55 protein-coding genes and 1 pseudogene (2 of these 56 only partly in view) are annotated in these 55,829 nt (G+C 70.1%); 35 read left to right on the top strand and 21 right to left on the bottom strand.

Annotated elements, in window-relative coordinates:
• Positions 1-1,311, bottom strand: the 5' portion of a protein-coding gene (locus L2Z93_RS15090) for an LCP family protein (protein WP_090587396.1). 126 nt of this gene lie to the left of the window's left edge; 1,311 of the gene's 1,437 nt are visible here — the first part of the coding sequence; its start codon is at positions 1,309-1,311; its stop codon lies off the left edge, out of view.
• 80 nt (positions 1,312-1,391) lie between these two features.
• Here L2Z93_RS15090 and rfbD point away from each other — a divergent pair, with 80 nt between their 5' ends.
• Genes rfbD through manB form a run of 3 tightly spaced genes read left to right on the top strand, consistent with a single transcriptional unit; the run spans position 1,392 to position 4,287 of the window.
• Positions 1,392-2,294 (top strand): dTDP-4-dehydrorhamnose reductase, encoded by a 903-nt coding sequence (gene rfbD, locus L2Z93_RS15085; protein ID WP_234812029.1) that lies wholly within the window; start codon positions 1,392-1,394, stop codon positions 2,292-2,294.
• A gap of 17 nt (positions 2,295-2,311) precedes the next feature.
• Positions 2,312-3,205 carry a glycosyltransferase family 2 protein gene (locus L2Z93_RS15080; RefSeq protein ID WP_090587390.1) on the top strand — a complete coding sequence of 298 codons (894 nt, stop codon included), beginning with the start codon at positions 2,312-2,314 and terminating at the stop codon, positions 3,203-3,205.
• 5 nt (positions 3,206-3,210) lie between these two features.
• Positions 3,211-4,287: a mannose-1-phosphate guanylyltransferase ManB gene (gene manB, locus L2Z93_RS15075; protein WP_090587629.1), complete on the top strand. Its 1,077-nt coding sequence runs from the start codon at positions 3,211-3,213 to the stop codon at positions 4,285-4,287.
• Here the strand turns inward: manB and L2Z93_RS15070 are convergent.
• The 3 genes from L2Z93_RS15070 to cofD are packed head-to-tail and all read right to left on the bottom strand — an operon-like array spanning position 4,269 to position 7,143.
• Positions 4,269-4,823, bottom strand: coding sequence for an NUDIX hydrolase (locus L2Z93_RS15070; protein WP_090587387.1), 555 nt, complete (start codon positions 4,821-4,823; stop codon positions 4,269-4,271). The two genes, manB and L2Z93_RS15070, sit on opposite strands and share 19 nt — an antisense overlap.
• Positions 4,820-6,178, bottom strand: coding sequence for a coenzyme F420-0:L-glutamate ligase (locus L2Z93_RS15065; protein WP_090587385.1), 1,359 nt, complete (start codon positions 6,176-6,178; stop codon positions 4,820-4,822). Before L2Z93_RS15065 ends, L2Z93_RS15070 begins: the two co-directional genes overlap by 4 nt.
• On the bottom strand, positions 6,175-7,143 hold the full coding sequence (gene cofD, locus L2Z93_RS15060; protein ID WP_090587382.1) for a 2-phospho-L-lactate transferase: 969 nt from the start codon (positions 7,141-7,143) through the stop codon (positions 6,175-6,177). Before cofD ends, L2Z93_RS15065 begins: the two co-directional genes overlap by 4 nt.
• A 414-nt stretch (positions 7,144-7,557) precedes the next feature.
• Here cofD and L2Z93_RS15055 point away from each other — a divergent pair, with 414 nt between their 5' ends.
• Entirely contained in the window at positions 7,558-7,926 is a 369-nt protein-coding gene (locus L2Z93_RS15055) for a WhiB family transcriptional regulator (RefSeq protein ID WP_090587379.1), read from the top strand.
• 5 nt (positions 7,927-7,931) lie between these two features.
• Here L2Z93_RS15055 and L2Z93_RS15050 read toward each other — a convergent pair whose 3' ends face one another.
• Positions 7,932-8,411: a metallopeptidase family protein gene (locus L2Z93_RS15050; protein ID WP_234786052.1), complete on the bottom strand. Its 480-nt coding sequence runs from the start codon at positions 8,409-8,411 to the stop codon at positions 7,932-7,934.
• Positions 8,412-8,500: 89 nt separating this feature from the next.
• Between L2Z93_RS15050 and L2Z93_RS15045 the strand changes: the two genes are divergently transcribed.
• The 5 genes from L2Z93_RS15045 to L2Z93_RS15025 all read left to right on the top strand — a co-directional run bounded on the left by L2Z93_RS15045 (position 8,501) and on the right by L2Z93_RS15025 (position 14,231).
• Positions 8,501-8,908 carry a DUF3499 domain-containing protein gene (locus tag L2Z93_RS15045; RefSeq protein WP_090587374.1) on the top strand — a complete coding sequence of 136 codons (408 nt, stop codon included), beginning with the start codon at positions 8,501-8,503 and terminating at the stop codon, positions 8,906-8,908.
• A gap of 78 nt (positions 8,909-8,986) precedes the next feature.
• Entirely contained in the window at positions 8,987-10,378 is a 1,392-nt protein-coding gene (locus L2Z93_RS15040; RefSeq protein ID WP_090587373.1) for a phosphomannomutase/phosphoglucomutase, read from the top strand.
• A complete protein-coding gene (locus L2Z93_RS15035; RefSeq protein ID WP_090587370.1) occupies positions 10,375-11,469 on the top strand; it encodes a TobH protein in 1,095 nt (364 codons plus the stop codon). Before L2Z93_RS15040 ends, L2Z93_RS15035 begins: the two co-directional genes overlap by 4 nt.
• Before the next feature lie 5 nt (positions 11,470-11,474).
• Complete coding sequence (gene manA / locus L2Z93_RS15030; RefSeq protein ID WP_275984616.1) at positions 11,475-12,692, top strand: mannose-6-phosphate isomerase, class I; 1,218 nt, start codon at positions 11,475-11,477, stop codon at positions 12,690-12,692.
• A 54-nt stretch (positions 12,693-12,746) separates the two neighbouring features.
• On the top strand, positions 12,747-14,231 hold the full coding sequence (locus L2Z93_RS15025; RefSeq protein ID WP_090587365.1) for an amino acid permease: 1,485 nt from the start codon (positions 12,747-12,749) through the stop codon (positions 14,229-14,231).
• Positions 14,232-14,634: 403 nt separating this feature from the next.
• Here the strand turns inward: L2Z93_RS15025 and L2Z93_RS15020 are convergent, their stop codons facing one another.
• Positions 14,635-16,005, bottom strand: a complete 1,371-nt coding sequence (locus tag L2Z93_RS15020; RefSeq protein WP_090587363.1) for an IS110 family RNA-guided transposase — start codon at positions 16,003-16,005, stop codon at positions 14,635-14,637.
• 290 nt (positions 16,006-16,295) lie between these two features.
• The gene (locus tag L2Z93_RS15015) at positions 16,296-17,138 is read right to left on the bottom strand and encodes a hypothetical protein (RefSeq protein ID WP_090587360.1); all 843 of its coding nucleotides are present in this window, start codon (positions 17,136-17,138) and stop codon (positions 16,296-16,298) included.
• 176 nt (positions 17,139-17,314) lie between these two features.
• On the opposite strand from L2Z93_RS15015, the pseudogene L2Z93_RS19320 reads away from it, so the two are divergent.
• The 12 genes and pseudogenes from L2Z93_RS19320 to secA form a co-directional block, all read left to right on the top strand.
• Positions 17,315-18,535 (top strand): annotated as a pseudogene (locus L2Z93_RS19320) (alkane 1-monooxygenase); the annotation flags it as partial.
• 48 nt (positions 18,536-18,583) lie between these two features.
• Positions 18,584-18,799, top strand: coding sequence for a rubredoxin (locus L2Z93_RS19375; RefSeq protein WP_306439063.1), 216 nt, complete (start codon positions 18,584-18,586; stop codon positions 18,797-18,799).
• 28 nt (positions 18,800-18,827) lie between these two features.
• The gene (locus tag L2Z93_RS15000) at positions 18,828-19,007 is read left to right on the top strand and encodes a rubredoxin (RefSeq protein ID WP_090587354.1); all 180 of its coding nucleotides are present in this window, start codon (positions 18,828-18,830) and stop codon (positions 19,005-19,007) included.
• Between the two features lie 2 nt (positions 19,008-19,009).
• Positions 19,010-19,621 (top strand): TetR family transcriptional regulator AlkX, encoded by a 612-nt coding sequence (alkX, locus tag L2Z93_RS14995; protein WP_234786051.1) that lies wholly within the window; start codon positions 19,010-19,012, stop codon positions 19,619-19,621.
• A gap of 82 nt (positions 19,622-19,703) precedes the next feature.
• Positions 19,704-21,158 carry an adenosylhomocysteinase gene (gene ahcY, locus L2Z93_RS14990; RefSeq protein WP_090587352.1) on the top strand — a complete coding sequence of 485 codons (1,455 nt, stop codon included), beginning with the start codon at positions 19,704-19,706 and terminating at the stop codon, positions 21,156-21,158.
• A 165-nt stretch (positions 21,159-21,323) separates the two neighbouring features.
• Positions 21,324-21,968: a dTMP kinase gene (locus tag L2Z93_RS14985; RefSeq protein ID WP_090587349.1), complete on the top strand. Its 645-nt coding sequence runs from the start codon at positions 21,324-21,326 to the stop codon at positions 21,966-21,968.
• Positions 21,969-22,023: 55 nt separating this feature from the next.
• Complete coding sequence (gene mtrA / locus L2Z93_RS14980; protein WP_090587346.1) at positions 22,024-22,710, top strand: MtrAB system response regulator MtrA; 687 nt, start codon at positions 22,024-22,026, stop codon at positions 22,708-22,710.
• A gap of 39 nt (positions 22,711-22,749) precedes the next feature.
• Positions 22,750-24,420 (top strand): MtrAB system histidine kinase MtrB, encoded by a 1,671-nt coding sequence (gene mtrB, locus L2Z93_RS14975; protein WP_090587344.1) that lies wholly within the window; start codon positions 22,750-22,752, stop codon positions 24,418-24,420.
• A complete protein-coding gene (gene lpqB / locus L2Z93_RS14970; RefSeq protein WP_090587341.1) occupies positions 24,417-26,180 on the top strand; it encodes an MtrAB system accessory lipoprotein LpqB in 1,764 nt (587 codons plus the stop codon). Before mtrB ends, lpqB begins: the two co-directional genes overlap by 4 nt.
• Positions 26,181-26,330: 150 nt before the next feature.
• Positions 26,331-26,963, top strand: a complete 633-nt coding sequence (locus L2Z93_RS14965) for a ComF family protein (protein ID WP_090587622.1) — start codon at positions 26,331-26,333, stop codon at positions 26,961-26,963.
• A gap of 738 nt (positions 26,964-27,701) precedes the next feature.
• Positions 27,702-28,343, top strand: coding sequence for a ribosome hibernation-promoting factor, HPF/YfiA family (gene hpf / locus L2Z93_RS14960; RefSeq protein ID WP_090590875.1), 642 nt, complete (start codon positions 27,702-27,704; stop codon positions 28,341-28,343).
• 161 nt (positions 28,344-28,504) lie between these two features.
• Positions 28,505-31,282 carry a preprotein translocase subunit SecA gene (secA, locus tag L2Z93_RS14955; protein ID WP_090590871.1) on the top strand — a complete coding sequence of 926 codons (2,778 nt, stop codon included), beginning with the start codon at positions 28,505-28,507 and terminating at the stop codon, positions 31,280-31,282.
• Positions 31,283-31,292: 10 nt separating this feature from the next.
• On the opposite strand, the gene L2Z93_RS14950 is transcribed toward secA, so the two are convergent.
• A complete protein-coding gene (locus L2Z93_RS14950; protein WP_090590867.1) occupies positions 31,293-31,727 on the bottom strand; it encodes an Rv3235 family protein in 435 nt (144 codons plus the stop codon).
• 174 nt (positions 31,728-31,901) lie between these two features.
• Here L2Z93_RS14950 and L2Z93_RS14945 point away from each other — a divergent pair, with 174 nt between their 5' ends.
• The 5 genes from L2Z93_RS14945 to L2Z93_RS14925 all read left to right on the top strand — a co-directional run bounded on the left by L2Z93_RS14945 (position 31,902) and on the right by L2Z93_RS14925 (position 37,382).
• The gene (locus L2Z93_RS14945; protein ID WP_090590949.1) at positions 31,902-33,317 is read left to right on the top strand and encodes a WS/DGAT/MGAT family O-acyltransferase; all 1,416 of its coding nucleotides are present in this window, start codon (positions 31,902-31,904) and stop codon (positions 33,315-33,317) included.
• A 27-nt stretch (positions 33,318-33,344) separates the two neighbouring features.
• On the top strand, positions 33,345-34,208 hold the full coding sequence (gene ppk2 / locus L2Z93_RS14940) for a polyphosphate kinase 2 (protein WP_090590863.1): 864 nt from the start codon (positions 33,345-33,347) through the stop codon (positions 34,206-34,208).
• A 7-nt stretch (positions 34,209-34,215) separates the two neighbouring features.
• Complete coding sequence (locus tag L2Z93_RS14935; RefSeq protein ID WP_234786195.1) at positions 34,216-34,737, top strand: DUF6912 family protein; 522 nt, start codon at positions 34,216-34,218, stop codon at positions 34,735-34,737.
• Between the two features lie 118 nt (positions 34,738-34,855).
• A complete protein-coding gene (locus L2Z93_RS14930) occupies positions 34,856-36,004 on the top strand; it encodes a ferredoxin reductase (protein ID WP_090590856.1) in 1,149 nt (382 codons plus the stop codon).
• A 67-nt stretch (positions 36,005-36,071) separates the two neighbouring features.
• Positions 36,072-37,382 carry a fatty acid desaturase family protein gene (locus L2Z93_RS14925; RefSeq protein WP_090590852.1) on the top strand — a complete coding sequence of 437 codons (1,311 nt, stop codon included), beginning with the start codon at positions 36,072-36,074 and terminating at the stop codon, positions 37,380-37,382.
• A gap of 3 nt (positions 37,383-37,385) precedes the next feature.
• On the opposite strand, the gene L2Z93_RS14920 is transcribed toward L2Z93_RS14925, so the two are convergent.
• From L2Z93_RS14920 to aroA, 3 genes are read right to left on the bottom strand one after another with little or no spacing between them, the layout of a single operon-like run.
• Complete coding sequence (locus L2Z93_RS14920) at positions 37,386-38,234, bottom strand: aldo/keto reductase (protein ID WP_090590848.1); 849 nt, start codon at positions 38,232-38,234, stop codon at positions 37,386-37,388.
• Between the two features lie 31 nt (positions 38,235-38,265).
• A complete protein-coding gene (gene rsgA, locus L2Z93_RS14915) occupies positions 38,266-39,267 on the bottom strand; it encodes a ribosome small subunit-dependent GTPase A (RefSeq protein WP_090590845.1) in 1,002 nt (333 codons plus the stop codon).
• Between the two features lie 10 nt (positions 39,268-39,277).
• Positions 39,278-40,591, bottom strand: a complete 1,314-nt coding sequence (gene aroA / locus L2Z93_RS14910) for a 3-phosphoshikimate 1-carboxyvinyltransferase (RefSeq protein ID WP_090590841.1) — start codon at positions 40,589-40,591, stop codon at positions 39,278-39,280.
• Positions 40,592-40,632: 41 nt separating this feature from the next.
• Here aroA and L2Z93_RS14905 point away from each other — a divergent pair, with 41 nt between their 5' ends.
• The 3 genes from L2Z93_RS14905 to L2Z93_RS14895 are packed head-to-tail and all read left to right on the top strand — an operon-like array spanning position 40,633 to position 44,512.
• The gene (locus L2Z93_RS14905) at positions 40,633-41,460 is read left to right on the top strand and encodes an SOS response-associated peptidase (protein WP_090590837.1); all 828 of its coding nucleotides are present in this window, start codon (positions 40,633-40,635) and stop codon (positions 41,458-41,460) included.
• Complete coding sequence (locus L2Z93_RS14900; protein ID WP_090590833.1) at positions 41,457-42,950, top strand: DUF7782 domain-containing protein; 1,494 nt, start codon at positions 41,457-41,459, stop codon at positions 42,948-42,950. Before L2Z93_RS14905 ends, L2Z93_RS14900 begins: the two co-directional genes overlap by 4 nt.
• Before the next feature lie 50 nt (positions 42,951-43,000).
• Positions 43,001-44,512 (top strand): aldehyde dehydrogenase family protein, encoded by a 1,512-nt coding sequence (locus L2Z93_RS14895; RefSeq protein ID WP_090590829.1) that lies wholly within the window; start codon positions 43,001-43,003, stop codon positions 44,510-44,512.
• A 430-nt stretch (positions 44,513-44,942) separates the two neighbouring features.
• On the opposite strand, the gene L2Z93_RS14890 is transcribed toward L2Z93_RS14895, so the two are convergent.
• Together L2Z93_RS14890 and L2Z93_RS14885 are read right to left on the bottom strand one after the other, a co-directional pair.
• A complete protein-coding gene (locus L2Z93_RS14890) occupies positions 44,943-45,788 on the bottom strand; it encodes an SDR family oxidoreductase (protein WP_090590826.1) in 846 nt (281 codons plus the stop codon).
• Between the two features lie 192 nt (positions 45,789-45,980).
• Positions 45,981-46,472: an aminoacyl-tRNA deacylase gene (locus L2Z93_RS14885; RefSeq protein ID WP_090590822.1), complete on the bottom strand. Its 492-nt coding sequence runs from the start codon at positions 46,470-46,472 to the stop codon at positions 45,981-45,983.
• 160 nt (positions 46,473-46,632) lie between these two features.
• Here L2Z93_RS14885 and L2Z93_RS14880 point away from each other — a divergent pair, with 160 nt between their 5' ends.
• Positions 46,633-47,295: a sigma-70 family RNA polymerase sigma factor gene (locus L2Z93_RS14880; protein WP_090590819.1), complete on the top strand. Its 663-nt coding sequence runs from the start codon at positions 46,633-46,635 to the stop codon at positions 47,293-47,295.
• A gap of 32 nt (positions 47,296-47,327) precedes the next feature.
• On the top strand, positions 47,328-47,600 hold the full coding sequence (gene rsrA, locus L2Z93_RS14875) for a mycothiol system anti-sigma-R factor (RefSeq protein WP_370745898.1): 273 nt from the start codon (positions 47,328-47,330) through the stop codon (positions 47,598-47,600).
• A 76-nt stretch (positions 47,601-47,676) separates the two neighbouring features.
• Here the strand turns inward: rsrA and L2Z93_RS19455 are convergent, their stop codons facing one another.
• Positions 47,677-47,772, bottom strand: a complete 96-nt coding sequence (locus L2Z93_RS19455; protein WP_090590815.1) for a 50S ribosomal protein bL37 — start codon at positions 47,770-47,772, stop codon at positions 47,677-47,679.
• A 178-nt stretch (positions 47,773-47,950) separates the two neighbouring features.
• Here L2Z93_RS19455 and L2Z93_RS14870 point away from each other — a divergent pair, with 178 nt between their 5' ends.
• Together L2Z93_RS14870 and L2Z93_RS14865 are read left to right on the top strand one after the other, a co-directional pair.
• The gene (locus L2Z93_RS14870) at positions 47,951-48,166 is read left to right on the top strand and encodes a biotin/lipoyl-binding carrier protein (RefSeq protein WP_090590810.1); all 216 of its coding nucleotides are present in this window, start codon (positions 47,951-47,953) and stop codon (positions 48,164-48,166) included.
• 151 nt (positions 48,167-48,317) lie between these two features.
• The gene (locus L2Z93_RS14865) at positions 48,318-49,817 is read left to right on the top strand and encodes a two-component system sensor histidine kinase PdtaS (RefSeq protein WP_090590804.1); all 1,500 of its coding nucleotides are present in this window, start codon (positions 48,318-48,320) and stop codon (positions 49,815-49,817) included.
• 57 nt (positions 49,818-49,874) lie between these two features.
• On the opposite strand, the gene whiB1 is transcribed toward L2Z93_RS14865, so the two are convergent.
• The 3 genes from whiB1 to L2Z93_RS14850 form a co-directional block, all read right to left on the bottom strand.
• Positions 49,875-50,129, bottom strand: a complete 255-nt coding sequence (gene whiB1 / locus L2Z93_RS14860) for a transcriptional regulator WhiB1 (protein WP_003893300.1) — start codon at positions 50,127-50,129, stop codon at positions 49,875-49,877.
• A gap of 236 nt (positions 50,130-50,365) precedes the next feature.
• Positions 50,366-51,340, bottom strand: coding sequence for a diacylglycerol/lipid kinase family protein (locus tag L2Z93_RS14855; RefSeq protein ID WP_090590799.1), 975 nt, complete (start codon positions 51,338-51,340; stop codon positions 50,366-50,368).
• A 46-nt stretch (positions 51,341-51,386) separates the two neighbouring features.
• Positions 51,387-51,929: a M15 family metallopeptidase gene (locus L2Z93_RS14850; RefSeq protein ID WP_162561981.1), complete on the bottom strand. Its 543-nt coding sequence runs from the start codon at positions 51,927-51,929 to the stop codon at positions 51,387-51,389.
• A 94-nt stretch (positions 51,930-52,023) separates the two neighbouring features.
• Between L2Z93_RS14850 and L2Z93_RS14845 the strand changes: the two genes are divergently transcribed.
• Entirely contained in the window at positions 52,024-52,443 is a 420-nt protein-coding gene (locus L2Z93_RS14845; RefSeq protein WP_090590791.1) for a hypothetical protein, read from the top strand.
• A 1-nt stretch (position 52,444) separates the two neighbouring features.
• Here the strand turns inward: L2Z93_RS14845 and L2Z93_RS14840 are convergent, their stop codons facing one another.
• Genes L2Z93_RS14840 through L2Z93_RS14830 form a run of 3 tightly spaced genes read right to left on the bottom strand, consistent with a single transcriptional unit; the run spans position 52,445 to position 54,635 of the window.
• A complete protein-coding gene (locus L2Z93_RS14840; protein ID WP_090590787.1) occupies positions 52,445-52,924 on the bottom strand; it encodes a GNAT family N-acetyltransferase in 480 nt (159 codons plus the stop codon).
• A 2-nt stretch (positions 52,925-52,926) separates the two neighbouring features.
• A complete protein-coding gene (locus L2Z93_RS14835) occupies positions 52,927-54,027 on the bottom strand; it encodes an isochorismate synthase (protein WP_090590784.1) in 1,101 nt (366 codons plus the stop codon).
• On the bottom strand, positions 54,024-54,635 hold the full coding sequence (locus L2Z93_RS14830; protein WP_090590783.1) for an acid phosphatase: 612 nt from the start codon (positions 54,633-54,635) through the stop codon (positions 54,024-54,026). The genes L2Z93_RS14835 and L2Z93_RS14830 overlap by 4 nt, the downstream gene beginning before the upstream one ends.
• Before the next feature lie 109 nt (positions 54,636-54,744).
• On the opposite strand from L2Z93_RS14830, the gene L2Z93_RS14825 reads away from it, so the two are divergent.
• A complete protein-coding gene (locus L2Z93_RS14825) occupies positions 54,745-55,545 on the top strand; it encodes a ParA family protein (protein ID WP_090590941.1) in 801 nt (266 codons plus the stop codon).
• A gap of 6 nt (positions 55,546-55,551) precedes the next feature.
• Here L2Z93_RS14825 and L2Z93_RS14820 read toward each other — a convergent pair whose 3' ends face one another.
• Positions 55,552-55,829: the 3' end of an Rv3212 family protein gene (locus tag L2Z93_RS14820; protein WP_090590779.1), read on the bottom strand. It continues 949 nt past the right edge of the window; 278 of the gene's 1,227 nt are visible here — the last part of the coding sequence; the start codon falls outside the window, past its right edge; it ends in the stop codon at positions 55,552-55,554.

The following is a 55,829-nucleotide window of genomic DNA, read 5'->3' as shown; positions in this document are numbered from 1 at the left end:
CGGGCCGTTGTAGTCGTTGGCCAGCACCACCTGCACCCGGCCGTCGGGCAGCGACTCGTCGGCGACCACCGGCAGGTCGCCGAGTTCCCTGGCGATCTCCTTCGCGCCCAGGTCCTCGCTGCGGTTGGCCACCACCTTGGAGGTCTCGGACCGTTCGCCCTCGTGGTTGCCGATCGGACCCTCGGAGAAGCCCTTGGCGGTCAGCACCCGCGACACCGCCGACGCCAGACCGTTGATGTCGGTGTCGTTGAACACCTCGACGGTGGTGTTCTCCGGCGAGTAGGACAGCTCCTCGGTCTTGCCCTCGGCCTGGTTGTGCAGCAGCCCGGCCACCCAGTCCTTGACCTCGGTCGCGTCGACCGTGACCACCGATTGCTCGCCGTCGTCGCTCCAGCCGTTCTCCTGCAGCACCGGGATGGTCGCGAACACCACGTTGCCGCCGGCCAGGTCCTGCAACTGCTGGATGAACTCCATGATGTCCCAGCCGTCGGAGAGCACCACCGAGCGGTGCACCGCCTCCTGGAGCTTGTTCAGCGTCGACGGGCTGGTGAGCGTCTTGCCTGAGGTCACGCTGTGCGCCAGGGACGCCATCACCACCTGCTGGCGGACCACCCGGTCCAGGTCTCCGCGGGGCAGGTCGTGCCGCTGGCGCACGAAGCTCAGCGCCTGCGGACCGTTCAGCTTGTGCCAGCCGGCGGTGAAGTCCGCGCCCGAAAGCGGTTCGTACACATCGTTTTTCAGGCACACATCCACCCCGCCGAGGGCGTCGGTGATCAACGAGAAGCCCAGCAGGCCGATCTCGGCGTAGTGGTCGACGGTCACACCGGTGAGCTTGGCGACGGTGCCGATCAGCGCGTCGCGGCCGGCCTCGGTGCCGCGCTTCTCGCCCTCGGCCGGATCGACGCCCTGGACCTCGATCAGGTCCTTCATGGTCTCCAGCTTCACCTCGCCGAAGACGCCGTTGATCTTGGTCTTGCGGCCCAGCGCCGGGGACTGCACATAGGAGTCGCGGGGGATGGAGATCGCCGTCGCCGACTCGCCGTTGTTCGGGATGCGGATCAAGATGATGGTGTCGGTGTTGGTGGCGACATCGTCGCCGGCCCGCAACGTGGCCAGTTCCTCTGCGGAGAGCGGGTTGCCGTGCGCGTCGGTGCGGCTGTCCACGCCGACCAGCAGAATATCGATCGCGCCGTCGTCCTTGCCGCCGCCGAGCGCGGTGGTGCTGATGTGCTTGATGCCGTCCTCGAACGACCGGACTTTGCTCCAGGCGATGCCCGTGCCGGCGACGACGGTCACCGCCAACAGCGTCATGAAGGCGCGGAGTATCCGGTTCGGCACGCCTGCCAGGTTACTGTCGGGACCCGCCGAACCCGGGTAGGCGGCCGACCGGCGTGCCAGACTCTGTAGCCGTGTCCACCGCCTCGTCGTCCGCCCGAATCCTCGTCACCGGAGTCGCCGGCCAGCTCGGACGGGCTTTGCTCGCCGCCGCCAACCGCCCCGACGTGATCGGTTTCACCTCCACCGAGTGGGACATCACCGACCCGGACGCCGCCGCGCGCCATATCCGGCCCGGCGACGTCGTGGTCAACTGCGCGGCGCTGACCGACGTCGACGGTTGTGAGTCCGACCCGGAGCGGGCCGAGCGGGTCAACGCCGCCGGTCCCGGCCGCCTGGCCGCGGCCTGCGCCGCCGTCGGCGCCCGGCTGATCCACATCTCCACCGACTACGTCTTCGGCGCCGACCCGGACCGGGACCGCCCTTATGAGCCCTCCGACGAGCCGGCGCCGATCTCGGTCTACGGGGCCAGCAAACTGGCCGGCGAACGCGCCGTGCTGGAGGCGCTGCCGGAGGCCACCGTGGTGCGCACCGCCTGGGTGTACACCGGTGACCGGGGCGGGCGCGACTTCGTGTCGGTGATGCGGGACCGGGCCCAGCGCGGCCAGACGGTCCGGGTGGTCGACGACCAGATCGGCTCGCCCACCTACGCCAAGGACCTGGCCGGCGCGCTGCTGGTGATCATCGGCGCGGGGGTGGGCGCGCCGATTGTGCACGCCGCGAACAACGGCGCGGTCAGCCGCTACCGGCAAGCGCGCGCCGTCTACGCCGCCATCGGCGTGGATCCGGGTCTGGTCGAGCCGGTGTCCAGCGCCGATGTGCCACGACTGGCGCCGCGGCCGGCGTATTCGGCGCTGGGATCCTATGAATCCGAGGAGGCCGGGCTGACCCGGCTGCGGGACTGGCGGGCCGCCCTGGACGACGCGGTGACCGGATCCGCCACAGCGCCGCGGCACTGATTGTTTACCCTCTACCGGTGAGCGACGCACTGCCGGTGGTCACGGTGACCTACTCGCCCGGGGAACACCTGGAGCGGTTCCTGTCGTCGCTGACGGTCGCCACGGACCTGCCGGTCGAGGTGGTGATCGCCGACAACGGCTCCACCGACGGCGCTCCCGAGGAGGCCGTGCAGCGCTACCCGAACGCCACCCTGCTGCGGACCGGGGCGAACCTGGGTTACGGCAGCGCCGTCAATCGCGGGGTGGCCGCCCTGGAACCCGCCGAGTTCATCGTGATCGCCAACCCCGACGTGGTGTGGGCCCCGGGCAGCCTTGACGCGCTGCTGGAGGTGGCCCGGCGCTGGCCCCGAGCCGGCGCGGTGGGCCCGCTGATCCGCGATCCGGACGGGTCGGTGTACCCGTCGGCGCGGCAGCTGCCGTCGATCATCCGCGGCGGGATGCACGCCGTCATCGGGCCGTTCTGGAAATCCAACCCGTGGACGGCGGCCTACCGTCAGGACCACGAGCCGCCGAGCGAGCGGGCGGTGGGCTGGCTGTCGGGTTCCTGTCTGTTGGTGCGCCGCACCGCGTTCGAGCAGATCGGCGGCTTCGACGAGCGCTACTTCATGTACATGGAGGACGTCGACCTCGGCGACCGCCTCGGCCGGGCGGGCTGGCAGAACGTGTACGCGCCGACGGCGGAGATCCTGCACGACAAGGGCCACTCCACCGGCCGGGATCCGGCCCGCAACCTGGCCGCCCACCACCAGAGCACCTGGACCTATCTGTCCGACCGCAATCCCGGGCCGGCCCGGGCGCCGCTGCGCGCGGCGATGCGCGGCGCGCTGGCCGTCCGCTCGAAGCTGGTGGTGCGGCGCGCCCGCCGCGATCTGCGCAAGAATATGACTCCCACGAGAAAGGGGGAGCGGTGAGCGCTCTGGACCCCAAGGACGTCGACGCCGTCATTCTGGTCGGTGGCAAGGGCACCCGGCTGCGGCCGCTGACGGTGTCCAAGCCCAAGCCGATGCTGCCGACGGCCGGGCTGCCGTTTCTGACCCACCTGCTGTCCCGGATCGCCGCCGCGGGCATCGAGCACGTCGTGCTCGGCACGTCGTTTCAGGCCGAGGTGTTCTCCGACACCTTCGGCGACGGCTCCGAGCTGGGCCTGGAGATCGACTACGTCTACGAGCCCGAGCCGCTGGGCACCGGCGGCGGCATCGCGAACGTGGCGCCCAAACTGCGCCACGACACCGCGGTGGTGTTCAACGGCGACGTGCTCTCCGGCGCCGACCTCGGTCAGCTGCTGGCCTTCCACGACGAGCGCGACGCCGAGTTGACCCTGCACCTGGTGCGGGTGGCCGACCCGCGTGCGTTCGGCTCGGTGCCCACCGACGCCGACGGCCGGGTGACGGCGTTCCTGGAGAAGACCCAGGACCCGCCGACCGATCAGATCAACGCCGGCTGCTACGTGTTCCAACGTGAGCTCATCGAGGCCATCCCGCGCGGCCGCGCGCTGTCGGTGGAGCGGGAGATCTTCCCCCGCCTACTGGCCGACGGGGTGCGGGTGTGCGGCTACGTCGACGCCAGCTACTGGCGGGACATGGGCACCCCGGAGGACTTCGTGCGCGGCTCGGCGGACCTGGTGCGCGGCATCGCGCCGTCGCCGGCGCTGCACGGGCACCGCGGGGAGTCCCTGGTGCACGACGGGGCCTCGGTCGCCCCGGGCGCGCTGCTCTACGGCGGCACCGTCGTCGGCCGGGGCGCGGAGATCGGCCCCGGGGTGCGGCTGGACGGCGCGGTGATCTTCGACGGCGCCAAGGTCGACGCCGGATCGGTGATCGAACGTTCGATCATCGGCTACGGCGCGCAGATCGGGCCGCGGGCGCTGATCCGCGACGGCGTGATCGGCGACGGCGCGGACATCGGCGCCCGCTGCGAGCTGCTGCGCGGCGCCCGGGTGTGGCCCGGCGTGGTGCTCCCGGACTGCGGGATCCGTTACTCCAGCGACGTCTGACGGGTCGCGGCGGCCACCAGCCGCCGCAGCGCGTGGTCGGTTCCCGCGGGCAGCGCGTCCACCGGCCACCAGGCCAGGTCCAGCGACTCGTCGCTGCAGGCGATGACGGCGCCCTCCGGCGCGAGGGCGACGAACTGCAGGTCCAGGTGCCGGGTGGGCAGCCCGAGCGAGCAGGTCAGCGCGTGCACGTGCACGGCGGCCAGCTCCGGCAGCAGGCGCAGCCCGGCGACCCCGGATTCCTCGGTGGCCTCCCGCAGCGCGGCGGCCCGGATGTCGATGTCCTCGGGTTCGCAATGCCCGCCGAGCTGCACCCAGCGGCCCAGCCGCGGATGCAGGGTCAGCAGCACGTTGGCGCCCGTGTGATCGAGCAGCGCGGTCGAGGCGGTGATGTGCCCCGGTTCGCAGGCCCGCCGGCAGGCGTCCTCGCGGGCCAGCACGAACCCCAGCACCGCCTGGCGCAGCGCGTCGCGGTCCTCGTCGGGGGCATCCCAGTCGGCCAGGGTCTCGATCACCGAGGCGCGCAACGTGTCGGTCATCGCCGGATCACCTGGTCGCCCGGGTCGCGGGCCGGGCGCGGCGCGGCCAGCTCGTCGGGCTCCGCCGGATAACCGATCGCCACCGCGCCCAGCGGCTCCCAGTCCGCCGGCAGGTCGAGCTCGGCGCGCACCACGTCGGGGGCGAAGATCGTCGACCCGATCCAGCAGCTGCCCACCCCGCGCACCGCCAGCGCCACCAGCAGGCCCTGCACGGCCGCGCCCACCGCCACCGTGAACATGGTGTGTTCGGCGGCCCGGCGCCGCTCCTCGGGGTAGTCGTGGGCGCCCTCGGGAACCAGGAACGGGATCACCACCTCCGGGGCGTCGTACAGGATCGCGCCGCGGGCCACCCGGGCCTCGACGGATTCCGGGGAGCGGCCGTCGCCGCGCAGATCCTCGCGCCAGCGCCGGGTGAGCGCCTCCAGCAGCGCGCCCCGGCGGTCGCGCAGCCAGACGAAGCGCACCGGCCGGGTGTGGTGCGGGGCGGGCGCGGTCAGCGCCTCGGCGCAGGCCTGCTCGATGAGCTCGGCGGGCACGTCCTCGGCGGCGAACCGGCGCACCGAGCGGCGCAGCAGCAGCGCTTGGCGGCGGCCCAGGTCGATCGCCTCGTCGGCGCCGAGCCAGAACAGGTCGTCCTCGCCGGGGCGCACCAGGTCGCGCGCGACGCTGCCATCGTCGGGCAGCGCCAGCCCGCGCAGCACCGCCACCGGGATGCCGGTGAGCTTGCCCTTGACCAGATCGGCGGCCGCCGCGATCTCATCGGCCACCGCGATCTCGGTGACCAACAGGTCGTTTCCGTGCCGGTCGGTCGCGCCGCAGTAGTTGCACAGCACCGACAACCCCGCCGAGCCGATCGCGACGTCGGTCTGGCCCTGACGCCAGGCGCGTCCCATGGTGTCGGTCACCACGACCCCGACCGCGACGCCGAGACGCTCCCGCAGACCCTCTCGCAGGGCGGCCGCGCTGGCGTCGGGATCGGTTGGCAGCAGCGCCAATTCGTCCGATTCGATATTGGAGCCGTCGACCCCGGCGGCGGCCTGAACCAGACCGAAGGCGTTCTCGGTGATCAGCGTGCGGCCCTTGCGGGCCAGCACCCGCACCGCCTCGTCGTCGATCAGCTTGCGGCGCAGCGCATCCCGCTCATCTGGGTCGGTGGGGGCGGTGACGATGCGGCCCTCGCACTTGGACATCACCTTGGAGGTGACCACCACGATGTCTCCGTCGGCCAGCCACGGGGCCGCGGCGGCGACGGCGCCGGCCAGCTCGTCGCCGGGGCGGAACTCCGGCAGCCCGGTCACCGGCAGCAGTTCGAGTGCGGCGGCCGCGCCATGCTCGCGGGCGGCGGCGCCGGTCACAGTGTGAGCCCGGCGAGATCGATTCCGGCGCGGACCATTTCGGCGGTCGCGTCCGGATCGGTCATCAACAGCGGGATGCTGCGAACGTCGACGCCGGGCACCTCGGCGGTGTCGCCGTCGCTGATCAGCCAGCCGTCCAGGATCCCGGTCCCCGAGCGCGCGCCGTAGTGCTTGCCGACGGCCTCGGAACTGGTTTCCACCCCCACCACCTCCAGGCAGGCGTCGGCCATGCCGCGCAGCGGTTTGCCGCCGATGATGGGGGAGTAGCCGATCACCGGGGCGGCGGTGGAGCGCAACGCGGCCCGGACACCGGGCACGGCCAGGATCGCCCCGATGCTGACCACCGGGTTCGACGGCGCGATGAACACCACGTCGGCCTCGGTCAGCGCCTCGGCGACCCCGGGGCCGGCGGTGGCGCTTTCTGAGCCGACGAACGCGAAGCTGTGGGTCGGGACTTGCGCGCGGTAGCGCACCCACCATTCCTGGAAGTGGATGGCACGCCGGTCGCCGGTGTCCGGGTCGGTGATCACCACATGTGTCTCGCAGCGGTCGTCGCTGACCGGCAGCAGGGTGGCGCCGGGGTCCCAGCGGTGACACAGCGCCTTGGTGATCTGCGACAACGGATAGCCGGCCCGCAGCATCTGGCTGCGCACCAGATGGGTGGCCAGGTCGCGGTCGCCGAGGCCGAACCAATCCGGTTGCACGCCGTAGGCGGCCAGTTCCGCCTTGGCGTTCCAGGTCTCGTCGCGGTGCCCCCAGCCGCGCTCCGGGTCGATGCCACCGCCGAGGGTGTACATGCAGGTGTCCAGATCCGGGCAGATCCGCACCCCGTGCATCCAGGCGTCGTCGCCGATGTTGACGATGGCGGTCAGCTCATGCGGGCCGGGGGTCTGCTCAAGCAGCTTGCGCACGCCGAGCAGAAACCGCGCGCCGCCGACGCCGCCGACCAGAACGGTGATCCTCACGGGAGATCAGCCTAGTGAGTCGCGCCGCGGGGGCGTCGCCGCGTGCCTGCCGGTTCGCCCGCGGTGGATTGAGGCCGTACCGTGACATGACGGGCCGCGGGGAATGGCGAATATGCCGAAATGTCTACCCGTGACGTGGATTTCAGCAATATGCGAAGTGTCGATTTGGTCACTCTTGCGACACGCCAGAGTTTCGACGCGCCGGTTTGTCGGGGGAGAATGCTATGTGAACACCCCGAATCACTTGACCTGGGCGCCTATCGCGTGTCTAATCACACCAGTGTCATTCCCGGTTTAGACCGCCGGTTCCGGTGTCGCAGACCGAGATTCGATCAAATGTTCGAACTGTTCGGCCATAGCTCGATAGCGGAAGACCAACGAGTTCCAAATTATTCAGGGTGAGGAGGCGGAGACATGTCGTTTGACCATTTTCTTGGCGCGTTTGCAGGCACGTCCCGTGCCGACATCGTTCCGACTCCGCTCGGGTTGCCGGGGCTGCCGCCGCGGCCGCACCTGAGTCTGGTGCCGAGTGCGATGGACGCGGAAGCTGAGATCGACCCGGAGGACAACCAGTGGCAGGAGCGCGCGCTGTGCGCGCAGACCGACCCTGAGGCGTTCTTCCCCGAGAAGGGCGGCTCGACCCGGGAAGCCAAGCGGATCTGCCTGGGCTGCGAAGTCAAGGACGCCTGCCTGGAGTACGCCCTGGCCAACGACGAGCGGTTCGGCATCTGGGGCGGACTGTCCGAGCGGGAGCGCCGTCGCCTCAAACGCGGGATCATCTAGCGAAACTAGGCATCACCGATCGTGGGGTCGATAACGGAGGGTTCCACCCCAAGATGAATCGCCACCTGGGCGACCAGGATCTCGTGCAGCAGATCGCCCAGTTCCACGGTGTCCTTGGCGCGCCGTTCGATCGGCCGGCGGAACAGCACGATCCGCGCCCGGGTCGCCTCGCCGCGGACATCCACCCCGGCCGGGATCAGTCGGGCCAGCGCGATCGGCCCATCGGCCACCACCTCGGGCGGGAAGTTCACGTTCTGCGGGTCGCGCGCGGCGATGCGGGGGATCTCGTCGACGGCCACGTCCAGTTCGGACAGGCGCTGACGCCAGCGTCGCTCGATCGGCTCATAGGCCTCGAGCACAGCCATGTCGAAGCGCTCCGCCCGGCTGCGCCAGCCCGGAACGGTCGGCGGCAGCAGCGGCCCGCGGAACTCGCGACCATGCCGGCTGACGGCGCGGGCGCGGCGGGAAGTGCGCGGATCGGCCACCGCGCAATCGTAACGGTTGGACATCGGAGCGGCCGCGACGCAGCGTGTCCGGCGCCGAGACGGTCGATGGGCACGCTAGCCTCAGTTGCGTGAATGTTCCCCGTCGCTGCTGCAGGCCCGGGTGCCCCCATTACGCGGTGGCGACGTTGACGTTCGTGTACGCGGATTCAACCGCCGTCGTCGGCCCCCTGGCCACCATCCGTGAGCCGCACTCCTGGGACCTGTGCGTGGGCCACGCCAGCCGCATCACCGCCCCGCGAGGCTGGGAGTTGGTGCGGCACGCCGGTCCGCTGCCGGAAAGCCCTGATGAAGACGATCTGGTCGCGCTGGCCGACGCGGTCCGCGAGGGCCAGCAACGCCCGGCCGCCCCGCGCGCCGGGTTCGAGCCGGCCGGCGCGTCGGTCACCGCCCAGGCGCTGGCCCAGCCCGCCGCCCACCCCGCCCCGACCGGCCGTCGCCGCGGGCATCTGCGCGTGCTGCCGGATCCGTCGAAGTAGCGACCGGCAAATCCCGCTGACCTGACCTGACCGACTAGGCTTGACCGACCCCGTCAACGTCCCGTCAGGAGATCGCCGATGCCCCGTTCCGCCGAGGCGGTCAACCGCGTCATCAAGGCCTACGACGTGCGCGGCGTGGTGGGCGAGCAAATCGACGAGTCCTTCGTCGCCGACGTCGGCGCCGCCTTCGCGAGGCTGATCCGGGACGAGGCCGACCAGGTCGTCATCGGCTACGACATGCGCGAAAGCTCCCCGGCGCTGGCCGCCGCATTCGCCGACGGCGTGATGGCCCAGGGCGTCGACGTCGTGCGGATCGGGCTGTCGTCCACCGACCAGCTCTACTTCGCCGCCGGCAAACTGAACTGCCCGGGCGCGATGTTCACCGCCAGCCACAACCCGGCCGCCTACAACGGCATCAAACTGTGCCGCGCCGGCGCCAAACCCGTCGGCCAGGACACCGGCCTGGCGACCATCCGCGAAGAGGTCATCGCCGGGGTGCCCGGCTACGACGGCCCGCCCGGCGCCATCAGCGACGCCGACGTGCTCTCCGACTACGGCGACTTCCTGCGCACCCTGGTCGACGTCACCGGCCTGCGGCCGCTGCGGGTGGCCGTGGACGCCGGCAACGGGATGGCCGGACACACCGCGCCCGCGGTGCTCGGCCCAATCGAGTCGCTGACCATGATCCCGCTGTATTTCGAGCTCGACGGCAGCTTCCCCAACCACGAGGCGAACCCGCTGGACCCGAAGAACCTCGTCGACCTGCAGCGGTTCGTCGTCGAGCAGGGCGCCGACCTCGGCCTGGCCTTCGACGGCGACGCCGACCGGTGCTTCGTCGTCGACGAGCGCGGCCAGGCGGTCTCCCCGTCGGCGGTGACGGCGCTGGTCGCCGCCCGGGAGTTGACCCGGCAGCCCGGCGCGACGGTGATCCACAACCTGATCACCTCCCGCGCGGTGCCCGAGCTGATCGCCGAGCGCGGCGGGCAGCCGGTGCGCTCCCGGGTCGGGCACTCCTACATCAAGGCGCTGATGGCCGAGACCGGCGCGATCTTCGGCGGCGAGCATTCCGCGCACTACTATTTCCGGGACTTCTGGTGCGCGGACTCCGGGATGCTGGCCGCGCTCTACGTGCTGGCCGAACTCGGCCGCCAGGACCGCCCGCTGTCGGAGCTGGCCGCCGACTACGAGCGCTATGCCGCCTCCGGCGAGATCAACTTCACCGTCGCCGACGCCCCGGCCGCCGTCGCGGCGGTGCTCGCCGACTTCGGCCCGGCCGTGGTGGCCACCGACGAACTCGACGGCGTGACCGTCGACTTGGGCGAGCGCGCCTGGTTCAACCTGCGCAGCTCCAACACCGAACCGCTGCTGCGGCTCAACGCCGAAGCCGCCGACGCCGACGCCGTCGCCGCGATTGTGGACCGGGTCGCCGCGGTGATCGCCGCGCTGCCGGCGCCGACGGGGGAATCGTGAGCGCATTGCGGGCCGGCCCCGATCTCGACGACGCCGACGCCCTGATCGACGCCGACCGCGACGGTCTGCTGCGCGGCGCGTCGATGGCCGGGGCGCAGGTCCGCGCGGTGGCCGCCGCCGTCGCCGAGGGCGCGCTGGAGCCGATCGCCGGCGCCGACCGACCCCGGTCGCTGATCTGGGTGTGCGGCCGCGGGCCCGCGGCGTCCGCCGGGGCGATGCTGGCCGCGGTGCTGAACCCGGTCGCCGCCCAGCCGATCACGGTGGTCGCCGAGGCGCCGCGGTGGATCGGACCGCTGGATCTGCTGGTGGTCGCCGGCGACGACCCGGAGGACCCGGCGCTGGTGTCGGCCGTCGGCGCCGGAACCCGTCGCGGCGCCCGGGTGGTGGTCGCCGCCCCGATGGCGGGCCCGCTGCGGGAAGCCGCCGCCGGCCGCGCCGCCGATCTGTCCCCGCGGGTGAGTGTGCCCGACGCGTTCGGCGTGACCCGGTTCCTGGCGGTCGGGCTTGCCGTCGGCGCCGCGGTGGGGCTCGCGGTGGGCGCGCCCGACAGCCTCGATCTCAACGCGCTGGCCGACGAACTCGACGCCGAGGCGCTGCGCAACAGCGCCGGACGTGAACTGTTCACCAACGCGGCAAAGCTTCTGGCGCAACGGATTTCGAGCCGTGCGGTGGTGCTGGCCGGCGACAACGCGGCCACCCTGGCGCTGGCCCGGCATGCCGGGGAGGTGCTGCTGCGGGTCGGACGTCAGGTGGTCGCCGCGGCGCCGCTGGCTGACGCCTTGACCGCGCTGCGCGACGGCCTCGGCGGCGACGCCGTCGCCGACCTGTTCCACGACGAGGAACTCGACGGGCCGCTGCCCGGCCGCCCGCTGGTGCTGACCCCCACCCTGGCTGCCGAGCACGCCGTCGTCGCCGCCCGGACCGCGCCCTTCGCCGACGTCGACCTGCTGGCCTCGGCCGATGTGCCCAGCGGCGCCGACGGGCCCGCCGCGGCCGGCGCCGACCGCGTCGAGCAACAACTCGCGGTGCTGGCGGTGCGGCTGGAGATGGCCGCCGCCTACCTCGGACTGCTCGGCGGTGAGCGCCGGTGAACCGGATGCACGGCGTGATCCGCACCTACGCGTGGGGATCGCGCACCGCGATCGCGGACTTCACCGGCCGGGAGGTGCCCGCCGAACACCCGGAGGCCGAACTCTGGCTCGGCGCCCACCCCGGCGACCCGGCGGTGGTGGTGACCGACACCGGCGAATGGTCGCTGCTGGACCTGGTGCGGTCCGAACCCGACAAGCAACTGGGCGCCGCGGTGCGGGACCGGTTCGGCGACGTGCTGCCGTTCTTGGTCAAGGTGCTGGCCGCCGACGAACCGCTGTCCCTGCAGGCCCATCCGAGCAGCGCCCAGGCGGTCGAGGGCTTCGAACGCGAGGACCGGCTCGGCATCCCCTTGTTGTCCCCGGAGCGCAATTACCGCGACCGCAGCCACAAACCCGAGATCCTGATCGCGCTCGGCCCGTTCGAGGCGCTGGCCGGGTTCCGGCCCGTCGAGCAGTCGGTGGCGCTGATGCGCGCGCTGAACGTCGCCGACCTGGACCCCTATATCGCGCTGTTGATCGGGCAGCCGCCCGCCGACGGGCTGCGGGCGCTGTTCACCACCTGGATCACCGCTCCGCAGCCGGGGCTGGACGCGCTGGTCCCGGCGGTGCTCGACGGCGCCATCGGCTACCTGCGCTCGGGCGCCACCGAGTTCCTGCCCGAGGCCAAGACGCTGCTGGAACTCGGCGAGCGGTACCCCGGCGACGCCGGTGTGCTGGCCGCGCTGCTGCTGAACCGGGTTCGGCTGGAGCCCGGTGAGGCCATCGCGCTGCCGGCCGGCAACCTGCACAGCTACCTGCGCGGGGTGGGGCTGGAGGTGATGGCCAACTCCGACAATGTGCTGCGCGGGGGGCTGACCCCCAAGCACGTCGACGTGGCCGAACTGCTGCGGGTGCTGGACTTCGCCCCGGTCACCCCGGCCGATCTGTGTCCGCAGGCCCGCCGTGAGGGCTGCGAGTCGATCTACCCCAGCCCCGCGCCGGAGTTCGCGGTGTCGGTGTTCGATCTGGACGGGGAGTTCCTGGGCTGCGAGGTCGAGGCGCCCTCGCGCCACGACGGCCCGCAGATTCTGGTCTGCGCCGCCGGGACCGTCGAGGTCCGCTGCCCGTCGGCGACGCTGGAGCTGCGCCGCGGTGAGTCGGTGTGGGCGCCGGCCGACGACGGCCCGGTCCGGTTGCGCGCCAACGAGCCCGCGAAGCTGTTCCGGGTCACACCCGGACTGTGAGCGAATCAGCCCGGTAACCGGCGGCGCCGCTCTGTGAGGCGCTAGATTGCCCGGATGGCCGTGAACTGGCGCGTCAAATCCTGTGAGCAGTCGATCGCCGACACCGACGAACCGGGCACCCGGCTGCGCAAGGATCTGACCTGGGTCGACCTGACCATCTTCGGCGTCTCGGTCGTCGTCGGCGCCGGCATTTTCACCATCACGGCGTCCACCGCCGGCAACATCACCGGCCCGGCGATCATCATCTCGTTCCTGATCGCCGCGGTGACCTGCGGGTTGGCCGCGCTGTGCTACGCCGAGTTCGCCTCGACCCTGCCGGTCGCGGGCAGCGCCTACACCTTCTCCTACGCCACCTTCGGCGAGTTCGTCGCCTGGATCATCGGCTGGGACCTGATCCTGGAGTTCGCCGTCGCCGCGGCGGTGGTCGGCCAGGGCTGGTCGTCGTACCTGCAGACGGTGCTCGGCTACTGGTTCGACATCGGCCCGATGCGCTGGGACGTCGGACCACTGCACATCGACCTCGGCACCATCCTGATCATCTCGACGGTGGCCGCGCTGCTCTGCTACGGCACCCGGCTGTCGTCCCGGTTCTCGCTGATCGTCACCGCGATCAAGGTCACGGTGGTGCTCATCGTGGTGGTCGTGGGGGCGTTCTACATCAACCCGGCCAACTACACCCCGTTCATCCCGCCCACCGAGCCCGGCGAGGCCGCCGGAACCGGCGCCGACCAGTCCCTGTTCTCCCTGCTGACCGGCGCGACCACCAGCCACTACGGCCTGTTCGGCGTGCTGGCCGGCGCGTCGATCGTGTTCTTCGCCTTCATCGGCTTCGACGTCGTGGCCACCACGGCGGAAGAGACCAAGGACCCGCAGCGCGACGTCGCCAAGGGCATCCTGGCCACGCTCGGCATCGTCACCGTCCTTTACGTGGCGGTGTCCATCGTGGTCTCGGGCATGGTGTCCTACACCGAGCTGAAAACCGCCCCCGACGGCACCCGGGCGAACCTGGCCACCGCGTTCTCAGCCAACGGCATCGACTGGGCGGCCGTGCTGATCTCGGTCGGCGCGCTGGCCGGCCTGACCACGGTGGTGATGGTGATGGTCCTCGGCCAGACCCGCGTGCTGTTCGCGATGGCGCGCGACGGTCTGCTGCCGCGGCCACTGGCCAAGACCAGTTCCCGCGGCACCCCGGTGCGGATCACCGTGATGATCGCCGGCCTGATCATCCTCGCCGGGATGATCCTGCCGATGGAGAAGCTCGAGGAGATGGTGAACGTCGGCACGCTCTTCGCGTTCGTGCTGGTGTCCGCCGGGGTGCTGGTGCTGCGCAAGACCCGCCCCGACCTCAAGCGCGGATTCCGGGTGCCGCTGTCGCCGTGGCTGCCGATCGCGTCGATCATCGCCTGCCTCTGGCTGATGCTGAACCTCACCGCGGTGACCTGGATCCGTTTCATCATCTGGATGGTGCTCGGCGTGGTCGTGTACCTACTCTACGGCCGACGTCATTCCCGGCTCGCGGTCGCCGAGCGCGTCCGGTAGCGGGCGACGTTCCGGCTGCCTGGTTGCGGCTCCGCCATCCAGCGAGAAACCTGGGCGGCTAGTGAGAAATGTTGGCGGTCCGGTCATCCAGTGAGACGCCAGGGTGCTTGGTGAGACGCCAGGGTGCTTGGTGAGAAACCTGGGATGCGATTTTCATCGAATGAGAAATGTCGCACACGTGTACTCGCACAACGGGTCCCTAGATTCTCACTCGATGAATCGGGCCGCCCTGGTGTCTCACCAAGCGCCCTGAGGTCTCACTAAGCGCCCTGGTTCCTCAGTCGATGGAGCCGTCGCCCAGATGTCTCACTGACCTACCTGGGTTCTGACCGGAAAATAGCCCAGGGTGAGTGGGCAGGCCGAAGGCACCCGGCGGAGCCGGGTTTGTTCTTTGGCGTAGTCGTCAGGCGGCGGGTTCGATGGTGACGTGGAAGCCCATGGCGCTCAGTTGGGCGACGTGGTTGCGGATTCGTCGTTCGGTGCTGATCTGGTTGGTGTGGTAGTCGGATCCGAGGTCGTGGAATCGGGCTGTGGGGTCTGACAGGAGATTCCAGATGACGACGAGGATGGAGCGGGCGACCGCGACCTGCGATTTGAGTTTGCCGCGGCGTTTGACCAGGCGGCGGTACCGCTCGCCGAGGAACGTGTCGGTCTTGGCTGCTGCGGCGGCGGCTTCACCGAGGGCCCCTTTGAGGTAGGGATTGCCCTTGCCGGTGCGGCCGGTGCGGGTCACCGGCCCCGAGGAGATGGCCCGCGGGCACAGTTTGGCCCAGGAGACCAGGTGCGCGGCGGTGGGGAACTGTGTCATGTCCATCCCGATCTCGGCGAGGATGATCTGCGCGCTGGTGGTGCTGATCCCCGGGATTTCGGCGAGACGCTCAACTGCTGGCATCCAGTCCCCGCCGGCCGGGGACCCGTCGTGACCGCCGGGCTCCGATGACCCGCCGGGGCCATCAGGGCCCGGGCCGGGGTCGATGGCGGTGATCAGGTCCTCGATACGGGTGCTCAGCGTCGCGATCGCCGCGTTGAGCGCGTCGATCTGGCCGAGCAGCATCCGGGCCAGTTCCCCGTGGTGGTCGTCAAAACGCCCATCGAGGGCCTTGATCAGCTCCGCACGTTTCATTCTCATCCGGCCGCGGGCCAGGTCAGCCAGCCTGGCCGGGTCGCGTTCCCCGGCGATCAACGCCTCGACCATCTCCCGCGCCGAGACGGTGCTCAGTTTGGAGGCCACCGTGGAGACTTTGATCGCCGCGTCTTCGAGCAGTTTTTCCAACCGTTGCCAATACCGGGTGCGTTCCCGGGTCAGATCCACCCGTAGGCGGGTGTAGTCACGCAGTTCCCGGATCGGGGCCGGTGGCACGAAACTGGGCCGCAGCAAACCCTTTTCGGTGAGCTTGGCCAGCCACACCGCGTCGAGTTTGTCGGTCTTCGGCCGCCCCGGGACATTCTTGACGTCACGGGCATTGACCAACTGCACCGACAACCCCGCCGCCTCCAGCAGGTAGTACCAGATCCGCCAATAGTCCGAAGTGGACTCGATCGTGACCTTCTCGACCCCCGAGGTGGCCAACGTTTCGCCCAACTCCGTGACCGCGCCGCAGGTGGCTTCGACGTCCCAGACCTTGCTGACCCGCCGCGTTGGCCCCGGAGTCCGCACGCACACCTTCCCGAACGCCTTCGCGACATCGATAGCGGCGACCCGTTGACACACCAACTCGAAATCAGCGTCGGGGATCTCCTCCGGCGCCGATGACGGAAACTGTTTACGCCTCATCCTGGTTGACCTCCCACCCAATCGACGACACCGCTACGCGGGCCGCCTGGGGGCCTCGGTCAAGGGAAACCGAAAATCTGACCGGCGTGCTCAAAGCAACAATGCGTGACCCTTCCAGGTCGGGCCCCGGCGCCCAAGCTCAGTCACGGGATCAACCACCCCAAGAAAGAAGCGGCGTCGGCAGGCGACCCAACCCCATTTTCACGCCTACGAGGCGTCCCGGGAACGGAACCGCAAGCTCAGTCGATGGCAGTTCCGCGACGTGCGACCAGCGACGCGGCGCCAGCCAGTCAGCGCGCCCTCGCCGGCCAAACCAGCCGGATCCGCCGGAGAATCTCGGTGCGCGGCATCTTCGCGACGACGCGGATCACCGTCCAGCCCTGCGACTGGATGTACTCCAGGCGGGTGATGTCTTCGCGGGCCGTGACCGGATCCAGGCGATGGTCGTCGCCCTCGTACTCGGAGGCCACCATCACGTCGTCCCATCCCATGTCGAGGTAGAAGTTGCCGTCGACGTCCTGACGCGGCACCGGGATCTGCGTCTGCGGCCGCGGGAAGCCGGCCTCGATGTACAGCAACCGCAGCCAGGACTCCGGGTGCGACTCCGCGCCGGGATCCATCAGATCGAGGGCTTCGGCGACCCGTCGCACGCCGCGCAGATTGGGGTGCGACCGTGCGAGTTCTGACACCTCGTCCGCCGTGACCCGCGTCGCGCGCGCCAGCGCGTCCAACCGCGCGACGGCCTCCCGGACGGTTCCACTGCGCGCGAGGTCCAGGGCGGTCCGCGCGGCGGAGGTCACCGTCAGGCCGCCCACCGACTGAGTTTCGTGTGACAGCAACAGGTCTCGATGAACCCGCACGCCGGGTGGCGCCTTGTTGTTGTCGAAGTTCAGGTCGACGGGGATGTCGTCGTCAACCCAGCGCGCCCCCAACAGGGCGGCGGCCGCCAACCCGGTGATCACCCCGCGCCGCCGAGACCAGAGCCAGGTGGCGATCGCACGGTCTTCGATGGTGAGGGTGATCGTCTTGCTCGCATAGACGCCCGGCAGCACGCGGACGCAGTGGTGGCGTAGGTCGTGCCGGGTGATTCGCCCGGCCGCCAGCGCCTCGCTGCCAATGAACACTCGCTCCATGACGGTGACCTTGGCGCCGCGGGGCGGTCAGCCTCGGTCCGTCATCCACAGGCCCTGCCGTCATCCACAGCCCGCACCCGGAAGAACTTTACAAACAACTAGTAATTGTCTAGACAGAAGACAGATTGCCACTTATAGTCAAGTGAAAGCAGTGACCTGGTTCACCTGGAGGACTGATGACTTCACTCGAAACGGACACCACCCAGCCCGACGCCCAGTGGCGCGACAAGAAGCGCCGGCTCTGGCTGATGGGCCTGATCCCGGCGACCGCGATGTTCGTGATGCTGCCGCTGATCTGGGCCCTCAACCAGTTCGGCTGGCACGCCGCCGCCCAGGTCCCGCTGTGGATCGGGCCGATCCTGCTCTACGTGCTGCTGCCGCTGCTGGACCTGCGCTACGGGCCCGACGGGCAGAACCCGCCCGAGGAGCTGATGGCCGCTCTGGAGGCGGACACCTACTACCGCAAGTGCATTTACCTCTACCTGCCGTTCCAGTACCTGACCGTCGTGCTCGGCGCGTACCTGTTCACCGCCTCCGACCTGAGCTGGCTCGGATTCGACGGCCCACTGAGCTGGTGGGGCAAGATCGGCATCGCGCTGTCCGTCGGCGTGGCCGGCGGGGTGGCGATCAACACCGCCCACGAACTCGGCCACAAGAAGGAGGACGCCGAACGCTGGCTGTCCAAGATCGCGCTGGCCCAGACCTGCTACGGGCACTTTTACATCGAGCACAACCGCGGCCACCACGTGCGGGTCGCCACCCCGGAAGACCCGGCGTCGTCGCGTTTCGGCGAGTCGTTCTGGAGCTTCCTGCCGCGCACCGTGTTCGGCAGCCTGCGCTCGGGCTGGCGGTTGGAGGCCGACCGGCTCAAGCGCGCCGGCAAGCCGGTGTTCCATCCCAGCAACGACGTGCTCAACGCCTGGGCCATGTCGCTGCTGCTGTGGGGCGCGCTTTTCGCGATCTTCGGCGCCTCGCTGTGGCCCTACCTGCTGATCTCGGCAGTGTACGGGTTCTGCCTGCTGGAGTCGGTGAACTACCTGGAGCACTATGGGCTGCTGCGCCAGAAGACCCCCAGCGGCCGGTACGAGCGCTGCACCCCGCAGCACAGCTGGAACTCCGATCACATCGTGACCAACCTGTTCCTCTATCACCTGCAGCGACACAGTGATCACCACGCCAACCCCACCCGGCGCTACCAGACGCTGCGCAGCATGGACGGCGCGCCGAACCTGCCGACCGGCTACGCCAGCCTGATCGGGCTGACCTACTTCCCGCCGCTGTGGCGACGGCTGATGGACCACCGGGTGCTCGAGCATTACGACGGCGACATCACGCTGGCCAATATCCAGCCGAGCAAGCGGGAGAAGATCCTGGCCCGCTACGGCGCGTCGGCGCCCGAGGCCACCCCGGCGCCCGAGGCCACCCCGGCGCCCGAGGCCACCCCGGTGCCCGATGTCGAGCCCCAGGCCGCACCCCCGGTGAACCTGCTCGACACTGTGGCAAAGCACCGCTGCCCGATCTGCCGTTACGTCTACGATCAGGCCGTGGGCGCGCCGGCCGAAGGGTTCCCCGCCGGCACCGCCTGGGCCGACATTCCCGACAACTGGTGCTGCCCGGACTGCGGTGTCCGGGAAAAGATCGACTTCGAGCCGGTCCGGTAGCGGCGAGATTCAGAAACGGAGACGTGTGATGAGCGAGGCCTACAAGATCTTCCGCTGCCAGGTGTGCGGGTTCGAGTACAACGAGGCCGAAGGCTGGCCCGACGAGGACATCGCCCCCGGCACCCGGTGGGCCGATATCCCCGACGATTGGAGCTGCCCGGACTGCGGCGCGGCGAAGGCGGACTTCGACATGGTGCAGGTCGGCTGACATTGGCCCCCCGGCCGGTCGGAATCGGTTACGCAGCAGCCTCCCGCGGGCTGCTGCGTGACCTCGTTCTTGACGCCATGCACGAGTTGCTGCTGGAGCGGGACTGGTCGGCGATCACCCTCTCCGACGTCGCGAAGGCCGCCGGTATCAGCCGGCAGAGCATCTACAACGAGTTCGGCTCCCGCCAGGGCCTGGCTCAGGGCTACGCGCTGCGCCTGGCCGACCGCCTCGTCGACGCCGTCGAATCCGCCGTCGCGGCCAACGCCGACGCGCCCTATGACGCTTTTCTGGAGGCGTTCACCGCCTTCTTCACCGAGTCGGCGGCCGACCCGCTGGTCATCTCGCTGTTGACCGGCGCCGCCAAACCCGACCTGCTGCAGATCATCACCACCGACAGCGCGCCGATCATCACGCACTGCTCGGCCCGGCTCACCCAAGCCTTCCTGGCCAGCTGGGTTCCACTGGGACCGGCCGACGCCGGCCTGCTCGCGCGCGCCATCGTCCGGCTGGCGATCAGCTACGTCTCCATGCCGCCGGAGGCCGACCACGACGTCGCCGCCGACCTGGCGCGGCTGATGGCGCCCTTCATCGAGCGCGTGGCCCGGGCGGACTGAGGCGGGCCGTCGGCGCCCCGCGAAGTCGGTCTACTGTGTAGCGAGGCTCCCTGACGAACGCAATCTCTAGAAAGTGGCATGTATGACGCTGACCGCCGACACCCGCAACGGCATCGACTACAAGGTCGCCGACCTGTCCGAGGCTGAGTTCGGCCGCAAGGAGATCCGGCTGGCCGAGCACGAGATGCCGGGTCTGATGTCTCTGCGTCGTGAGTACGCCGACGTCGCGCCGCTGCAGGGCGCGCGGATCTCCGGCTCGCTGCACATGACTGTGCAGACCGCGGTGCTCATCGAGACGCTGGTCGCGCTCGGCGCCGAGGTGCGCTGGGCGTCGTGCAACATCTTCTCCACCCAGGACCACGCCGCCGCCGCGGTCGTCGTCGGCCCCTACGGCACCCCCGAGGAGCCGCAGGGCACCCCGGTCTTCGCCTGGAAGGGCGAGACGCTGGAGGAATACTGGTGGTGCGCCGAGCAGATGCTGACCTGGCCGAACGAGCCGGCCAACATGATCCTCGACGACGGCGGCGACGCCACCATGCTGGTGCTGCGCGGCGCGCAGTTCGCGGCCGCCGGCGTGGTGCCGCCGGCCGAGGACGGCGACTCCGCCGAGTACAAGGTGTTCCTGAACCTGCTGCGTGAGCGCTTCGAGACCGACAAGAGCAAGTGGACCCAGATCGCCGAAGCGGTCCAGGGCGTCACCGAGGAGACCACCACCGGCGTGCTGCGGCTCTACCAGTTCGAAGCCGCCGGCGAGCTGCCGTTCCCGGCGATCAACGTCAACGACTCGGTCACCAAGAGCAAGTTCGACAACAAGTACGGCACCCGGCATTCGCTGATCGACGGCATCAACCGCGGCACCGACGTGCTGATGGGCGGCAAGCAGGTGCTGATCTGCGGCTACGGCGACGTCGGCAAGGGCTGCGCGGAGTCGCTCAAGGGCCAGGGCGCCCGCGTCGCGGTCACCGAGATCGACCCGATCAACGCGCTGCAGGCGCTGATGGAGGGCTTCGACGTGGTGACCGTGGAGGACGCCATCGGCTCGGCCGACATCGTCATCACCGCCACCGGCAACAAGGACATCATCACCCTCGATCACATGAAGGCGATGAAGGACAAGGCCATCCTGGGCAACATCGGCCACTTCGACAACGAGATCGACATGGCCGCCCTGGAGGCCAGCGGCGCCACCCGGATCAATATCAAGCCGCAGGTCGACGAGTGGGTGTTCGACACCGGCCGCTCGATCATCGTGCTCTCCGAGGGCCGGCTGCTGAACCTCGGCAACGCCACCGGGCACCCGTCGTTCGTGATGAGCAACAGCTTCGCCAACCAGGTGATCGCCCAGATCGAACTGTGGACCAAGAACGAGCAGTACGACAACGCCGTCTACCGGTTGCCCAAGCACCTCGACGAGAAGGTCGCCCGCATCCACGTCGAGGCGCTCGGCGCGAAGCTGACCAAGCTCAGCAAGGATCAGGCCGAGTACATCGGCGTCGACGTCGAGGGCCCCTACAAGCCGGATCACTACCGGTACTAGCCATACGCGCACGACGAGGGGCGGCCGGGAAATTCCCGCGCCGCCCCTCGTCGTAGCGGCCATAGGATGCGGTGATGGGGAAGAAAGATCCGAGAGCCGACCCCTATCTGCGCATCACCGGCTGGAAGCGCTGAGCGCCGACGGCCGGACGCTAGGCTTCCCGTCGTGCTGATCGTCATCGAAGGCCTGGACGGGGCGGGCAAACGCACCCTCACCGAGGGGATGCGCGCCGCGCTGAACGCGGCCGGCAAAACCGTTGCCACACTGGCGTTTCCCCGCTACCAGGTGTCGGCGACGGCGGATCTGGCGGCCGGCGCGCTGCACGGCGAGCACCCCGAGCTGGCCGATTCGGCGTACGCGATGGCGATGCTGTTCGCACTGGACCGGGCCGCGGCTGCCGGTGAGATCGCCGCGCTGCGCGCCGAGCACGACGTGATCATTCTGGACCGCTACGTCGCCTCCAACGCGGCCTACAGCGCCGCGCGGCTCGGGCAGGGCGCCGACGGCGACGTGGTGCGCTGGATCGCCGACCTGGAGTTCGGCCGGCTCGGCCTGCCGAAGCCGGACCGTCAGCTGCTGCTGGCGGTGCCGTCCGAGCTGGCCGCCGCGCGCGCCGCGCACCGCGAAGCCAGCGAATCGGACCGAACCCGGGACCGCTACGAGCGCGACGCGGGCCTGCAGCAGCGCACCGGCGCGGTCTACGCCGAACTCGCCGCGGCGAACTGGATGGGGCCCTGGCGGCTGCTCGGTCCGACCACGCCGCCCGCCGAGGTCGCCGCCGACCTGCTCGCGAGCCCGGACAGCCGATAATTTCTCACCGCCGACCGCGTGTGGCACCCGGGTTTTATTGCGATCTGGTGACACCATGGGACCCATGAGGCAACGGATCCTTGTCGTCGACGACGACGCTGCACTGGCCGAGATGCTCACCATCGTGCTTCGCGCGGAGGGATTCGACACCGCGGTCATCGGCGACGGCAGCCAGGCGCTGGCCGCGGTCCGCGATCTGCGCCCCGACCTGGTGCTGCTGGACCTGATGCTGCCCGGCATGAACGGCATCGACGTGTGCCGCGCGATCCGCGCCGACTCCGGCGTCCCGATCGTCATGCTGACCGCCAAGACCGACACCGTCGACGTGGTGCTGGGCCTGGAGTCCGGCGCCGACGACTACGTCATGAAGCCGTTCAAGCCGAAGGAACTCGTCGCCCGGGTGCGGGCCCGGCTGCGCCGCAACGACGACGAGCCCGCCGAGATGCTGTCCATCGCCGACATCGACATCGATGTGCCGGCGCACAAGGTCAGCCGCGACGGTGAGCAGATCGGCCTGACCCCGCTGGAGTTCGACCTGCTGGTGGCGCTGGCGCGCAAGCCGCGCCAGGTGTTCACCCGCGAGGTGCTGCTGGAACAGGTGTGGGGCTACCGCCATCCGGCCGACACCCGACTGGTCAACGTGCACGTTCAGCGTTTGCGCGCCAAAGTGGAGAAGGACCCGGAGAACCCACAGGTGGTTCTGACGGTCCGCGGCGTCGGCTACAAGGCCGGCCCTCCGTAAACATGCGGGAGCTGACAATCATGTCCACCGGGTCGACGCGTGTGGCGCTCTAAGCGTCGGATCCAGGGCAGCTGGGGGCCGGCCGACCCGCTGATCCGCGCCCTGAAGGCGCTCGGTCGCGCGCTGGGCGTGCTGTGGCGACGCTCCCTGCAGCTGCGCGTCGTGGTGCTCACCCTCGGCTTGTCGCTGGCCGTGCTGCTGGTGCTCGGATTCGTGCTGACCAGCCAGATCACCGACCGGATCCTGGACGTCAAGGTGCGCGCCGCGACCCAGGAGGTGGAGCGGGCCCGCGGATCCGTCGGCGCCATCGTCGGCGGCGAGGAAGCCCGCTCGCTGGACTCCAGCCTGCAGTTGGCGCGCAACACCCTGATGTCCAAGACCGAACCGGCCTCCGGCGCCCGGCTGGCCGGGGCCTACGACGCGGTGCTGGTGGTGCCCGGCGACGGGCCCCGCGCGGCGACCGCCGCCGGACCGGTCGACGAGATCCCGCCCGCGCTGCGCGAATTCGTCAAGGCCGGCCAGGTCGCCTACCAGTACGCCACCGTGCACACCGAGTCGTTCTCCGGCCGGGTGCTGGTGGTCGGCACCCCGGCGGTGTCCCGGGTGCCGAACCTGGAGCTGTACCTGATCTTCCCGCTGACCAGCGAGGAGAACACCATCGCGCTGGTCCGCGGCACCATGGCCACCGGCGGGGTGGTGCTGTTGCTGCTGCTGGCCGGTATCGCGCTGCTGGTCTCTCGGCAGGTGGTGCTGCCGGTGCGCGCCGCCGCCCGCACCGCCGAACGCTTCGCCGAGGGCTACCTGTCCGAGCGGATGCCGGTTCGCGGTGAGGACGACATGGCCCGGCTTGCGGTGTCGTTCAACGATATGGCGGAGAGTTTGAGCCGCCAGATCACCCAGCTCGAAGAGTTCGGCAACCTGCAGCGCCGGTTCACCTCCGACGTCAGCCACGAGTTGCGCACCCCGCTGACCACGGTGCGGATGGCCGCCGACCTGATCCACGACCACGGCGAGGACCTCGACCCGGCGCTGCGCCGCTCGGCCGAGCTGATGGTCGCCGAGCTGGACCGGTTCGAATCGCTGCTGGCCGACCTGCTGGAGATCTCCCGGCACGACGCCGGTGTCGCCGAACTCTCGGTGGAGTCGATGGATCTGCGCGCGACGGTCAACAGCGCGCTGGAGAACGTCGGGCACCTGGCCGCCGACGCGCAGGTGGAGCTCAACGTCGACATGCCCGACTACGAGGTGACCGCCGAGGTCGACGCCCGCCGGGTGGAGCGCATCCTGCGCAACCTGATCGCCAACGCCATCGACCACGCCGAGCACAAGCCGGTGCTGATCCGGATGGCCGCCGACGAGGACACCGCCGCGGTGACCGTCCGCGATTTCGGGGTGGGGCTGCGGCCCGGCGAGGAGAAGCTGGTGTTCAGCCGGTTCTGGCGCTCGGACCCGTCCCGGGTGCGCCGCTCCGGCGGCACCGGGCTGGGGCTGGCGATCAGCATCGAGGACGCCCGGCTGCACCAGGGCCGGTTGGAGGCCTGGGGCGAACCCGGAAACGGCGCCTGCTTCCGGCTGACCCTGCCGCTGGTGCGCGGGCACAAGGTGACCACCTCGCCGCTGCCGCTCAAACCGCCCGGCGGTGAGCGCGGCCAGCGGGCGCTGGAGCAGGCCTCCCAGCGGGCGCTGGAGCAGGCCGGAGACAGTCGATGACCCGCTTGGCGCCGCTGCTGCTGGCGGCGGCGCTCGCGCTCACCGGCTGTGCGGGGGTGCCCAGCACCTCCGCGCCGCAAGCCGTCGGCACCGTGCAGACCCCGGAGCCGCGCACCCTGCCGAAGCCGACGCCGGCGATGGACTCCGATCAGCTGCTGCGCGAATTCCTCAAGGCCACAGCGGATCCCGCGAACCGGCACCTGGCGGCGCGGCAGTTCCTCACCGAGAACGCCTCGCATTCCTGGGACGATGCCGGCAGCGCGGTGCTGGTCGACAAGGTGGTCTTCGTCGAAACCCGAAGCGCGGAAAAGGTTTCCGTCCGGATGCAGGCCGACATCCTCGGATCCCTTTCGGACATGGGTGTTTTCGAGACGGGGGAGGGCGAGCTGCCCGACCCGGGCGCAATCGAACTGGTGAAGACCTCCGAGGGCTGGCGGATCGACAAGCTGCCCAACGGGGTGTTCCTGGACTGGCAGCAGTTCCAGCAGACCTACAAGCGCTACACGCTGTACTTCGTCGACCCCACCGGCAAGACCACGGTGCCCGACCCGCGCTATCTCGCGGTGTCCGAACCGGATCAGCTGGCCACCGAACTGGTCAGCAAACTGATCGCTGGCCCGCGCCCGGAGATCGAGCGCAGTGTGCGCAATCTGGCCGGGGCGCCGGTGCGGCTGCGCGGCCCGGTGACCCGCGCCGACGGCGGGACCGCCGGCGTCGGCAAGGGCTACGGCGGCGCCCGCGTCGAACTGGAGGGCCTGGACACCACCGACCCGGCCAGCCGATCGTTGTTGGCCGCCCAGATCATCTGGACGCTGTCGCGCGCCGACATCCGCGGGCCGTACGTGATCAACTCCGACGGCGCCCCGCTGGACGACCGGTTCGCCGAGGGCTGGGCCACCACCGATGTGGCCGCGACCGATCCGGGCGCGGCCGAAGGGGCGGCCGCCGGCCTCTACGCGCTGGTCGGCGGATCCCTGGTGTCGCTCAACGGGCAGCAGACCGCGCCGGTGCCCGGCGCCTTCGGCGGCAGGCCGGACCAGCGCGCGGCGGCGCTGTCGTGGGACGGGCACTCCATCGCGTCGGTCGTCGTGCAGCGCGAGGGCGCGCCGGATCAGGCCTCCCAGCTGTGGATCGGCGCCGACGGCAGCGACGGCGTCCAAGGCGCCGACGGCCGCACCATCAGCCGGCCGACCTGGGCGCTGGACAACTCCGTCTGGGTCGTCATCGACGGCAACAATGTGGTCCGGGTGGTGGCCGAGGCCGCCTCCGGCCAGCCGGCCCGGGTGCCCGTCGACATCACCGCGGTGCGCGGACGGTTCCCCGGCGCGATCACCGAACTGCAACTGTCCCGCGACAGCACCCGGGCGGCGATGGTGATCGACGGCCAGGTGGTGCTGGCCGGCGTCGGGGAGGCCCCCGGCGGCGAGATGGCGCTGGTCCGGCCGCGACGCCTCGGCTTCGGGCTGGGCGATTCTGTGGTGTCGCTGTCCTGGCGCACCGGCGACGACATCGTCGTCACCCGCACCACCGCCGAGCATCCGGTCTCCTACGTCAATATCGACGGGGTGAATTCCGACGCGCCGGCCGCCGGGCTGAACATGCCGGTGACCGTGGTGGCGGCGAACCCGTCGACGGTCTACGTCGCCGATCGCCGTGGCATCCTCGCGCTGTCGGGCTCCACCGCCGACAACGGCGAGCAGGTCTGGACCGAGGTGCCCTCGCTGATGATCGAGGGCGCCATCCCGGTCCTACCCGGCTGATTAGCGTGGCGGGCTCGACCGCGAGGACACCCGCTGAGTCGTGGCGGGCTCAGCCTCGCGGATCGACCCGCGTGGAGGCATCCCCAGCCTCGTCGAGGCTGAACTGCGCCACCGCGGCCCGGCGCGCAGACTCCTCAGATGTTCGACGCGCTGCTGGACCTGGTGCTGCCGACCGAGTGCGGCGGCTGCGCGGCGCCGGGAACGCGCTGGTGCGAGGCCTGCGCGACAGCTCTGCGCGTCGGCGCCGACGAACCGCTTCTCATCACGCCGCGGGTCGACCCCGGAGTCCCGGTGTTCGCCCTCGGCAGGCACGCCGGCGCCCGCCGAACGGCCGTCGTCGCGATGAAAGAGCACGGCCGCCGCGATCTGCGGGCCCCGCTGTCCACGGCGCTGGCCGACGGGATCGACCGGTTGCTGTGCTGGGGCGTGCTCGAGTTGCCGTTGACGGTCGTGCCGGCGCCGACGCGTTGGCTGTCGGCCCGTCGCCGCGGCGGAGACCCCGTCACGCTGCTGGCCCGAGCGGCCGTCGGCGCCGCGCCGGGCGTCGTCGTCGTGCCCGCCCTGCGCACCGCGGCGCGGGTGCGTGACTCCGTCGGCCTGAGCGCCGGCGCTCGGGAACGAAACCTGTCCGGTCGCATTCGGCTGATCCGCCGCCCGCCGCCGGAGGAGGTGCTCCTGGTCGACGACATCGTCACCACCGGCGCGACGGCCGCCGAGTCGGTCCGGGTGCTGGCCGCCGCCGGAGTCCAGGTCGTCGCGGTGCTGACCCTGGCGTACGCGTGACCCGGGCCGTATGGACGCCGTTCTTCCCGCGCCGACTTTCCCGCGCCGACGCATCGACCGAGAATTCAGGCAGGCGAGTGAGAACTGGTGGCGGGGCCGTCATCGATTGAGATCTCTGGGATGCATTTGAGACATGAGGTAGGTCAGTGAGACGCCACGGTTCCGGTTCTCCGTCGCGTGGAACACCTGGGCGGTTTTGCGTCCTGCGGTCGCCACCACGTTCCATTCGACGGGGAACGGCCGCCCGGAGCTCTCACTCGCATCCCTGATTTCTCAAACGCCTCCCTGAGGTCTCAGTCGATGGGCCGCCCCGCCGTCATGTCTCAAAGGCGTCCCTGGATTCTCACTCGATGGCGCCGGCCCCGAAACCCGGAGCCCGCCGGAAACCCGGAGCCCCCCCGAAACCCGGAGCCCGCCGGACACCCGAGCCCCGCCGAAACCCCGAGCCCCGCAGGAAACCCGACCCCCGGACACGCCCGGCCCAAGTGACCGCAGTCCATGAAACTCGGGCCTAAAGATCAGGTAACTGGTGCGTGAAAGAGGTGGAAACTCACGGTTGAATCGGGCTACGGTCGGGGCATACCGATCGACACAGTCGGACAAGCCGGAATCGGCAGGAGGTGATGCGTCCACCTGCTCTCCGCGGGTGTTGAGAAGACGTAGACTCCCCGCTCAAGTGTCAGATCATGTGAGACCAAATGCGCACTGCGCGCGACGCAAAAGAGAAACGAGTAGACGATGACGTCAAGCCAAGTTGATGCTGGCCAGGCCGTGGACGCCGAAGTGGTGGTCAAGGGACGCAACGTCGAGGTGCCCGAGCACTTCCGTGTGCATGTCTCCGACAGGTTGGCCCGGCTGGCCAAGTTCGACGACTCCATCTACCTGTTCGATGTCGAGTTGCACCACGAACCCAACCGCCGCCAGCGCAAGAGCAGCCAGCACGTCGACATCACCGCCCGCGGCCGCGGCCCGGTGGTCCGCGGTGAGGGCAAGGGCGAGAACTTCTACGCCGCCCTGGAGCTCGCCGTCACCAAGCTGGAGAAGCGGCTGCGCCGCGGCAAGGACCGCCGCACCATTCACTACGGCGAGAAGACCCCGATCGCCCTGCACGAGGCCGCCGCGATCGCGCCGCTGTTCGAGCCGAACGCCGCGACCCCGGAGTTCATCGACGCCGTCGAGGCCTACGACGACGTCGCCGAGCCCGGCCACATCGTCCGCGTCAAGGAGCACCCGAGCAAGCCGATGACCGTCGACGACGCGCTCTACGAGATGGAACTCGTCGGCCACGACTTCTTCCTGTTCCACGACAAGGAAAGCGACAAGCCGTCGGTCGTCTACCGCCGGCACGCCTTCGACTACGGGATCATCCGGCTCGTCTGACACACCCGCACAGCCAGCACGCCGACCCGGCCGGAGCCAATCCGGCCGGGTCGCTTGCATCTGGGCCCGGCGCCATCGACACTGCCTGTCGGGGGCAACCACGCGGTTCACTTACGATGGACCGCAATTACGCGTCGACCCGCTAGGGGATATCTGTGTCAGTGCTGTCGAAACTTCTGCGAGTCGGGGAAGGCCGCATGGTCAAGCGGCTCAAGGGGGTCGCGGACTACGTCGACTCACTGGCCGACGACGTGGAGAAGCTCAGCGACGAGGAGCTGCGGGCCAAGACCGACGAGTTCCGCGCCCGTCACGAGAAGGGCGAAAGCCTCGACGACCTGCTGCCCGAGGCGTTCGCGGTGGCCCGCGAGGCGGCCTGGCGGGTGCTGCTGCAGCGGCCGTTCCAGGTGCAGCTGATGGGCGGCGCGGCGCTGCACTTCGGCAACGTCGCCGAGATGAAGACCGGTGAGGGCAAGACCCTGACCTGTGTGCTGCCCGCCTACCTCAACGCCATCTCCGGCAAGGGCGTGCACGTCGTCACCGTCAACGACTACCTGGCAAAACGCGACGCCGAGTGGATGGGCCGCGTGCACCGCTTCCTCGGCCTGGACGTCGGGGTGATCTTGAGCGGACTGACGCCCGACGAGCGTCGCGCCGCCTACGCCGCCGACATCACCTACGGCACCAACAACGAGTTCGGCTTCGACTACCTGCGCGACAATATGGCGCACTCGGTCGAGGAGATGGTGCAGCGCGGCCACAACTTCGCCGTCGTCGACGAGGTCGACTCCATCCTGATCGACGAGGCCCGCACCCCGCTGATCATCTCCGGCCCGGCCGACGGCAGCTCGCACTGGTACTCCGAGTTCGCCCGCATCGCGCCGCTGATGGAGAAGGACGTCCACTACGAGGTGGACCTGCGCAAGCGCACCGTCGGCGTGCACGAACTCGGGGTGGAGTTCGTCGAGGACCAGCTCGGCATCGAGAACCTGTACGAGGCCGCCAACTCGCCGCTGGTCAGCTACCTGAACAACTCGCTGAAGGCCAAGGAGCTCTTCCTGCGGGACAAGGACTACATCGTCCGCAACGGCGAGGTCGTCATCGTCGACGAGTTCACCGGCCGCGTGCTGGTCGGCCGACGCTACAACGAGGGCATGCACCAGGCCATCGAGGCCAAGGAGCGCGTCGAGATCAAGGCCGAGAACCAGACCCTGGCCACCATCACGCTGCAGAACTACTTCCGGCTCTACGACAAGCTCTCCGGCATGACCGGCACCGCGGAGACCGAGGCCTCCGAGCTGCACGAGATCTACAAGCTCGGCGTCGTGCCGATCCCCACCAACCGGGACATGATCCGCGCCGACCAGTCCGACCTGATCTACAAGACCGAGGAAGCCAAGTTCATCGCCGTCGTCGACGATGTGGCCGAGCGGTACGAGAAGGGTCAGCCGGTGCTGATCGGCACCACCAGCGTGGAGCGCTCGGAGTACCTGTCGCGGCAGTTCACCAAGCGCAAGATCCCGCACAACGTGCTGAACGCGAAGTACCACGAGCAGGAGGCCAACATCATCGCCGAGGCCGGCCGGCTCAAGGCGATCACGGTGGCCACCAATATGGCCGGCCGTGGCACCGACATCGTGCTCGGCGGCAACGTGGACTTCCTGGCCGACGTCCGGCTGCGCGAGCGCGGCCTGGACCCGGTTGAGACGCCCGAGGACTACGAGGCGGCCTGGGACGACGTCGTCGAGAAGATCAAGGCCGAGGTGGAGGAAGAGGCCGAGAAGGTCCGCGAGGTCGGCGGCCTCTACGTGCTCGGCACCGAGCGCCACGAGTCCCGGCGTATCGACAACCAGCTGCGCGGCCGCTCCGGCCGCCAGGGCGACCCGGGGGAGTCCCGGTTCTACCTGTCCCTCGGCGACGAGCTGATGCGGCGGTTCAACGGCGAGACGCTGGAGGCGCTGCTCAACCGGCTGAACCTGCCCGACGACGTGCCGATCGAGGCCAAGATGGTCTCCCGCGCCATCAAGAGCGCCCAGACCCAGGTCGAGCAGCAGAACTTCGAGGTCCGCAAGAACGTCCTCAAGTACGACGAGGTGATGAACCGCCAGCGCAAGGTCATCTACGCCGAGCGCAAGCGCATCCTGGAGGGCGAGGACCTCGCCAAGCAGGCACACGACATGCTCGTGGACGTGATCACCGCCTACGTCGACGGCGCCACCGCCGAGGGCTACTCCGAGGACTGGGACCTGGAGAAGCTGTGGGAGGCGCTGCGCACGCTGTACCCCGTCGGCATCGACCACCACGACCTGATGGATTCCGCCGAGGTCGGCGAGCCCGGCGAGCTGACCCGCGAGGAACTGCTCGACGCGCTGGTCGAGGACGCCGAGGCCGCCTACGCCAAGCGCGAGGCCGAGATCGAGGAACTGGCCGGCAAGGGCGCCATGCGCCAGCTGGAGCGCAACGTGCTGCTCAACGTCATCGACCGCAAGTGGCGCGAGCACCTCTACGAGATGGACTACCTCAAGGAGGGCATCGGGCTGCGCGCGATGGCCCAGCGCGACCCGCTGGTCGAGTACCAGCGCGAGGGCTACGACATGTTCGTCGCGATGCTCGACGGCCTGAAGGAGGAGTCGGTCGGCTTCCTGTTCAACGTCGCCGTCGAGGCCGCGCCGCGGCCCGCGGTCGCCCCGGTGGCCGCGCCCGACGGGCTGGCCGAGTTCGCCGCGGCCGCCAAGGCCGGCGACGCAGCCGAGCCGGCCGAGCCGGCGCCGCAGCTGCGGGCCAAGGGCATCGAGGACGAGGACAACCGCAAGCTCACCTACACCGGCCCGAACGAGGACGGCGCCGCCGAGGTGCAGAACCACGACGGCGGACCGTCGCGCCCGACCGGCAGCCGCAAGGAGCGCCGCGAGGCCCAGCGCCGGGCCGCCAAGAAGCGCTAGCCCAGAAGAGCTAGCCGAGGTGCAGCGCCGTGACCCGCCAGCCGGGGCCCGCGGCGCTGACCCGGCCGGCCATCGCGTGCACCCGCGGACCGCGGGCGTAACTGGCGCTGATCTCGTACGCGCCGCCGGCGGCGTCGGCCGGCTGCAACCGCACCCGGCGCAACACCGCGCTGACCTGTCCGGGTGGGGCCGCGCTGCGCAGCGCGCCGACCGAGTCGGCCAGTCCGGCGGCCAGCAGCGCGCGCAGCTGGGACGGTTGACGACGGCGATCGAGCACCTCCAGCACCGCCCGCAGCGCAGCGGCGGCGAACGCCGCGGCGGCCTGCTGGCCCGGGGAGGGGCCGTCGGCGGCGCGGTCGGCGCCCTCGGACGCCGTCGGCAGGCCGGGATCCGGCCGCGCCGCGGCAGTCAGCGCCTCGTAGTCGACAACGGGTTCAATGGTCATATCGGCGGCCCTCCAGCGTTTTGGTCACATTCGCGCGATCAACGCGCAGGTGGCTGCTGGAGAGTGGCAGCGCTCGTGTCATCATGGCAGATCGCGGACCCGCGCGTGTTCACCGCGGAGGCGGCTGTGCGCATCGGGGCGCGGGGCCGACGGGGCAAGTAAGGGGTAGTGGATTTGGCGACCAGTCTTTCAGCCTCCGACGCCGCCTTCTACCGGCTGGAGAACACCTCGACGCCGATGTACGTCGGTTCGCTGTCGATCCTGCGAAAGCCCCGCGGCGGGCTGAGCTACGACACCCTGCTGGAGACCGTCGAGAAGCGGCTGCCGCTGATCCCGCGGTACCGGCAGAAGGTGCGCCAGGTCAGCCTGATCGTCTCGGCCCGCCCGGTGTGGGTCGACGACCCCGACTTCGACATCACCTACCACGTCCGGCGTTCCGCGCTGCCGGCCCCGGGCTCCGATGAGCAGCTGCACGATCTGGTGGCCCGGCTCGGCTCCCGGCCGCTGGACCGCTCCCGCCCACTGTGGGAGATGTATCTGGTCGAGGGCTTGTCCGGCAACCGGGTGGCGATCTACACCAAGAGCCACCAGGCGCTGGTGAACGGCATGTCCGCGCTGGAGATCGGGCACGTCATCGCCGACCGCACCGCCAAGGCGCCGGAGTTCGGCGAGGACATCTGGGTGCCCGGCCGGGAGCCCACCAACGCCCAGTTGATGTTGGGCGCCGTCGGCGACTGGATCGCCCGGCCCGGTCAGCAACTCGGGGTGCTGCGCTCGGCGCTGACCGGCATGGTCACCAACTCCGGTGAGGCGGTGCAGACCATCCGCCACTACCTGGAGGTGCTGCGCACCTTCACCCGCGGCACCGCGCCGAGCAGCCCGCTGAACACCAAGGTGTCGCGCAACCGCCGGTTCGCGGTGGCCAGCGGACCGCTGCAGGACTACCGGGCGCTGCGCACCCGCTACGACTGCGACGTCAACGACGTGGTGCTGGCCGTCATCGCCGGCGCGCTGCGCAACTGGTTGCTCTCCCGCGGCGAGCCGGTCAGCCCGTACACCACCGTCCGCGCGATGGCCCCGATGTCGGTCTACACCGATCCGGACTCCGACGGTTCCAGCGGACCCGGCCAGTCCATCAGCGAGGTGGCGCCGTTCCTGGTGGACCTGCCGGTCGGGGAGGGCAACGCGGTCATCCGGCTGTCGCAGATCTCGCACGCCACCGAAACCCATTCGGTGGTCACCAGTCTCGTCGACGCCCGCACCATCGTGACGCTGTCCGGGTTCGCGCCGCCGACCCTGCACGCCCAGGGCATCCGGGTCGCCAGCGGATTCCCGGCCCGTCAGTTCAACCTGCTGATCACGAATGTGCCTGGGGCGCAGTCGCAAATGTATGTCGCCGGCACGAAACTGCTGGAGACCTACGCGGTTCCGCCGCTGCTGCACAACCAGGTGCTGGCGATCGGGGTGACGTCGTACAACGGAATGCTGTACTACGGCATCAACGCCGACCGCGACGCGATGCCCGACGTCGACGTGTTGCCGACGCTGATCGCGGAATCGCTGGAAGAACTGCTGGAAGCGGCGCGCTGACCAGGGCCCCACACGTAGGATCCCCTGATGGGAAAGGGCACCGATGACGACAAGAAGAAGGCGAGGGCTTCCAAGGGCAAGGACAAGCCCAAGAAGCTGAGCAACGACGTTTACGAGGCCGAGTTGTTCAGGCTGCAAACCGAACTCGTCCGATTGCAGGAATGGGTGAAGGCTACCGGCGCCCGGATCGTCATCATCTTCGAGGGCCGCGACGCCGCCGGCAAGGGCGGCACCATCAAGCGGATCACCGAGTACCTGAGCCCCCGCGTCGCCAAGATCTCGGCGCTGCCCGCCCCCACCGAGCGGGAGAAGGGCGAGTGGTACTTCCAGAAGTACGTGCAGCACTTGCCCACCAAGGGCGAGATGGTGCTGTTCGACCGGTCCTGGTACAACCGCGCCGGCGTGGAGAAGGTGATGGGCTTCTGCACCCCGCAGGAGCACACGCTGTTCCTGCGGCAGACCCCGATCTTCGAGAACATGCTGCAGGACGACGGGATCCTGTTGCGCAAGTACTGGTTCTCGGTGTCCGACGCCGAGCAGTTGCGCCGATTCCGCGCCCGCCTCAACGACCCGGTTCGGCAGTGGAAGCTCTCGCCGATGGACCTGGAGTCGCTGTACCGCTGGGAGGACTACTCGCGGGCCAAGGACGAGATGATGGTGCACACCGACACCAAGTCCAGCCCCTGGTACGTGGTGGAGTCCAACATCAAGAAGCACGCCCGGCTGAACATGATCTCGCACCTGCTCTCCAGCATCCCGTACACCGACGTGGACCGGCCCAAGGTGGAACTGCCCAAGCGCCGGCCGGAAGGCAATTACGTGCGCCCGTCGCGGGATCTGTCCACTTACGTTCCCGATCACGTGGCCTCGCTGATGGGCGACAACGCATAGCGGCGCGCTGATGCGGGTGTACGTGCCGGCGACGCTGCCGATGGTGGCGCGCCTGGTCGCCGACGGTGAGGTGGCGGCCGTCAACAACACGGCGTTCGCGGTGACGCCTGCGCTGCGTGAGGCCTACGCCGAGGGCGACGACGACGAGCTCGCCGAGGTCGCGCTGGCCGAGGCGGCGCTGGCCGCGATCCGGTTGTTGGCCGCCGAGCTGCCCGACGGGAACCCGGGGCCCGATCCGATGGCCCGGCCGCGCCGGGTGGTGCTGGTGGCCGAGTCCGAGCCGGTGACGTTGCGGCCCGACCTCGACGACGCCGTGGTGCGGCTGGCCGGCCCGGTGCGGCTGGATCAGCTGGCCGCCGCGTTCGTCGACAACGCCGCGGCCGAGCCCGCCGTGACGGCCGCCATCGGGGTGATCGACGCCGCGGACCTCGGCGACGAGGACGCCGAGCTGACGGTGGGCGACGCCCAGGATCACGACTTGGCCTGGTACGCCACGCAGGAGCTGCCGTTCCTGCTGGAATTCCTGTAAACCTCTTGCCCGCACTGGCTACGCGACCGTAACCTACGGTACCGTAGGTTAGCTTTCGGTCGTTGAGCACGCGCGGCCGGGGATACGATGACGACCGCGCGGTCGAGTAGGGGCAGCGATGGCCAAGAGCTTCATCAAGACCAATGCCAAAGTGGTGGACACGGTCCGCCCGCGGGTCGCGGGCGCTGACCGGCACCCGGTCTGGCATTCGGTGCGCGGCCTGTTCGGCCGGATCACCACCCCGCTGCTGCCCGATGACTACCTGCACCTGGTCAACCCGCTGTGGTCGGCCCGCGAACTGCGCGGCCGGGTGGTCGCGGTGCGACGCGAGACCGCCGATTCGGCGACGCTGGTGATCCGCCCGGGCTGGGGCTTCAGCTTCGACCACCAGCCGGGGCAGTACATCGGCATCGGGGTGCTGATGGACGGCCGCTGGCGTTGGCGGTCCTACTCGCTGACCTCCGCCCCGGTCCAGGGTGAGGACAGTCGCGGCGCGACCATCTCCATCACCGTCAAGGCGCTGCCGGAGGGCTTCCTGTCCTCGCATCTGGTCGACGGCATCGCGCCCGGCACCGTGGTCCGGCTGGCCGATCCGCAGGGCAACTTCGTGATGCCCGATCCCGCGCCGGCCAAGGTCTTGTTCCTGACCGCCGGCTCCGGGGTCACCCCGATCATGTCGATGCTGCGCACCCTGGTCCGGCACGACCAGATCACCGACATCGTCCACGTGCATTCCTCGCCGACCGCGGACGACGTGCTCTTCGCCGCCGAACTCGACGCCTTGACCCGCAGCCATCTCGGCTACCGGCTGACGGTGCGCAGCACGCGCACCGAAGGACGCGTCGACCTGGGCCGTCTCGACGAGTTGGCGCCGGACTGGCGGGAGCGGCAGGCCTGGGCGTGCGGACCGGAGGCCATGCTGGCCGACGCCGAGCGGGTGTGGTCGGAGGCCGGGCTCGACGAGTCGCTGCACCAGGAGCGGTTCGCGGTGTCAAGGTCGGCGCCGCACGGCGCCGGCGGGACCATCACCTTCGAGCGCAGCGGCAAGTCGGTGCGCGCCGACGCCGCGACGTCGCTGCTGGAGGCCGGTGAGAGCCTCGGCGCGCAGCTGCCGTTCGGCTGCCGGATGGGGATCTGCCAGTCCTGTGTGGTGCCGCTGCTCGACGGGCACGTCCGCGACCTGCGCACCGGCGAGGAACACGAGCCGGGCACCCGGATTCAGACGTGTGTCACCACCCCCGCGGGCGACTGCGTAGTGGACGCATAGAAATTACTCAGAAGTAACCTACGGTCCCGTAGGTTACGCTATCGTTGGTGAAGCGAAAGGAGATGCGATGGCAATCTGCGATGTTCCGGAATTCGCGCATCTGACCGAAGCCGACGTCGAAAACCTCGGCGCCGAGCTCGATGCGATTCGACGTGATGTCGAGGAGTCCCTCGGGGAGCGCGACGCGCGCTACATCCGTCGGACCATCGCCGCGCAGCGCGCGCTGGAGGTGACCGGCCGGGTGATCCTGGCGGCCAGCTCCAAGCGCAAGGCGTGGTGGGCCGGCGCGACGACCCTCGGCGTGGCCAAGATCATCGAGAACATGGAGATCGGCCACAACGTCATGCACGGCCAGTGGGACTGGATGAACGACCCCGAAATTCACTCCTCCAGCTGGGAGTGGGACATGACCGGGGTCTCCAAGCACTGGCGGTTCACCCACAACTTCATGCACCACAAGTACACCAACATCCTCGGCATGGACGACGACGTGGGCTACGGGGTCATCCGCGTCACCCGCGACCAGAAGTGGACCCCGGCGAACCTGTTCAACCTGGGCTTCAACACCGTGCTGTGCGCGCTGTTCGAGTGGGGCGTCGGTCTGCAGCACCTGGAATTGGGCAAGATCTTCGGTGGTCGTGATGACCGCGACGCCACCCTCGTCCGGGTCAAGGAGTTCGCCGCGAAGGCCGGCCACCAGGTGGCCAAGGACTACGTGGCCTTCCCGGCGCTCACCGCGCTGTCCCCGGGCGCGACGTTCCGCTCGACCGCGACCGCCAACGCGCTGGCCAACGTCATCCGCAACGTCTGGTCCAACGCCGTCATCTTCTGCGGTCACTTTCCCGACGGCGCGGAGAAGTTCACCAAGACCGACATGATCGGCGAGTCCAAGGGACAGTGGTACCTGCGTCAGATGCTGGGCAGCGCGAACTTCGACAACGGCCCGGCGCTGCGGTTCATGAGCGGCAACCTCTGCCACCAGATCGAACACCACCTCTACCCGGACCTGCCCAGCAACCGGCTCTACGAGGTGTCCATCCGGGTCCGTCAGGTCTGCGAGAAGTACGACCTGCCCTACACCACCGGGCCGTTCCTGGTGCAGTACGGCAAGGCCTGGCGCACCATCGCCAAGCTGTCGCTGCCGAATAAGTACCTGCGGGACACCGCCGACGACGCCCCGGAGACCCACAGCGAGGCGATGTTCGCGATCCTCGGCGACGAGGACCTGACCGTCGACCCGGTGACCGGTGGCCGGTGGGGCCTCAAGCACGCGATGGACCGGGTGCGCACGGTGCGCCGCGAACGGCGACGGGCCCGCAAGAGGGCCGCCAAGAAGGGCGCCGAGGTGACCCCGATCAACCGCGGGGCAGCCGCCTAGTTTCTAGGTGGGCACCAGGTCGAAGGTGTCCGGGTCGGGCCCGATGCGGCCCGCCGGACCCTTGTCCAGGGCGTCCACCGCGGCCATCGCGGCGTCGTCGAGGGTGAAGTCGAACAGCTCGAAGTTGCTCCGCATGCGTTGCGGCGACATCGATTTCGGGAAGACGACATTGCCCTTCTGCAGGTGCCAGCGCAGCACCACCTGCGCCGGGCTTTTGCCGAGGCGCTCGGCGATGTCGACGATGGCCGGGTCGTCGAGCACCCGGCCCTGCGCGATCGGCGACCACGCCTCGGTGGCGATGCCGTGCTCGGCGCCGTAGCCGCGCACCTCGTCGTTGCCGAAGTAGGGGTGCGCCTCGATCTGGTTGACCGCCGGGACCGTCGCGGTCTGCTCCGCCAGCCGTCGCAGATGCGGGATCTGGAAATTCGACACCCCGATGCTGCGGGCGCGGCCTTCGTCGCGGAACTCCTCCAGCGTCTTCCACGTCGAGACGAAGTCGCCGTCGTAGCGGGTCGGCAGCGGCCAGTGGATCAGAAACAGGTCGACGTAGTCGAAGCCGAGCGCCTCCAGGCTGGCGTCGAAGGCCCGACGGGCGTCCTCGGGCCGATGCGCCCCGTTGTTCAGCTTGGTGGTGACATACACCTCCGAGCGGGCCAGCCCGCTGGACCGGATGCCCTCGCCCACGCCGCGCTCGTTGCCGTACATCTGCGCGGTGTCGATATGCCGATAGCCGATATCCAATGCGGTTCGGACGGTTTCGGCGGTCTCCTCCGGCGGCACCTGGTACACGCCGAAGCCGATTCGGGGGATGGAGGCGCCGTCGTTGAGGTCCAGTCGGGTCGTGTCGCTCATCGCTCCAGCCTGCTGCGGCTGCCCGACGCTGTCAACGTTCGGACTCGGGCGCCTCGCCGTCTCGCAGGATGGCCAGCAGATTGCGGGCCGCGGCGACCCGGCTCTGCGCCGGACCGGTCAGCGCGTCCAGCGCGCACTCCGGGTCGGCGGGTGGGCCGAGGTGCCCGCAGCCGCGCGGGCAGTCCTCGATGGCCGACGACAGATCGGAGAACGCCAGCAGCACATCGTCGGGGCTGATGTGCGCCAGCCCGAAAGACCGCACCCCCGGGGTGTCGATCACCCAGCCGCCGCCGGGCAGCGGCAGCGCCACCGACTGGGTCGAGGTGTGCCGGCCCTTCCCGACACCGGACACCGCGCCGATCGCCCGATCAGCCTCCGGCACAAGGCGATTCACCAACGTCGATTTTCCGACCCCGGAATGGCCCAGCAGCACGGTGAGTTTGCCGTCGAGCAACTCGTCGACCTCACGCAACTCGTCGTCGCGGCCGGCGACGACGATCCGCAGATCCAGATCGGCGAAATGGGCGGCGAACTCGCTCGCGTCGGCCAGATCCGATTTCGTCAGGCACAACACCGGCGCCAGGCCACCGGCGTAGGCCGCGATCAATGACCGCTCGACGAACCCGGTGCGCGGCGGCGGGTCCGCCAGCGCCACCACGATCAGCAGCTGATCGGCATTGGCGACGACGACCCGCTCGGTCGGGTCGGTGTCATCGGCGGTGCGGCGCAGCACTGTTCGCCGCGGGCCACGACGCACGATCCGGGCCAGCGTGTCGGTGCGGCCGGACAGATCGCCCACCACGTCGACCTCGTCGCCGACGACGATCGGGGTCCGGCCGAGCTCGCGGGCCCGCATCGTGGTGACCGGCCGGTCCGGGTCGCCGCCGAGCACCACGCCCCAGCGGCCCCGGTCGACGGTGACCACCATCGCGGCCTCGGCGTCGGCGTGCTCGGGCCGGGTCTTGGTGCGCGGGCGGGTGCCCTTGCCCGGGCGGATCCGGACGTCGGACTCGTCGTACTCCCGCTTGGCCACTGGAGACGCCTCAGGCCGGGGCGCTCAGCAGGTCGGCCCACATGCCGGGGAAGTCCGGCAGCGTCTTGGCGGTGGTCGCGATGTCCTGCACCCGCACCCCGGGAACCCGCAGCCCGATGATCGCCCCCGCGGTCGCCATCCGATGGTCGGCGTAGGAATGCCAAGTGCCGCCGCGCAATTCGGCCGTGGTGATCACCAGTCCGTCGTCGATCTCCACGCAGTCGCCGCCGAGGCCGTTGATCTCGGCGCACAGCGCGGCCAGCCGGTCGGTCTCATGGCCGCGTAGATGCGCGATTCCGGTCAGTCGCGACACCGAGCCGGGCCGGGCCAGCGCGGCCAGCGCGGCGGCCGTCGGCGCCAGCTCCCCGATGGCCGACAGATCCGCGTCGAAGCCGCCGTAGTCGCCGCTCCCGCTGACCGTCAGCTCCGTCTCGCCGCGCTCCAGCGTCGCGCCCAGCTTGCCGAGCAGCGCGAAGATCGCCTCGGCCGGCTGCAGGCTCGGGGTGGGCCAGTTCCGGATCCGGACCTGCCCGCCGGTGACGATCGCCGCCGCGAGGAACGGCGTCGCGTTCGACAGGTCGGGCTCGATCACCCAGTCCCGGCCCGCGACCGGCCCGGGGTGCGCGCGCCACACCTCGGGTTCGTCGTCGTCGACGCGCACCCCGGCCTGGCGCAGCATCGCCGTCGTCATCGCGATATGCGGCGCCGACGGCACCCCCGCGCCGCCGGGCCCGGGGCGGTGCCGAACGGTGACCCCGTCGCGGAACGCCGGACCGCAGAGCAGCAGCCCGGAGACGAACTGCGACGACGCCGAGGCGTCGATGTCGACCGCGCCGCCGGCCACCGCGCCGGCGCCGGCCACCGTGAACGGCAAACCCGAGCCGGTGATGTCCACGCCGAGGACTCGTAGGGCGTCCAGCAGCGGGGCGATGGGACGCGACCGGGCCTGCTCGTCGCCGTCGAAACCGACGGTGGCCGAGCTGAGCGCGGCCAGCGGCGGCACGAACCGCAGCACGGTGCCGGCCAGCCCGCAGTCCACCGTCGCGTGCGGCGCCGGGGCCAGCACACCGCAGACCCGCAACTCGGTGGGATCCTCGCGCACCGGCGACACATCCAGGCCCAGGGTTCGCAGCGCCGCGATCATCAGGTCGGTGTCCCGGCTGCGCAGCGCGCCGGTCAGCGTCGAAGACTGCCCGGAGACCGCCGCGGCGACCGCGGACAGCAGCAGGGCGCGGTTGGTCAGCGACTTCGATCCCGGGATCGTCACCGCCGCGTCCACCGGCGTGGCGGCGACCGGCGCGGGCCACAGCGGGAGTTCAACCATGGCGCTTATCCTGCCAGGTGGGTTCAGGCGGAAGGGGAGCCATGTGCGGGCGGTTCGCGGTGACGGTCGACCCGGCGCTGCTGGCCGGGGAGCTCGACGCGGTCAACGAGATCCCGGAGCAGCCCGGCGACAGCGCGACCCCCGCCGACGGCCCCGGCCCGAACTACAACGTCGCGCCCACCACCGGCATCGCCGGCCTGGTCCGCCGGCACGACCGGCAGAACACTGAGGCCACCGCCGCTGGTGCTGATGCGTCGGGCCCCTTCCTCGCTCGTTCCTCGCTCGTCGGACCCGCCGTTCGTCGGCTCCGGCTGATGCGCTGGGGTCTGGTCCCGCCGTGGACCAAGGCCACCGCCGACGGAAAACCCGCGCCCGGCGGTCCGCTGCTGATCAACGCCCGCGCCGAAACGCTGACCACCTCGCGCGCGTTCAGCGCCGCCGCGCAGCGCAAACGCTGCTTGATCCCGATGGACGGCTGGTACGAGTGGCGCGGCCCCAAGGGCGACAAGACGCCGTTCTACCTCTACGCCACCGACGGCAAGCCCCTGCTGATGGCCGGCGTGTGGTCGGTGTGGCATCCACCGGGGGAGAACGCGCCCGCGCTGCTCAGCGCCACCATCATCACCACCGAGGCGGTCGGTCCGCTGGCCGACATCCACGACCGGATGCCGCTGTCGATCAGCGCGCCGGACTGGGACCGCTGGCTGGACCCCGACAGCGGCATCGACGAGGGACTGCTGCGCGGCCACGGCGACCTGGACCGGATCGCCATCCGCGAGGTCTCCACGCTGGTCAACAGCGCGACCAACAACGGTCCGGAGCTGATCGCGCCGGCTGAGCCCAAATCCGAACAGACGGAGCTGTTTTGAGCGCCTACCCGTTGGCCGACCCGGCCGTCGTCGACACCCTCGGCGCCGATCTGCGCGCCGCCGGCTACACCGACGACGGCGTCGCCGAGCTGCTCGGGCCCGATGTGCACGCCGCGCTGCGCCGCGGACTGCTGTGGCCGGCGCTGCGCGCCACCGAAACGCCGTCGCCGTTGGGCACCGTGCTCCGGCTGTTCCAACTGGGCGCCGAGGCGGCCCGGTCAGACATCGAAAACGCTTTCCCGGCAACCGGATTCGACGCGCTGATCGACAATTCGGTGTTGCGGGCCGGTCCCGCCGGGGCGGCCGCCGCGCTCGATATCCGGCCACACCGCGGACCGCTCGGTGACCTGCTGGTGATCGCCGACCAGGACGCCGCGCTGCGCGGCGGGCCCGTCGGCCACGACCACGTGCTGGGCGTCGGCGGCGCGTCGATGTCCCTGGCGCGGGCGGTGATCCGGCAACCGGTGCGCCGCGCGCTGGATCTGGGGACCGGCTGCGGCGTGCAGGCGCTGCACCTGGACGCGCACTGCGAGCAGATCGTGGCCACCGACACCAACCCGCGCGCGTTGGCGCTGGCCGCCGCGACCGCCGGAATCAATCGGATGAGCTGGGACCTGCGGGCCGGGAGCCTGTTCGAACCGGTCGCCGGGGAACGCTTCGACCTGATCGTGTCCAATCCGCCGTTCGTCGTCGGCGCCGGGGAGCGCGACTACGAGTACCGCGATTCCGGGGTCGCCGGCGACGGGCTGTGCCGACAGTTGATCGCGCAGGTCGGCGACCACCTCGAACCCGGCGGCGTCGCGCAGATCATGGCGAACTGGGTGGTCCGCGACGGCGACGATTGGCGTGACCGGATCGGCGGCTGGCTGGCCGACACCGGCCTGGACGCATGGGTGGTGCAGCGTGAGTTCGCCGACCCGGTCAGCTACGTCGCGCTGTGGACCGCCGACGCGGGGGAGACCGCGGCGCAGCGGGCCCGCCGCGGCGGCGCCTGGCTGGACTGGTTCGCGGCGGAGAACATCGCCGGCGTCGGAATGGGGATGATCACCCTGCGCGCCGGTGGCCGCGCCGAGCCGCTGCGCGTCTGCGAGGAGCTGACCGGCCCCGACGACGCCCTCACCGGAGGAGAGGTGGCGGCGTTCTTCGGCCGGATGGACTACCTGGACGCAACTGGCGACGACGCGCTGCTGGCCGCCCGGCTGTCCACCCCGCCGGTGCTGCTGGAACAACACAGCCTGCCCGGCCCGGCCGGGTGGCAGCAGATCTCCGCGGTGGTGCGCCGGCCCGGCGGCCCGGGCGCCGAACTCGGCGTCGACGAGGTCTTCACCGCGCTGCTGGCCGGCTGCCGCGGCGAGGTGCCGCTCGGCACGCTCATCGAACTGCTCGCGGCCCACCACGGTGTGGACGCCGACGCGCTCGCCGAGGCCGCGCTGCCGGTGGTGCGGGAGGCCGTCGCCCGCGGGATCCTGCACCAGACACCTGTCAAGTAATCGTCGTCGAGGTCTGGCCAAACCGGTCCCGCGGCGGGAATACTCACCCCATGACCGCCACTGAACCGACCGTCGACGAGACCATCGCGATCCGCAACCCGGCCAACGGAACGCAGGTCGGCTCCATCCCGGTGCACGGACCGTCGGTGGTGGCAGAGAAAGCGGCGCGGCTGCGCACCGCGCAGCAGGAGTGGGAGGCCATCGGGCCCGTCGAGCGCGGCCGCTGGCTGCGGCAGTGGCAGGACTGGGCGTTCGACAACGTCGACCATCTCACCGACGTGCTGATCTCCGAAGCCGGCAAGTCCCGCCGCGACGCGGGCGTCGAGATCGTCGCCACCGCCACCATGCCCACCTACTGGGCCGACAACGCCGCGACGTTCCTCAAAGCCAGCCACCCCAAGGCTCACAGCCCGCTGTACCAGAACAAGCGATTCACCACCTGGTACCGCCCGCACCAGCTGGTCGGCGTCATCTCACCGTGGAACTTCCCCTTCGCGCTGCCGTGCATGGACGGCATCCCGGCGCTGGCCGCCGGCGCCGCGGTGCTGCTCAAACCCTCCGAGGTCACTCCGCTGTCCGGGCTGGAGATCGTCCGCGGCTGGAACGAGATCGGCGCGCCTCCGGTGCTCGACGTCGTCACCGGCTACGGCGCCACCGGCGCCGCGGTCATCGACAACGTCGACTACCTGCAGTTCACCGGGTCGACGGGAACCGGCCGGCGGGTTGCGGTGGCCTGCGCCGAGCGGCTCATCCCGTTCGGCCTGGAGCTCGGCGGCAAGGACCCCGCGATCGTGCTGGCCGACGCCGACCTGGAACGCGCCGCCAACGGGGTGCTCTGGGGCGGGCTGTTCAACTCGGGCCAGGTGTGCGTGTCGGTGGAACGGGTGTTCGTCGAGGCCCCGGTGTACGACGAGTTCGTCGCGAAGCTCACCGAGAAGGCGCGGTCGGTCAGCCAGGGCGCGGCCGGTGACATCGGCGCGATGGCGACCGACACCCAGCGCGACATCGTCGCCCGCCACGTCGGTGAGGCGACCGCGGCCGGCGCCCGGGTGCTCACCGGTGGTGAGCCCACCGGCGTGGGCACCTATTTCGCGCCGACGGTGCTCGCCGATGTCGACCCCACCATGACCTGCATGACCGAGGAGACCTTCGGTCCGACCATCCCGGTGATCAAGGTCGCCGACGAGCATGAGGCCATCCGGCTGGCCAACCAGAGCGAGTACGGCCTGAGCGCCTCGGTGTGGACCGGCGATGTGGCCCGCGGCGAGCGGATCGCCACCCGGCTGGAGGTCGGCGCGGTGAACGTCAACGACGCGATGACCAACATCTTCTGCCCGAACGTCCCGATGGCCGGCTGGAAGGAATCCGGCCTCGGCCACCGCGCCGGCGGCGACGCGGGGCTGCTGAAATACTGTCGCCCGCAGGCGATCACCGCCCCGCGCACCCCGACCATGAAGTCCGAGCTGCTCTGGTATCCCGCGACCGACCGCAAAACCGGCATGCTGCTCAAGGCCATGCGGCTGGTCAACGCCCAGGGCTGGAAGCGCAAATTCGGCCGGTGACCGCCGCGTCGCAAGCAAAGCCGCCGCGGCGCAGTAGCTCCTCCTTGCTCGGGTTGCCGCCATCGAGTGAGAACTCAGGTCGGTTAGTGAGAATCCTTGGCGCACACCGTCATCGAGTGAGATCGCAGGCACTCTAGTGAGAACTGAGGTACGTCGGTGAGACCTGAGGGATGGGTTCTTCATTGAGTGAGACGTACGGGCGGGGGTTACTCGCACAACGTGTACGCCAGTTCTCATTCGATGAGAATGGCCGCCACCACGTCTCACTGACCTGCGTCACGTCTCACTAACGTGCGCTAGTTCTCAGTCGATGGTCCGGTCCGCCAAGGCTTCTCACCAACGTGCGTCAGCTCTCACTGGACGGCTCGGTCCGCCAACGCTTCCAAAGTGCGCCAGTCCGGCCCGGACAGCCCGGGCCGCTCACAAATCCTTACGGGCCCGCGTAACCCGGCGGGTTGGCCGATTCCACCCAGAAGTCAACGCCCAGTTCGGATCCCGGGATGCAGTCGTACGCGGACAGATCGGTGACGCCGGACTCCAGCAGCACGTCCTCGCAGAGCAGGGTGTGCCCGGTGTAGCTCGACGGCTTGTTCAGCACCACGTACGCCGCGTCGGAATACACCTCCGGCTTGCGGGAGCGCGCCATCGACTCGTCGCCGCCGAGCAGGTTCTGCACCGCCGCGGTGGCGACCATGGTGCGCGGCCACAGCGTGTTCGACGCGATCCCGTACTCCTTCATCTCCTCGGCAATACCCAAGGCGCACAGCGTCATTCCGTACTTCGCCATCATGTACGGCGTGGGCCGCAGCCACTTGGGCTCCAGCAGGATCGGCGGGGACAGCGTCAGCACGTGCGGGTTCTCCCGGCCCTTCATGTGCGGCAGACAGGCCTGGGTCACCGTGTAGGTGCCGCGCACCTGGATGCCGTTCATCAGGTCGAAGCGCTTCAGCGGCACCTCCTCGACCGAGCCAAGGTTGATCGCCGAGGCGTTGTTCACGCAGATGTCGATGCCGCCGAATTGCGCGACGGCCGCGGCGACCGCGGCGGCCACCGAGTCGCCGTCGCGCACATCGCCGACGATCGGCAGCGCCTGGCCACCGACCTCCTCGATCTCCTTGGCCGCGGTGTAGATGGTGCCCGGGAGCTTCGGGTGCGGGTCGGCGGTCTTGGCCAGCAGCGCGATATTGGCGCCGTCGGCGGCGACCTTCTTGGCGATGGCCAGGCCGATGCCGCGGCTGCCGCCCGAGATGAACATGGTCTTTCCGGAGAGGGACATGGGCTGACTGTAGCCGCCGTGTCTAGAGCCACCGCACCCACGGAGGCACCCAGTGACGCAGGGACGACGACGGAGCCGCCATGGCGGTCCACACGGATCCTGAGGGCGACAGCCGGCGGCGTTTCCGCCCAGGCGTTCCACACGCCGCGGAACCGGGCGGCCGAAGGCGCGGCCACGGTGGTCGCGACAGGTTCAGGCGGTGATCGAGGCGACGACGGCGCCGGTCAGCGAAATCAGGTCGGCCGGGGCCAGCGCGATCTCCAGTCCGCGGCGTCCCGCGCTGCACAGCATCCGGTCGAATTCGAGCGCGGAGGCGTCGAGCACGGTCGGCAGCGGTCGGCGCTGGCCCAGCGGCGAGATGCCGCCGAGCACGTAACCGCTGGAACGCTGCGCGGCCGCCGGGTCGGCCATTGTGGCTTTCGGCGCCCCGAGCGCGGCCGCGGCCGCCTTGAGCGAGAGTTTCGACGGAACCGGCAACACCGCGACCGCCAGCCCGCGTGGCAGCGCCAGCACCAGGGTCTTGAAGACCTGCTCGGGCGCGGCCCGCCCGCCCATCGCCGCAACCGCCTCCGCGCCGAAGTCATGGTTGCGCGGGTCGTGCGGATACTCGAGCACCTCGTGGTCGATGCCGGCCGCCACCGCCGCAGCCACCGCCGGTGTCGCCGCCCTGCCCGGTTTCCCCATCGCATCAGGGTAGGGGAATGAGAATTGGTGTCACCGGCGTTGATCCGGACACCACGCCCGACAGCGGGCGCAGCTGAGACGAAGGGACCGGACTGTGGCGGCTGCCTGCCTGGAACGCGCTCCGAGCCCGCCGCGCCCGGACGGGCTAGGGTCGGAGGCGATGAGCGAAACCGACGACGAGGCGATCACGCAACCCCCGACTGCCGAACCGGCGCCGGCCGAAGAGACCGACGCCGAATTGACCGCGCGCTTCGAGCGCGACGCGATCCCGCTGCTGGACCAGCTCTACGGCGCGGCGCTGCGGATGACCCGCAACCCCGCCGACGCCGAGGACCTGGTGCAGGAGACCATGGTGAAGGCCTACGCCGCGTTCCGGTCGTTCCGGGCCGGCACCAACCTGAAGGCCTGGCTGTACCGCATCCTGACGAACTCCTACATCAACAGCTATCGCAAGAAGCAGCGGCAGCCGGCGGAGTACCCCACCGAGGAGATCACCGACTGGCAGTTGGCCGCCACCGCCGACCACGCGTCGACCGGGCTGAAGTCCGCCGAGGTGGAGGCGCTGGAGTCGATGCCCGACAGTGAGATCAAAGAGGCGCTGCAGCAGCTGCCCGAAGACTTCCGGATGGCGGTGTATTACGCCGACGTCGAAGGATTCCCGTACAAGGAGATCGCCGAGATCATGGACACCCCGATCGGGACGGTGATGTCCCGGCTGCATCGTGGACGCCGACAGCTGCGTGAGCTGCTGGCCGGTGTCGCCAAGGACCGCGGATACCTGCGCGGACAGCGCGACGAAGTGAGCGAGGAGGTGTCGTCGTGAGCGAAGACATGTGCGAGGGCGGCTCCTGCAGCATGCCCACCGGCCCGGTGGCCCATGACCATCAGGACTGCACCTCGGTGATGGCCGAGGTGTGGACTCTGCTCGACGGCGAGTGCAACGACGACACCCGGGCCCGGCTGCAGCAGCACCTGGAAGAGTGCCCGGCCTGCCTGCGCCAGTACGGCGTGGAGGAGCGGGTCAAGCGGCTCATCGCGACCAAGTGCTCGGGGGAGAAGGCGCCCGACACATTGCGCGCGCGACTGCGGCTGGAGATCAGCCGCACCACCATCATCCGGCACAACTGACCGGCGCACGAAAGAACCGCCCGGGGCGACCCGGGCGGTTTTTCGATGAATCCAGCGTCGTCTGACGCGCGCGGCCCTAGCGCCCGACGGACTTCGAGCCGGCGTTGGGACGCTTGCCGTGGTTGGCGGCCTTGTGCTTGCGATCGCGCTTCTTACGGCCACGCTTGGCCATGGTGTTCCTCCAACAGTCGGTGGGTGTTTCCGTTCGGCCCGGGCCGGCGGTGCGGAACCACGGTCGCGGGGCGTCGTTCATCATTGTCTCACGCGCCCACCATGACCCGGTAATCCCGGGCCTGTGGTTCCATATGAGGGGATAATCAGGTGCGCTGCACAGATCGAGTGAGGTGACGATGGCCGAGGACGTTCTTGCCGAGATCGTGGCGACCGTGCTGGAAGTTCAGGTGAGTGAAGGCGACCAGGTCGACGCCGGCGACAGCCTGGTGCTGCTGGAGTCGATGAAGATGGAAATCCCGGTGCTGGCCGAGGTTTCCGGCACCGTCACCGCCGTGCACGTCGCCCCCGGAGACCAGATCCAGGCCGGGCACCTCATCGCGCACATCGACTGAGACGGCGTGTGTTGACGCAGCCGACCTCTTCCTCGCCCGCTCGTCGAATCGGCGTGTGTTGACGCAGCCGATCTCTTCCTCGCCCGCTCGTCGAATCGGCGTGTGTTGACGCAGCCGATCTCTTCCTCGCCCGCTCGTCGAATCGGCTGGTGTGTCCACCCTCGGTGACCTGCTGGCCGAGCACACCGTGCTCCCCGGCAGCGCCGTCGACCACCTGCACGCCCTGGTCGGGGAGTGGCAGCTGCTCGCGGACCTGTCCTTCGGCGATTTTCTGATGTGGGTCCGCCGCGACGACGGCGCCCTGGTGTGCGTCGCTCAGGTCCGGCCCAACACCGCCCAGACCGCCTTGCTGGCCGACGCCGTCGGCACCATCTCGCCTGGCGCCGACCTGCCGCTGGTCACCCGGGCCTTCGACACCGGCGTGATCGACCGCGACGACGACCCCGGCCGGCCCACCGAACGACTGCTCAGCGGGTTGGACGTGGAGGCCGTGCCGGTCCGCTACGCCGAGGACGTCGTCGCCGTGCTGACCCACCGCACCGCGCTGGCCGACCGTCGGTCCTCCTCCCCGCTGGAGCGCGCCTACCTGGCCTGCGCCGACGACTTGGTGCAGATGCTCGCCGAGGGCGCCTTCCCGAACGTCGGGGACGTCTCGGCGTCGCGCTCGTCCCCGCGCGTCGGCGACGGCTTCATCCGCCTCGACGTCGACGGGCACGTGTTCTTCGCCAGCCCGAACGCGCTGTCGGCGTATCACCGGATGGGGCTGGCCGCGGAGCTGGAGGGCCAGAATCTGGTGGCGGTGACCCGCCCGCTGATCTCCGACCCGTTCGAGGCCCAGGAGCTGGTCAACCACATCCGGGATTCGCTGGCCGGCGGGGCCAGCACCCGGATGGAGGTCGACGCCGGCGGCGCGACGGTGCTGCTGCGCACCATTCCGCTGGTGCTGGGCGGCGCGTCGGTGGGCGCGGCGGTGCTGATCCGCGACGTCACCGAGATCAAGCGCCGGGACCGGGCGCTGCTGAGTAAGGACGCCACCATCCGGGAGATCCACCACCGGGTGAAGAACAACCTGCAGACCGTCGCCGCCCTGCTGCGCCTGCAGGCCCGGCGCACCAACAACGCCGAGGGCCGCGAAGCCCTGATGGAGTCGGTGCGGCGGGTGGCGTCCATCGCCCAGGTGCACGACGCGCTGTCGATGTCGGTCGACGAGGAGGTCAACCTCGACGACGTGATCGACCGGATCCTGCCGATGATGAACGACGTCGCCGCCGTCGGCGCCCCGATCCGGATCACCCGCGACGGCGCGCTCGGGGTGCTCGACGCCGACCGGGCGACCGCGTTGATCATGGTCATCACCGAACTCGTGCAGAACGCGATCGAGCACGCCTTCGAACCGGGGGCGGGGGAGGGCAACGTCGTCATCCGCTCTGAACGCTCGGCCCGGTCGTTGGACGTGGTGGTCAGCGACGACGGCTGCGGCGTGCCGGACGGGTTCACCCTGGAGGGGTCCGACCGGCTCGGGCTGCAGATCGTCGCGACGCTGGTGTCCGCGGAGCTCCGCGGCACGCTGAGCATGGCCGAGGCGCCCGACGGCGGCACGGCTGCCGTGCTGCGGGTGCCGCTCGGCCGGCGGGCCCGATTGACCCAGTGAGACAAAACGATGGCCCCCGGCGCGGCGCCGGAGGCCATCGATTTGGCAGGTTTTTCGTTAGACCCCGGTGCGCGCCTTGGTGCGGGCATTGCGGCGCTTGAGCGCGCGACGCTCGTCCTCGCTCATGCCGCCCCACACGCCGGCGTCCTGACCGGACTCCAGCGCCCAGGACAGGCATTCGGTGGTCACCGGGCAACGGTTGCAGACCAGCTTCGCGTCGGCGATCTGAGCCAGCGCGGGGCCGCTGTTGCCCACCGGGAAGAACAGTTCCGGATCCTCGTCACGACAAACTGCCTTGTGCCGCCAATCCATGATCTTGCTCCTTACTGGGCGCGCGCTTATACGCGCCAATTTTTGCTTCGGCTGTTAACTCGCGCAGGCAAATGTTTCCGCGCTGTTGCATTGCAATCGTTCCAGAGGCTGGACAGATGTCAATAGAACTTTGTTACTCAGTGGTCAATGTCACTGCGCACGGGCGTTGGCCGGAGCGTCATCGGAGTGCGCTATGCTCACCGATATCTCCGCGCAAATTTCCGGTGGCTAGGCCGTCATCGCTGGTCAGCGATGTTCTTCAGGGCCGGGGCGGCGACCTCCAGGGCATTCGGCACCGAGGTGAAGGTCATGGTTTCCCGCTCGCCGATGTAATCCCCGTCCACCTGGCAGGCGGTGGGGGAGTCGGCGGTGATCCGGACCGTGGCAACGTCGTCGTCACGAATCAGATGCTTGCCCTTGATGTTGGGGCGCTTCGACCACATCCGCCTCGCCAGCCCCAGATTCGGCCAGATTCCCATGCTGGTGGTCGCGAAAACCCCTAGGCCGCCTTCGAACCGGCAGTCCGGATTGGTGTAGATCGGTTTGGCGTTGACATACGTCCACGGGCTGGAGTTCGACACGAACGCGAAATGCACCCCGGTGACCGGCGGCTGGCCGGGAAGTTCCAGCGTCAGCCGCGGTTCCCGACGGGACGCCTTCACCACTGTCGGGACGGTGACCAGCATGTAGCGGGTCGGCGAAACGCCCTTTCCGGTCTTGGCGCGGTGCGCCTCCACACTGGCCACGATCTCACCGTCCACACCCATCCCGGCGGTGAAGACACCCCAGCGCTCGCCGCAATCCATCAGCCCGATGCGCCGCCACGGCTGGCCCGCCGCGTGCGCGCTGATCAGGTCGATCAGTTGGTTGGTGGCCTCCGTCGGGTCCTGCGGAATGCCCAGCGAACGCGCGAACACGTTGGCCGAGCCGCCGGGCACCACCGCGACGGCCGGCACATGGCCCAGCGGCAGCGTGCCCGGACGCCCCAGCAGGCCGTTGACCACCTCGTTGACCGTGCCATCGCCGCCGTGGGCGATCACCAGGTCGACCTTGTCCTCCATCGCCTGCTGGGCGATCTCGATGGCATGCCCGCGGTGTCCGGTGTGCTCGACGCTCAGCCGGACCCGGCTCTCCAGCGCGTGCGCCAGCAGGTCACGGCCCGCGGGAGTGGTGGACGTGGCATTGGGGTTCACAATCAGAACGGCGCGCACGAGCCCAGAGCCTACGGGAGTGCCGCGCCGGCGCCGGTCCGCCGCGTCAGCCCGCAGCGTTGGGCAGCAGCGTCGGGCAGTTCCCGTAGCCGTCGGCGGCCAGCTCGAAGTGCCAGGGCTCGTTGGCGTAGATCCGGCACAGCCCGAACCGGGCGCCGTTGTTCTGCAGCCACTGCTGGGCGGCGGTTCCGCCGATGTCGACCGCCGCGCCGGTGACGTGGTGGGAGTGCTCGGGGGTCTGCACCCACTGCCGGGCCGCCTGATAGCTGCCGTAGGTGCGGATCGCGTCGTCGAGCAGCGACTGCTGGAACCAGGTCGACCGCCAGCCCGAGGTGACGGTGAACACCACCCCGTCCGCGGCCGCGGCGTTGGCGGCGTTCTGCAGCGCCGCCAGCAGGCCCGGCTGCAACTGCCCGACGGCCGGGTCCCAGGTGTCGAACGGGGTCAGCGATCCATTGTCGACGAGCCGCACCTGCGCGGTCCGGGCCGGGGCCGCGACGTCGCCGACCGGCAGCGCGGCCGCGACGACCGTGACGCCGCCGAGCGCCGCCAGCGCGGCGGCCGCGGCGCGGTTCCGGTTCGACGTCATGGGCACAGAGCCTACCGAGGAAACCGCCCCGGGACGGCGCAGCGCGAGCGCGGCCCGGCGGAGTCGGTACCGTACAACGGTGACCGAACGTTCCATGACGCAGCCGAGCACCGTCCGCTGGGCCGGCTATCTGGTGGCCGCCGAGGGCGTCGCCGGGCTCGTGGTCGCCGGAATCTACATCGCGCACGCCCTGACCGGCGAGAACCAGGACGTGGTCCGCAACCGGGCCGGCGGGTTCGGCTACGGCACCGCCGCCTGGTTCCTGATCATGGGCGCCGGGGTGCTGGCCGCCGGGTGGGCGCTGGTCCGGGGCCGACGGTGGGGCCGCGGCATCGCGGTGCTGGCCAACCTGATCCTGCTCGGCGTGGCCTGGTACATCCGGGGCGAGGAGCAACTGGTGTGGGCGGTTCTGGTGGCGCTGGCCGCGATCGCCGCCCTCGGCCTGCTGTTCACCCCGTCGGCGGTGAACTGGGTGGCCCGCCCCGGCGACGCCGGCGGACCCGACCGGAGCTGAGTCAGGCCCCGGCCAACTCCGTCAGCGCCGCGCCGGACACCCGGTAGGTGGTCCACTCGGTCTGCGGCTCGCCGCCGACCGCGTCGTACAGCGCGATCGCGTCGACGTTCCAGTTCAGCACCGCCCAGGTCAGCCGGGTGAACCCGCGCCGCAGGCAGACCCGGGCCAGTTCGGCCAGCAGCGCCTGGGCCAGGCCGCGGCGGCGGAACGCCGGACGCACGTACAGGTCTTCCAGGTACACCCCGCCGACCCCGTCCCAGGTGGAGAAGTTCACGAACCACACCGCCATCGCGGCGACCTCGCCGTCGACCTCGACCAGGAATGCGCTGGCGACCGGGGACTCCCCGAAAAGTGCTGCGCGCATTTGCGTTTCGGTCACCGAGCATTGATCCAACGCGCGCTCGAACTCGGCCAGCTCCCGGACCATCGCGACGATGTGCGTCTCGTCGCCGGGTCGGGCTTCGCGGATGACGGGGGACATGGTCACTCCTTGGCTGGACCGGTGGGCACGCCCAGGCCGGCGAGGATGGTTCGGAATTTGGCGCTGGTCTCGGCGAGTTCGGCGTCCGGATCGGATTCGGCGACCACGCCGCCACCGCAGCACACCACCGCGGTGGCCCGGTCGGCGAAGATCTGCGCGCCGCGGATGGACACCACCCACACCCCGTCGCCGGCGGAGTCGCACCAGCCGGTGGCGCCGGCGTAGAAACCGCGGTCGCCCTCCAACTCGGTGATCAGCTCGGTGGCCAGGTCGGTCGGCACACCGCCGACGGCCGGGGTCGGGTGCAGCGCCAGCGCCAGGTCCAGCGCCGTCGTCGCGGTGGACCGCAGCCGGCCGGTGATCGGGGTGCCCAGGTGCCACAGCGCGTCGGTGCTGTGCACGCTGGGCTGCCCGGCGACCTCCAGCTCGGCGCACAGCGGTTCCAGCGCCGCCCGCATGGTCTCCACCACCAGGGCGTGCTCGTGGCGGTCCTTGGCCGAGTCGGCAAGCATGGCGGCGTTGGCGGCGTCCACCACGGGGTCGGCGTCGCGGGCGGCGGACCCGGCGAATGGCCGGCAGCTCACCCGGTCGCCGCGCCGGGCCACCAGCAGCTCCGGGCTGGCGCCCACCAGCGTCGTGCCGCGGTACGGCCCGTCGGCGGCCGACAGGTCCGTCAGGTAGCCGTAGGCGCCCGGGTCGGCGGCCAACAGCCGGCGTAGCACCGTTTCCGGGTCCCAGCCGCGGTCGTGCGCGGACAGCCGCAGCGCGCGGGCCAGCACCACCTTCTGCAGCGGGCCGCCGCCTTGGAGCCGGGTGATCGCCGCGGCCACCCGGTCCCGGTGGATGCCCGGATCCGGGTCCGGCGCCACGGTGACGTCGGCGGGGACCGGCAGTTCGGTGATGTCGGGCAGCGCGTGCTGCACCGCCTCCGGGGTGTGCAGCGCGGCGGGGGCGCTCAGGTCGAACGGCAGCGCGCCGACCACCAGGGGCGCGGTCCCGGAGCGCAGCGCCTCGTCGGCGGCGCCGATCTGCGGGTAGGCCGCGACCATCCCGCGGCCGCACAGCACGCCGTCGGGCCCGGCCAGCGCGAACGTCAGCGTCATGGCGTCGACGCCGTCTGCGGTTGGACGGCCAGCCCCAGCGTCTTGAGCTGACGCAGGCCGTAGTCGAAGCCGCACACCGTGACCGAGGCGGTCGGGAATCCGAAGCGCGCCCCCTCTGCCATCGGCAGCTCGACCCAGCGGGTCAGCACCGCGCGGGAGAAATGACCGTGCCCGACGAACACCACGTCGCGGATCTGCAGCTTGTCCAGCGCCATCGCGATCGCGGCGTCGGCCCGGTCGCTGACCTGCTGCGGCGATTCCCCGCCCGGGCAGCCGTGCGTCCAGACCAGCCATCCCGGCGCCTCGGTGCGGATCTGATGGCGCGTCAGGCCCTCGTAATCGCCGTAATCCCATTCGGCCAGCAGCTCGGTGGTCTCGTCGATGTCCAGCCCGGCCAGTCCGGCGGTCACCTGGGCGCGCCGACGCGGGCTGCAGTACACGATCGGGTTCTTCAGTCCGAGGCTGGCGAGGGTGTCGGCGGCCAGCAGGGCCTGCGTTCGGCCCTCTTCGGTCAGCTCCAGGTCGGTGCGTGAGGTGTGTCTGCCGGTCCTGGACCAGTCGGTCTCACCGTGGCGGAGCAGGACGAGACGATGATTGCCGACACTCACGATTATCGATTCTGCCGGATCGGCCCAGCCGCCGTGCCGGGGCGCCGCCGCACCGACGCGCGGCGGGTGCGGACTGAAATGTGATGCACAACATGTCAGTATGTTCGGCGTGACGCAGACTCATGTGCTGGCCGTGGCCAATCAGAAGGGCGGGGTGGCCAAAACCACGACGGTGGCGTCGCTGGGCGCGGCGCTGGCCGCCGAGGGCAAGCGAGTGCTGCTGGTGGACCTCGACCCGCAAGGCTGCCTGACGTTCTCCCTCGGCCAGGATCCCGACAAGTTGCCGGTGTCGGTGCACGAGGTGCTGCTCGGCGACGTCGAGCCGGACGCCGCGCTGGTGGAGACCGCAGAGGGGATGACGCTGCTGCCGGCGAACATCGACCTGGCCGGCGCGGAGGCGATGCTGCTGATGCGGGCCGGCCGCGAGTACGCGCTCAAACGCGCGCTGGCCAAGGTGTCCGACCGATTCGACGCGGTGATCATCGACTGCCCGCCGTCGCTGGGGGTGCTGACGCTCAATGGGCTGACCGCCGCGGGGGAGGTGATGGTGCCGTTGCAGTGCGAGACGCTCGCCCATCGCGGCGTCGGCCAGTTCCTGCGCACTGTCTCCGACGTCCAGCAGATCACCAACGAGAATCTCACCCTGCTGGGCGCGCTGCCGACGCTGTACGACTCGCGCACCACCCACAGCCGCGATGTGCTGCTCGACGTGGCCGATCGCTACCAGTTGCCGGTGCTGGCGCCGCCGATCCCGCGGACGGTGCGTTTCGCCGAGGCCAGCGCGTCGGGGTCGACGGTGTTGGCCGGCCGAAAGAACAAGGGGGCCATCGCCTACCGCGAGCTGGCCCAGTCGCTGCTGAAGTACTGGAAGTCCGGCAAGGCCATGCCGACCTTCACGCCGGAGATTTAGCCGGACTCAGCCGAGCGCCACGATGGTGCCGCCGCGCTGCTCGATCAGCGTGGAGCCCACCACGGCCGGGCGGATCGACGGGAACGAACCGGGCCGGGCCACCGGGATCAGCCGTTCCTTGGCCCCGGTCTTCGGGTCATAGACTCCGATGCCGCCGGTGTGCGGGACCAGCAGCCGGCCGGCCATGATGACCCCGGGACCGAGCGGGACATCAGGCCCTGACGCGGGGATCGCATACTTGTAAGTCAGTGTGTCGCTTGACATCACGATCACCGAGTGGCCCG

The organism is Mycolicibacterium brumae (genome assembly GCF_025215495.1).
GTDB classification, from domain to species: Bacteria; Actinomycetota; Actinomycetes; order Mycobacteriales; family Mycobacteriaceae; genus Mycobacterium; species Mycobacterium brumae.
The sequence above is the reverse complement of the archived record's forward strand: the minus strand, read 5'-3'. Positions and strand labels throughout refer to the sequence as shown.

What these genes read in the sequence shown, in the direction of transcription:
- whiB1 (WP_003893300.1), bottom strand. Translation starts at nt 50,129, where the DNA reads ATGGATTGGCGGCACAAGGCAGTTTGTCGTGACGAGGATCCGGAACTG.
- L2Z93_RS15025 (WP_090587365.1), top strand. Translation starts at nt 12,747, where the DNA reads ATGGCCGTGAACTGGCGCGTCAAATCCTGTGAGCAGTCGATCGCCGAC.
- lpqB (WP_090587341.1), top strand. Translation starts at nt 24,417, where the DNA reads ATGACCCGCTTGGCGCCGCTGCTGCTGGCGGCGGCGCTCGCGCTCACC.
- L2Z93_RS15070 (WP_090587387.1), bottom strand. Translation starts at nt 4,823, where the DNA reads ATGACCGACACGTTGCGCGCCTCGGTGATCGAGACCCTGGCCGACTGG.
- L2Z93_RS14925 (WP_090590852.1), top strand. Translation starts at nt 36,072, where the DNA reads ATGGCAATCTGCGATGTTCCGGAATTCGCGCATCTGACCGAAGCCGAC.
- L2Z93_RS15020 (WP_090587363.1), bottom strand. Translation starts at nt 16,005, where the DNA reads ATGAGGCGTAAACAGTTTCCGTCATCGGCGCCGGAGGAGATCCCCGAC.
- L2Z93_RS14850 (WP_162561981.1), bottom strand. Translation starts at nt 51,929, where the DNA reads ATGACGTCGAACCGGAACCGCGCCGCGGCCGCCGCGCTGGCGGCGCTC.
- L2Z93_RS14885 (WP_090590822.1), bottom strand. Translation starts at nt 46,472, where the DNA reads ATGGGGAAACCGGGCAGGGCGGCGACACCGGCGGTGGCTGCGGCGGTG.
- manA (WP_275984616.1), top strand. Translation starts at nt 11,475, where the DNA reads ATGCACGGCGTGATCCGCACCTACGCGTGGGGATCGCGCACCGCGATC.
- L2Z93_RS14845 (WP_090590791.1), top strand. Translation starts at nt 52,024, where the DNA reads ATGACGCAGCCGAGCACCGTCCGCTGGGCCGGCTATCTGGTGGCCGCC.
- L2Z93_RS14835 (WP_090590784.1), bottom strand. Translation starts at nt 54,027, where the DNA reads ATGACGCTGACGTTCGCGCTGGCCGGGCCCGACGGCGTGCTGTGCGGC.
- L2Z93_RS15000 (WP_090587354.1), top strand. Translation starts at nt 18,828, where the DNA reads ATGAGCGAGGCCTACAAGATCTTCCGCTGCCAGGTGTGCGGGTTCGAG.
- L2Z93_RS14840 (WP_090590787.1), bottom strand. Translation starts at nt 52,924, where the DNA reads ATGTCCCCCGTCATCCGCGAAGCCCGACCCGGCGACGAGACGCACATC.
- L2Z93_RS14950 (WP_090590867.1), bottom strand. Translation starts at nt 31,727, where the DNA reads ATGACCATTGAACCCGTTGTCGACTACGAGGCGCTGACTGCCGCGGCG.
- L2Z93_RS15055 (WP_090587379.1), top strand. Translation starts at nt 7,558, where the DNA reads ATGTCGTTTGACCATTTTCTTGGCGCGTTTGCAGGCACGTCCCGTGCC.
- L2Z93_RS14895 (WP_090590829.1), top strand. Translation starts at nt 43,001, where the DNA reads ATGACCGCCACTGAACCGACCGTCGACGAGACCATCGCGATCCGCAAC.
- L2Z93_RS14920 (WP_090590848.1), bottom strand. Translation starts at nt 38,234, where the DNA reads ATGAGCGACACGACCCGACTGGACCTCAACGACGGCGCCTCCATCCCC.
- L2Z93_RS15015 (WP_090587360.1), bottom strand. Translation starts at nt 17,138, where the DNA reads ATGGAGCGAGTGTTCATTGGCAGCGAGGCGCTGGCGGCCGGGCGAATC.
- L2Z93_RS14870 (WP_090590810.1), top strand. Translation starts at nt 47,951, where the DNA reads ATGGCCGAGGACGTTCTTGCCGAGATCGTGGCGACCGTGCTGGAAGTT.
- L2Z93_RS14905 (WP_090590837.1), top strand. Translation starts at nt 40,633, where the DNA reads ATGTGCGGGCGGTTCGCGGTGACGGTCGACCCGGCGCTGCTGGCCGGG.
- L2Z93_RS14890 (WP_090590826.1), bottom strand. Translation starts at nt 45,788, where the DNA reads ATGTCCCTCTCCGGAAAGACCATGTTCATCTCGGGCGGCAGCCGCGGC.
- rsrA (WP_370745898.1), top strand. Translation starts at nt 47,328, where the DNA reads ATGCCCACCGGCCCGGTGGCCCATGACCATCAGGACTGCACCTCGGTG.
- aroA (WP_090590841.1), bottom strand. Translation starts at nt 40,591, where the DNA reads ATGGTTGAACTCCCGCTGTGGCCCGCGCCGGTCGCCGCCACGCCGGTG.
- ahcY (WP_090587352.1), top strand. Translation starts at nt 19,704, where the DNA reads ATGACGCTGACCGCCGACACCCGCAACGGCATCGACTACAAGGTCGCC.
- ppk2 (WP_090590863.1), top strand. Translation starts at nt 33,345, where the DNA reads ATGGGAAAGGGCACCGATGACGACAAGAAGAAGGCGAGGGCTTCCAAG.
- L2Z93_RS14930 (WP_090590856.1), top strand. Translation starts at nt 34,856, where the DNA reads ATGGCCAAGAGCTTCATCAAGACCAATGCCAAAGTGGTGGACACGGTC.
- L2Z93_RS15040 (WP_090587373.1), top strand. Translation starts at nt 8,987, where the DNA reads ATGCCCCGTTCCGCCGAGGCGGTCAACCGCGTCATCAAGGCCTACGAC.
- mtrA (WP_090587346.1), top strand. Translation starts at nt 22,024, where the DNA reads ATGGGACCCATGAGGCAACGGATCCTTGTCGTCGACGACGACGCTGCA.
- hpf (WP_090590875.1), top strand. Translation starts at nt 27,702, where the DNA reads ATGACGTCAAGCCAAGTTGATGCTGGCCAGGCCGTGGACGCCGAAGTG.
- L2Z93_RS14880 (WP_090590819.1), top strand. Translation starts at nt 46,633, where the DNA reads ATGAGCGAAACCGACGACGAGGCGATCACGCAACCCCCGACTGCCGAA.
- L2Z93_RS19455 (WP_090590815.1), bottom strand. Translation starts at nt 47,772, where the DNA reads ATGGCCAAGCGTGGCCGTAAGAAGCGCGATCGCAAGCACAAGGCCGCC.